This window comes from Ferrimicrobium sp. (assembly GCF_027364955.1).
In the GTDB taxonomy this organism is placed as follows: domain Bacteria; phylum Actinomycetota; class Acidimicrobiia; order Acidimicrobiales; family Acidimicrobiaceae; genus Ferrimicrobium.
Genome location: NZ_DAHXOI010000015.1, coordinates 1 through 52,444, shown reverse-complemented (window position 1 = coordinate 52,444; position 52,444 = coordinate 1). Strand labels below are relative to the sequence as shown.

Here is a 52,444-nt window from a genome sequence, read left to right as displayed (position 1 = left end):
CACCTCCAGACAGCTGAACGGCTTCCCGATTCCTGGTCGATTTTGGTCCCAGATTACCGCTTATTTCCGAAGATCCGTGATACCCTGGGCCGACCAGTGCTCAGTGAGCTGGAAGTTCCCTGAAGCAACGTCGCTTGACCAAGCGGACACGGACTGTCCAACAAAGGTCGCATCGATGTGGGCCTTCTGCAGATCAGCTGCCACGATTTCGTCATCGGCGGCATAGTCGCTATACGAAGATGGATCCGTCACCTGGATCGTCACCGTCTTGCCGTTGAGTTGGTAGTAACCATTGGAGCCTATCGTATAGCCAGCCTTTTTTAAGACCGCGTCCGCCGCCTGAACACTGCCATTGTCATTGACCGTGAACTTGGCCAGTGCAGAGGTACTATAGGACTTGAACGTAGGCAACACAAGACCCGAAAGATTGGTCACCGGAGGCTCAAGCCCCGACTCGCCATCGGTGGAGATCGCATTTCGGTCGATCGCATCACTGATAGCTTGACGTACTGGCAGCTGATCCGTCGGCCACGTGTGAAGGTTCGGAATCAACGACACCGTATTCTCAGGATTGAACCATGCCTTGTGATGCGCTGGATCTGGATTGATATAGAGCTTGTTAAGGCCCGTGATGAAGTTGCCGGCCCACTGTGCCTGGTTGGTGTCCAGTGCCTCAAGCGCCGTCGTATTCGACGAATAGACCGGAAAGTCCAGTGTCGTTACATGAACAGGCTGCCAATAGAGGGGGTTCTTGGTGAGCGTAATGCCCTCAGGAGTGAAGGTCGCCAACTTGTAAGGACCGCTCCCTACCGGGTTTGGATCCTGATACTTACCCGGATCGCCTACCTTACTCCAGATCGCCTCGGGAACGATAGGAACGTTGGCGATACCCTGAAGGTTGGTGTATTGGGGGGTGGGAAACGTGATCGTCACCGTATCCCCTGAGACCGAGACGCTTGAGATCGTCAATCCATTGGTATTGATGTCAGGGTACTGTTTGACCAGGTTATAGGTAAAGGCAACATCTGCTGGCGTAAGCGCGCTCCCATTACTCCACTTGACACCTTTTCGAATAGTGAAGGAAATCGCCGTTCCATTCGAGTTCCACTGGTACGAAGTGGCAAGCCACGGGTACGAGACCGTCGGCTTCGCGAGATCGAATTGATAGAGCGGCTCATAGATCATCGAGGTCGCCCCAAGGAGTTGCGCCGCCGAAGTCGCCAAGAACGGGTTAAAGTTCCTGCTGATCGGGTTCGTTGGGCTTGACTCCATCGTCAGGACCTGTGCAGAGGCACTCTGGGATGAGGTCGTCTTCGACGAACTGCTGCTATTACTACTCGTGCTACTGCTTCCACAGGCACTTAAGGCGATACCTGTCGCCACTACCATCGCCATACCAAGGCGAAACCGCCCACCGTTGAAGATTTTCATCTTGCTGCTAGCCTTTCCATTCAAGGTGATTACAACTATCACTAGGCGACGCGCACTTGGCCCCACCAAGAGCGCGTCGCAACCCATCCACCGCTCAGACCCTCTCTGCCTCCCTTCGCAACTCTCCTACGCTCTTTGAGGAGAACTCAAAGGCCAACACCTCAGTCATGGCGGGCCTCCTCTATATGCCAGCAACTCACCCAGTGTCCTAGGCCCACCGCAGTTGAGGGGGGATACTCCAATCGACACTGGTCATCGGCGAAGGGGCAGCGGACCACAAACGGACACCCCACAGTGCTTGGGTTCATGGCCCCTTGATGCATCGACGACTCTGGCCGTGCCAGAGGCGTCGTGATCATCGAATCCGGATCAGGCGACGAGCTGATCAGTAGCTGTGTATATGGATGCGAGGGACGCTGGGTGACCTCCTCTGCGGTACCTCGCTCCACAACCTGGCCGGCGTACATCACCACAATGTCATCCCCGAGATATCGTGCCGAGGCGATGTCATGAGTGATATAAAGTACCGCCAAACCCAGTCGCGTGCGCAGGTCGTCCAGGAGTGCCAAGATCTCCAAGCGGATCGAGACGTCGAGCATAGAGACGGGCTCATCAGCGAGGAGGACCGACGGCCGAGCCGCGAGTGCCCTGGCAATCGATACTCGTTGACGCTGACCCCCGGAGAGTTCATGCGGATACTTTGACAGGTAGCGGCTCGCTGGCGTCAAACGCACCTGGTCCATCAGGAATGCAAGCTGGTCCTTGAGTTCCTCCCCCGAGAGCCCTTGGTGGATCCTGACCGGACGCTCAAGATGATAACCGATGGTATGGACTGGGTTCAGCGACGCAAACGGATCCTGAAAGACGGAACCCGTCAGAGTACTTGCTGGGAGGGGACGTTGTAGACCCTAGTCGGTATCAGCTCACCGCCGACGCTTTGGGCTCGGAATTCACTGGAACCAATGAGGTCGAGACAACCGGGTCCCAGTTACGGGTGTTGCCCTGGATCCAGCGCTTTGGGTTCTTTGCTTTGGCTGCTTCGTAAACCCTGACTCGTTGGGCGAGAATCTCGATATCTTCGCCGTTGTGCTTCTGGTTTGGAGTGACAAAGTTCAGCCCCGAGTGATGGTGTTCTTGGTTGTAGAACGAGACGAATCCTTCGATCCAGCTTCTCGCAGCCTCGAGTGACCCAAAGCCGTCGTAGGGATAGCTCGCGCAGTACTTGACGGTACGAAACATCGACTCCATGTGGGCGTTGTCGTTGGAGGTCCTTGGACGTGAGTAGGACGAAGCGATGCCGAGCACGTAGCACAGTGCCACGAGCGTGGTTCCCTTCATGGGTGAACCATTGTCAGAATGTAGGATGTCAGGAGCTTGTGAGCCCTCGTTCAGGGTGGCCCTCTTCAAGACATCGGCCAGGTGTTCAGATGATTCGTTCTCGTAGATCTCATAGCCAACGATCTTTCGCGAGTACAGATCCATGATGAAGTACAGGTAGTAGAACAGACCCCTGATGGGACCCGGCAGGTAGGAAATGTCGGTGACCCAAACTTCAAGTGGTCCCTTGGCCATGTGATTGGGCTTGGAGCGCTTGCGCGGGAGTCCAACACGTCCTCGTCGCTTATTAAGCCCCGCGGCCCGTAGAACCCGGTAGAAGGTCGACTCCGAGGCCAGGTAGATACCTTGGTCTGCTAGAGCTGGGACAATCTGGGACGGTGGGAGTGAGGAGTACTCAAGAGTTGCACAGACCTTTACGATCTCGGCTCTCTCTGTGTCACTTAGGGCATTGGGTGGAACCGGGTACTCCCTGGTGAGTCGCTTGTCTTCGACGATTGCAGCTACTATCTGCTCAGGTGATGCTGTGGTGGCATCCACGCCACCTGCCTTCCTCCAGCGTTCATAGGTGCTCTCACAGATCCCTACCTCGCGTACTGCGACTGAGAGGGCTACACCGGCGTTATTGGCCTCCACGATGAGAGAGACGGCCTCTTGGCGCTCTGGGAGGGGGATCAGTCGTCCCCGTCCCCCCAGAACGCCAGAGCTTTTCCCCGCAACACCAGCAGAGCTGCCGTTTCTGCTAGGGCCTTCTCTTTGCGAGTGAGCTCGCGTTCGAGCTGAGCCACCTTGGTCCGTTCAGCCGCTAAGTTCGCACGGTACTCCTTGGCGGCGATACTTGAGCGGTCATTGGCCTCCTGGCAGGCAATCTTCCAGCGTTCGAGGTCTTCGGCCAAGATTCCCTGTTCTCGGAGGTAGGTGCCAAGCTCGAGCTCGGTCATCGCCTCGGTCCGAAGTACGATCTCGTACTTGGCCTTTGACGAGAGCGTAACCGATGGGTTTCCTGAGGCTGAGAACTTACCAACAGCCCCAGTTCGCTTCAGTGAGGCGTTCCAGGTGTAGAGCGTGTTGAGGGGGATTCCTTCAGCATTTGCAAGCTTCGTGATTGCACCGTCGGGAGCATCCCCACCACCCCCTAGTTCCAGGAGCCTTCTCAGTACTCGTTCCTTCTGTTCTCTCGGGTATAGCTTCATCTGACTCCTCGTTCCCCGCCCTTGATATGACTGTAGTGGATCTCCCTTCAAGGGCTCTGATGGCTAGGGAAGATCATCTGAACTACTCGCTTATATTGACGAAAATCATGCTGGTTACGGACCTTGATCGCCGATCCTTCCAGTTCGATGAGGCCCGAGGTTGGGCTCTCTCGCCCAGCGAGTAGCTTGGCGAGAGTCGATTTGCCGGATCCGGACTCCCCCACCACAGCGAGCACCTTACCCCGATACAGATCAATCGATACGTCTTTGACTGCGTCGAGCACTCCATCACGCCGGCGACCAAGCCGATAACGTCTGCTCACGCTACGTGCACTGAGTGCTGGACGTTCCTTCTCCTGCCCTGGCCAGGCCATGACCTCGACTGACTCAGGCATCTTGGAGACCTCCACGATCCGTCGCTGCCAGCGCCGAGCCGTCCATCGTTGCGACGCTGCGCATGCGGTCCGTAAATGGGCAGGCACTCACATGCGTCCTGCTGGAGCCATCCTTAACTGGGAGAAGGCAAACGTCGATATGCTCACACGACTCATCCCGATAACCACAGCGTGGAGCAAATGGACAACCGACCACTGGGTCACGAAGGTCCGGCGGTGAACCAGGAATCCCCAACAAGGACTTACGGGGACCATGGAGAGGGGGGAAGGAGTGGAGAAGCCCTTGGGTGTAGGGGTGGGCGGTATGCTCCGCCAGATCAGCCGTATCGCCGACCTCCATAAGGCTTCCGGCGTACATAATGGCGAGGCGGTCCGCGAGCTCCACCAACAGCGAGAGATCATGAGTGATAAAAATGACGGAGAAGTTCAACCGCTCCTTCAACTCTTTGATCTGTACCAAAATGTCACGCTGGACCACCACATCGAGCGCGGTAGTAGGTTCATCCATGATGATCAACTGTGGATCGACAGTAAGTGCCATTGCGATCATGATGCGCTGGCGCATCCCACCTGAGAGCTCGTGTGGGTAGCTTTTTAGTCGATTTCGTGGGATATCGACCAGCTCCATGACCTCGTACACTCGATCACGAGCCTCATCGTTCGACAGAGCGAGATGTCGCTGAATAGGATCAAGAAGCTGTTCCTCAATCCGCAGTACTGGGTTGAGCGCGTTCATGGCACTCTGAAAGACGATCGAGATTTCGCGCCACCGTAGCTGTTCGAGTTGGTGAGCATCCATACGCAACAGATCGCGCTCGCCACCGTGATAGCGCTCCCCCGAGTAGATAACCGACCCGGAGGTAATCACCGCTGGAGGTCGCAGTAGGCGACAAGCTCCATAGGCCAACGTCGATTTCCCCGACCCCGACTCTCCAGCCAGACCGACGATCTCGCCGTGCTCGACAGTGAGGTTGATGTTGTTCACCGCACGCAGTTCGCGACCACCCGAGCGATAGACGATACTCAGATCGCGAATCTCAAGCAGTGGTGCTGGGTGACTGGCAGAGGAGCCGTTTGCGCTGCTGGGAGTCGCCACGGTGATATGCGAAGACGAGACCTGCATCGAATGATGGCCACCACCCAGGCCTGACCCACGGCTACGCAAGGATAGGCGATGATGGCGCACGCCATCACCTTCTATCTCGACCAGGGTTGGATCCGACGGGGTCCACAACTTCCCACGCACTCGACCGACTCGCGAACCATCCCTCAGCCGCGGATTGCCCAGTTCATCAAGGCCAAAGTTGATCAGCACCAACCCCATTCCGATGAGCGCAATCAACACTCCTGGAACCGCGAACCACCACCAAGCACCGAGCTCGAGCGCATTACCGTTTTCAGCCCAGTAGAGGATGGTACCGAGACTCCAGGTTGAGGTTCCGCCAATGCCGAGAAAGTTCAGACCAACCGAGGTTCCAATCGCATAGAGGACTGCACCGACGAAGGTCGCGGCGATGAGGCTGATCTGGTTCGGGACGATGTCGTGAAGGATGATGTGCCAGCTACTCTCGCCTGTCTCCTGTGCCGCGGCCACGAAGTCCTTATTCCTAATGGAGAGGGTCTGCGCGCGGATGACCCTCGCCCCCCACGGCCAGCCGAGCACCGAGAGCATGATCACGATTGGCACATCTCCTGTGCTCGGGAATGCTCCCAATACCACAATCAGAAAGGGAAGCGCTGGGAAGACCAGAAAGACATTGGAGAGCAACGAGAGTAACTCATCCCACTTGTCGCCAAGATAGCCCGCGCCCACGCCGATCAACACCGCAAGGACGGTCGCCACAATTCCGGTGATGATGCCGATGAGCATCGTGGTTCGCGTGCCCACCAACACCTGGGAGAGCACATCGCGCCCCAACTGATCGGTCCCAAGGAGGTGCGCCAAGCTCGGCGCGGCAACCGACGATCCAGGAGCAGTGCTCTCGGCCGATGGGGAGTACGGGGCTAACCAAGGACCCAGCAGAGAGACAAGAACAAAGAAGCCGATAATGACGGCCCCTGCGAACGCCTTCTTGTTGCGCAGGAACATCGGTAGTTGCCGGCGCCCCCTCGCAGCTAGCGTGGTCGGCGCCTCAGGATCTATGACGGGACTCAGCACCGCTACTCTACCCCCCTTCGACGAACTCGCGGATCGAGGATCACATAGATCACATCTGCACCAATATTGGCAAGGAGCACTGCGACCGAGATGATCAGAAAGATCGCCTGCGTGAGCGGGTAGTCATCTGAGGTAACCGCGTTATAGAGCTGGGTTCCGATACCGGGATAGTTAAAGACAATCTCCATGAGCAAGGTACCGGAGACGACAAACCCGAGGGCAAGGGCAAAACCCGAGATGGAAGGCAAGATGGCGTTACGCGCCCCGTAGGTAAAGATCACTCGTCGCTTGCTGAGACCTTTTGCTTGGGCTGCAAGCACATAATCCTCGCCCATGGTGGCGACCATCACATTGCGCATCTGCAACATCCAGCCAGCAGCCGAGGTGAGGACGATCGTCAAGGCAGGCAAGATCGAATGCACCACCGCACTGGAGATGAAGGCCCAGTTGAACCCGATCGTTAACCCATTGCTAAAGCCTTGTTGGGCAGGGAAGAGATGAAAGTGCAGCGCCAACAACCAGACAAGCACCAGCGCCAAAAAGAAGTACGGGGTTGCTTGTAGAAAACTCAAGGCAGGAAGGAGTTGATCGAGGCGCCCACCACGTCGCCAGGCGGCCAGGATCCCAAGCCCGGTTCCCAAGAGCCAGCTGATCACCGTGGCCGTCCCAACCAAGACGATGGTCCAGGGGAGTGCTGCACGGATAATGTCAATAACCGGGGTGGGAAACTGCAACGGGTCGATACCAAAGTTTCCATGAGCTAGCTGACCGAGATAGAGAACGTACTGATGCAGCAACGACCCTTGATGCCCCACCCCGAGCAGTACGTCGAGGGCGCGTTGCGCTGAGGGTTTCAGATTCGGATATTTCGACATCAAATTCTCGACCACATTGCCCGGCATCAGCCGCGGGATAAAGAAGTTCACGGTGATGGCGACGAACAGCGCAATGAGGTAAAACCCCAACCGACGGAGCAAAAATCTCATGGCGCCATCTCCTCGCCCCCCTCAGACGCTCCAAGTTGCGGCGGGAGGTCGCCGCGGCAGCCACAGCTCTGCCGCAGCACAAGCCGGGTTGGGAGGACAACGTTTTTCATCGTCGGCCGGCGTTGGTCGGTGAGCTGGTCGATCAGAATCGCAGCGGCCATGGAACCGAGCTCCTCGATCGGCTGATGCACGGTAGTCAGCGCAGGGGTCAGGTGCCTCGCAACCGAGATGTCATCAAAACCGGTCACGGCCACCTCGTCAGGAACGCGAATACCCGCTTGCGTGAGGGCGTTGATCGCGCCGATAGCCGCCTGGTCGTTCGCACAGGCGATCGCCTGGGGCATCGGCTCCTCACGTTGCAGTCGTTCTTGAATCACTCGCACCGCATCCGTTGAGGTGTAGTCAGAGGCCCAATCGGAACCAACCTCCACCGATGCCCCGAGTGCTAGAGCCGTGCCAAGGAACGCCTCCTGCCGCGTCGAGGAGTCTGGGGAGTTCGCGAAGCCCGAAAGGAAGGCGAGCCGCTGGTAGCCGTGATCCACGACGAGATGGGTGGCGAGCTGGACCATCGCATCGCTATTGTCGACCATGACAGTGGCAGCCGCCTTCGCTCGTCCACTTCCCGCCAATAACACCGTGGGAATCCGCCTGGCGACACTCGGAATCATCCGCTCCTTGAGCGTACGGTCGAGGAGAATCAGTCCGTCACAGTTCGCCATGAGAGAGTCCAGTCGTTGGTCGATGCGATCGTCATCGACACCGCTCAACAGGAGAGAGAAACCACGATCACCGCAAGTGCGCTCCACGCCGCGAATGATCGCGTCGGTAAAAAGCAGGCTTTCCTGTACAAGCTCGAAGCTCTCCTCCGACCTCGATCGCATGAACACCAATCGGACGACGTTGTACAAACCACCCGACAGCCCTCGCGCGGAGTTGTTCGGGACAAAGCTCAGTTGATCAATCGCCTGCAACACCTGTTCACGAGTGCTCGGGCGGATGCGATCATAGCCGTTGATGACCCGCGAAACGGTGGCAATCGATACCCCGGCACGCTCGGCAACCTCGTAAATGGTTGCCCGGCTCACAACCTCTCGTTCCACCTGATTCACCCCCCCTAGCTCAGATAGTAACCCAGCACCTCGGCTACCGAATATCCCAAACCGAACCCTCGCCAGACTCGCTGTATAGGGTGCCGTTTGCAAACATCCTGTAAGCCCTTTCACGAAATATAGCACTATGTCTTGTCAAATGTTACAATCTAGGAAAAATAGAGGCTAAATTGCTGTAAGCGCTTTCAGTTAGTTGTAGGGTTAGATCGATGAGGCTAGCCCTACGGGCGACACGGATCGGGGAGGAACAAATTGGCTACCAACGCAACGACCGTATTTCCGCGCAACTTCGTCTGGGGGGCAGCGACGGCATCCTACCAGATTGAAGGAGCCGTCGATGAGGGGGGGCGAGGTTTGTCCATCTGGGACACCTTCGCACGCACCCCCGGGAAGGTACTCAACGGAGATACCGGCGATATCGCGTGTGACCATTATCACCGCTTCGGCGAGGACGTCGGACTCATGCGTGAACTCGGGATCGACTCCTATCGTTTCTCGATCGCTTGGCCCCGGATGCAGCCTGAGGGGAAAGGCGAACTCAACCCGGATGGTCTGCGCTTCTACTCCGCACTCCTCGATCGCCTTGAATCGCAACAGATTACCCCTTTCCCAACGCTCTATCACTGGGATCTGCCTCAGTCTCTCGGAGACCAGGGGGGTTGGACGAGCAGGGAGACATCCTATCGCTTTGCCGACTACGTCGACAAGCTTGTCGACGCCCTTGGCCCCAGGGTTGGCCAGTGGATCACCCTCAACGAACCCTGGTGCTCGGCCTGGCTCGGTTATGCGGTCGGCCAGCATGCACCCGGCCTCACTGATCTGCCGGCGGCACTGGCCGCCAACCACCATCTCCTCCTCGCGCACGGACTTGCCGTCCAAGCTATCCGGGCGAGCAGTACCGCCGAGGTTGGTATCACCTTGAACTTAGCTCATGTAACCCCCGCAAGTGAAGACCCACTCGACCGACAGGCGGCCATTTTCACTGAAGGCAATGCCAACCGTATGTTTCTCGATCCTCTCTTCCGAGGTGCGTATCCCGCGGACATGATGGAACTCTACGGAGAAGCCACCGCGGAGATGGAAGAGGGTGATCTCGGTGTCATCTCCACCACCATCGACTTCCTGGGGGTCAACTACTACGCCCCGGCCATCGTCGGATCTCGCGAGCGGCTCACTGAACTACAGGCACTCGGCTACTGCGTCGATACGGGGCGCGCACCCAACCTGCTCGACACCACCGCTCGCGCCATCCACCTGAAACGACCAGGATTTACGAGTACACAGATGGGCTGGGAGGTCGAGCCTGCAACCTTGACCGAGCTATTGCACAACGTGCGGGACCAGTATCGATCAATCCCCATCTACATCACCGAGAACGGCATGTCCAATGCTGACTATGTCCGACACAACGGCAGTGTCCTCGATCCAGCGAGAATCGCTTACCTCGAGGGACACCTCCACGCCGTCGCCGAAGCCATCGCGTCAGGCGTCGACGTGCGAGGATACTACGTATGGAGTCTTCTCGATAACTTTGAGTGGGCTCTCGGGTATTCGCAACGCTTTGGCCTCATCTGGGTTGACTACCCGACCGGAGAGCGCACCCCCAAGGCCAGCTATTACTGGTACCGAGACTTCATCGCTGCGCAGGCCCCACTACCTCGTGACCGTGGAGTGACCTCTGCCACAATGACACTCCCCGCCTAAGTTACCCATCACCATATTGGCGCTTCGTTCATGAGCACGTTCGGCCCACGGCGGCCTGGGTTCGGTCTAGTGGGTTCAATCGCTTTTGGTGCCACACACGAGCTCGGACACAACGGGCTGCCATCCCCTCCACCACGACACAGGGTGCTGCCCCTCAGCCTCGCCGCCCCCCCAAGCCGACCCACCAGAGCCTCTGGTCGCGCACAACGACGACAGGCCAGATCGTCGTCGCGGCACCCCAGCCCCACGCGCATGTCCAGGCTGCACCGACCAGGACAATCGACACATCGCTGTCCTACCACCTCGCCCCTCCAGCACCAACCCCGCCACCTGAGGCCGGTATCCATTCCTGATTGGCCACCGCGGCCTCGCCAACCGGGACACACATCCGTCCCACCCCACAACCCAACTCCGATTGAGCCCAGCTAGATTGGACGAAGCAATGCAGTTTTGGACTCACCTCCTTAGAACGGACATACCTGCATGAAAACTCCAGTCGAGAATAACGTGGGCCCTCGAAGGACGCTCTCTCATAATGATGCTCGTCTTGTGGGGATGACCTGGGCACACATGGTCAATGACGGCGCCGCCAACTACCTCCCAGGAGTACTTCCCGCCATCTTGATCGACGCACACGAACCCTTGAGTCTTGCAGGATCCTTGGTTGCAGCCCTCGCGATCGGTCAAGCGCTCCAACCCTTGATTGGCTGGTTCTCTGACCGGGTTGGCGGACGGACCATACTGATCACCGGCTTCGCCATGACCTCATTAGGAGGAGCACTTCTCGGCGAGACCCATAGCATGCCGGTGCTCATCACGCTCCTGCTTCTGATCGGTCTCGGTACCTCACTTTTTCATCCACAGGCTCTCGCTGGTATTCGGAGTATCACCAATGGTAGGCGGGGGCTACGAACCTCCTTCTTCTTGGTGGGAGGTGAGCTAGGGAGAGGTCTGTGGCCGACACTCACTAGTCTTGTCGTCGCGCATCTCGGGCTCGGCTACCTCTGGATCGTTGGAATACCCGGCCTCGTGACGGTTGGCCTACTCTTTCGTTGGGCTCCATCGTTGACACCCAAAGCAAAGTCGACGGTCAAACCAACCCAGCATACGTCCTGGACACGACACCTTGCTCCCTTGTCAGCCCTCATCGCCTACACCGGTCTCCGCGCTTTCGCGATCTTTGGGCTCGTCACCTTCATCCCCGTGCTCTGGCACCTGCGAGGTGAAAGCCTGGTCGACGGTGCCTCGGTGATCACCACCATCCTTGCCGTTGGAATCGTTGGCAATCTTGGTGGCGGCCACCTGACCGACCGCTTTGGCAAGCGTTTCGTCCTCGTCAGCTCGGCCCTCGCTGTCGCCGTACTCATTGTTCCCATGGTCTACGTCCACGGACTGGCTACGTGGTTCATAGCGGCCATACTCGGTTGTGCTCTGTTCATGACCCTGTCCACGACTATTTTGATCGGGCAAGAGATTCTGCCAGAAAATCCTTCACTCGGCTCAGGAATAGCGTTGGGACTCTCCAATGCGATCGGGGCGGTACTCGTACTCATCGTCGGCCTGGTGATAGGAACCTCTGCGATACATGATGCCTTCTATGCGATGTCTGCGGCAAGCCTCATCACGGTCGCCGTGGCATTTGCCTTCCCGAAGGCGCTCATGGCCCGGGATCACCACAGCGTCACCCACTGAACGTCCCAGAGCCCACATCCCCCGATGGAGCTCATTGCCATCTTGATCCGCCAGGCGGGCTCAACCCCGTCTACGCGCCCTTTGCTCCTCGTATCGGGTGAACGGTACCCGACCTATGCAATCCCCTGCACAACACGCCAGTTAATAACTCCACAACACTGCCAAAACCGTAAGACCCGCGCTCCTGCAAAGAAATTTTGCGTTGCGATTGAACGAAAGCGTCCTGCGATGCGTACTTGTTCGTAGTTGTTCCCTCGAAAGGAGATCAGTTATGAAAACCAAAGCATCAAGATCGATACTGCGGCTTGCCGCAATAGGTAGTGCCGTGGGTACCCTAGGGTTACTCGCACTGCCAAGTGTCGCCTACGCCCAGCCGATGGCACCAAATCCTCCTACCGCCCCCCTCTTCCCGCAGAAGGTGATCACGCCGATCGCTTCAACAAATAATGCAACCAACGGCGACACCAATCCTTACGGGATCGCCGTCATTCCAAAGACGCTAGGCAACCTTACCGCTGGTGATGTGCTGGTCACCGACTTTAACAGTTCATCGGCTATGGGTGGGGGAACCTCGTTGGTCGAGGTCAATCCATCTACTGGTGCATCGAAGGTGTTCTACCAGAACGCCGACATCACGGGACCTGTCGGGATCGCTATCAACCCATCGGCTGATATCGTCTGGGTCACCTACTACGGAACAGCTGCCAATGGGTCAGGTTCAGGCTACGCAGTGATCTCGAATGAGGGTACACTGCTCGACAACTACACCAACACCACGAGCTCCTATAAAGGTCAGAAGAACCTCTTCGAGGGTGCTTGGGGAGCAGCCTTTGCTCCGGGGGCCTTCTTCTGGTCCAACGCAGGGGCAGCGACTCCTAATGCACAAGGAACGACGGGGCAGGTCTGGCGACTCAATCCCCACCCAGGGGCCACCGCGAACGGTCAGCCGATCAGTGCGACGTACGCTCCTTTGGCGACGAACCTACCGACCTCTGATATGGCAGATACCTCGCTGAGTCCAAGTACCGTGGCCGGTCCCCAGGGTATGGTCTATGACGCTACCAACGGTACGCTCTATGTGACCGACGACTACAACAACGCGATCTACGCGCTGCCCAATGCGTTGACCGCTACGGGGCCGGTGACTCCAGTGATGATTGCCCAAGGTGGGGCCCTCAACTCTCCACAGGGGATCGCTATCGATCCAATGAATCAAAACTTGCTTGTCGTGAATGGTGCCGGAAATAACAACCTTGTCGAGGTGACTCCGATGGGGCAACAGATTGCTACCAGGAGCCTGGATGCAGGTAGTGGAGGTGCGCTCTTTGGAATTGCTACCTATAGCCAGCCCATGCACCATCTCGGTCTCTACTTCGATGACTCCAACACCAGCACTCTCGACTCACTTGCTAACCCGGAACCGACTCCCCCGATGCCTGGGGTAGGACCGATGCCTGGAATGCCCCCGATGCCTGGGGTAGGACCGATGCCTGGAATGCCCCCAATGCCTGGGGTAGGACCGATGGCGCCGTAGCAGACCGGTCAGCACGGTCACCGAAACGTTCCAACACCTACCTCTCGGTCGGGTCTCAAGATTTACTCTGGAGACCCGGTCGAGAGGCCCCTTATTTGCCAAATGACCCTGCATCTTCTGCCCAATGAATCAAATCAAGGCACCCGATATCGACCCATGTCACCCCATCGACCTGCCACGCTCGCCACGATCCTGGCATGGATCTGCAGCGACCTCCTATAGAGGTGCCAAAGTCCGTCTCGCTGGGGAATGCGGCTTCCTTGGGAACTGCAACGGGCCAACGAGTACCTTGTAATCCCGCGAATTGCCAGCCACAAGTCGCCGACCAACTCGGCTTTTCATATGGCCAGGATCGTCCCGACATGATTAGCCGCTGGGCCGTTTTATACCCACTTGGCAACACCGGTTCGCCACGGCCACCGGACCTTCCAGTACGATCAAAGCCAAGCGGTCATCAATCGCTGCCGATACAAAGCGCGTCTTACCGCTCCCACACCTCATCATCAAGGTCATCCTGCAATATACGCTCGCGTACCAACTGGGCGAGCAGATGCTTTTGCACCTTTCCGGTCCCAGTCATCGGCCACTCCGACGACTGGACAAAGAAATAGTACCGAGGCACCTTGAACTTTGCTAGATGCGCAGAACACCACTCGACCAACTCACGCCGACTCACCGTCTTGCCCCGCCGAAGCTCGATGAGTGCTGCGCCCGTCTCCGTTGTGATCGGAGAAGGCACGCCTACCACGTAAGCCTGGTTCACTGCTGGGTGGCGAGAGAGCACCTCTTCAATCTCTTTTGGTGCGACATTCTCACCCGAGACCTTATAGAGCTCGTTCGCGCGTCCATGAAACTCCAGGTAACCGCGTCCATCGATTCGCCCTAAGTCACCAGTACGAAACCATCCATCCTTGTCAATATGGCGAGCAGTTTCTTCTGGCTTGTGATAGTAACCGCGAGTAACAAAATTACCTCGCACGACCAACTCTCCAAGTTCGCCATCGTCGAGGTCCTCGCCAGTTTCCGGATCGACCACCTTATATTGACTATTCGCCCCACCAAACTCCTCGAGTCCACTCGGTCCACCAGGTTTGATGTGGCCAACCTTGGTGGTGATGATCTCAAGACTGTCTCCAATCTCAGTATGCACCGTCGCCGCGGAGGCCTCGGTTCCCCCGTAACCTGTCACCACCTCAGTCAGACCAAAGGCGGCGATCGCGCGCTCCCAGAGTGGCACCGGAGCGGGCGCTGCTGCACACATAAGCGCGTAGAGGTCCTGGAACTCATAGTCTTGACGTTCGGCCTCCGTCACCAGAGCAAGTAGGGTCGTCGGGACACAAAGGATGTCGTGCACTCGAAGATCCTGCACCATCTTGAGGGCCTGCGCCGGTCGAAAATTCGCCATCGTCACGATGGTCCCGCCAACAAATGACACTGCTATGAGACCTTCAACGAAGGCAAAGACATGGTAAAGGGGTAACGGAGTAAAGGCACGTCGACCCTGTTCAAACGCACGAGAGAGCCGATGAGTAGCCGCAGCGCAACAACATATCACTGGTGAGCATGACACCCTTAGGTTGTCCCGTGGTACCCGAAGTATAGATGATATTAATAACCTCGTCGGGATAACGGCTGATCGCATGACGAGCGCCGAGGGCAGCCTCAGGGATCGTCTTCCCCTGTGCCCGAAAGTACTCCCAATCTTGGAACTCCTCCTGTACGGGTGAATCGGTGGTCGCCAGAACGACTACCTGTTCAATGGCGAGAGGGTCCCCAACACCGTCGTGGGCGCGCAGGATGGCAGCAATCGCCTTCTCGTGGTCGACACCAGCGATGCTTTGATGGACAAACACCCACTTCGCATCAGACTGAGCAAGGAGATAGTCCAATTCGTCCTCACGGAGCATGGTGTTAAGCGGGACGGCAACTGCGCCGATCATGGACGCCGCCACGGTTAAGAACAGGAATTCAGGTTCGTTGCCAAGCAACAATGCTATATGATCCCTGCGGCGCACCCCCATCCCTAGCATCGAGCGCGCAATCGAGCGCGCCTCCTCGATGAGCTCTGCATAGGTGACAGTGCGCTCTGGGGTGATGAGCAACGGATGCTCACCAAATTGCAAGGCCAGCTGGCTGAAATGGTCGCTCAACGTCCTTCGTGGCCATGGTGCATACTCTTGTCCAAGCCAAGCTCGCCGTTCCGAAGTGTTCCCCATGTTGTCCACCTCCTCAAGGACTGCGCTACCTTTGTTGACTCCCCCACCGAGGGATGTCTGGAAAGCACCCACCACTCATACTGGCACAACTACTTGGTAAATGCAACTTGTTTTGGCGACAGTCACTTCATCGCCAACCCAGGTCGGGTGGATGCAAGTAGCCTGATCGAATGGGCCGCGAAGCCGTAATGATTCAATGAACGTCACTTACTGCTCCGAAGATCTCGTAACGCTCGTCCACCCAAGCAGTCGATGCCTCGCCTGACCCGCCGCTACCTGGACCTACCCCACATCATGGGTCAGAACAGTTGTGTTCGTCCGAGTGGGTCCCCATTGGTTGCGAGCGCGTTCCGATGTTCGACCATCGTGTGGGATCATCCTGGCCTGACGCTATTGGTCGACCGGGTTGCTGAACGCATCCCCCGCCCGCCGTCAACGGCAAGCAGTATAAGCTAGTCGCCACCTCTTCGCTGGCTTCCGAACGAGACAATACACTCTGGACCATCGCTGTTAGCCCGATGCGAGAAAACTAGAACACGACCTCTTCAGCGACTGCGATCGAGTTCACGCGATCCGGGTACTCGAGCCACATCATGGTATTGTTGAGATCTTCGACAATATCCGCTGCCTCAATCCTGCGCTCACCGTCGACCTCTGTAACGGTCGTATGAGCATCTTCAACAAGTGTCAAGTCATAACCCCGATCAAGTGCGCCATACGCCGTCGCCCGAATGCACCAGTTCGTCGCCGCACCAGCGAGGATCAAGCGACTAGCTCCGACCCTCAACAACTCAGCCTCAAGCCGAGTCTCCTCAAATGCAGAGTTATACCTCTTATCGATCCGCACCTCGGAACACGCAGGGACCAAACCGGGGACAAGCTGCCACTCGGGGCTACCGAGGACGAGATCGTCACTGTTGTGTTGAATCCAAAAAATCGGCGACTGTGCAACTCGTGCCCGTTCGACCACGCGGCACACCTTCGCAACCACTCGTTGGGACTCCCACGTACCAGCCATTACCCCTACTTGGACATCGACCACCAGTACTGCCGCCTTGCTCCCTCGCCGAACCGTTGCCATCTCGCATCCCTCCTCGCTCATTCTCCCGTCGTGGATATCTTCAACTCCTCCGCGGAGTGGGCCCTCGTGTTGCAAGCTTTGCCATGCCCCAACCTTACAAAACAGCGCGTCGGCACTGTCACAACCTTTACTCTACGACAACGACATGCAGTTCTGCTCAAGAGAGCGATCCCAAACTTGGAATTCCCGCACGCACCCTTCTGGAGACCGGGTGGGGTGGCTCGTCTCAACGCAGATCGAGACGCTGCGGATCGCTACCGCACCGGGCCTGTCTGGCAGCCCACAAGCACCACATGCTTGTCCTGTGATCTATCGTTGTCCCAACAACCTTTGCCTACTCGATCCGCGAGCCTGCCGCGCCAGAACTCACAACGCCTCAGGGGCGAATACCCCTGAGGCGTTGACAAAGTAAGCACCCTGCGATCACATCGAAAAGCAGACCTAGCCCAGATTGTCCTTACTGTCTACCGATCGCATGGTCCCATCTGGAGTGTTTTGCACCTGTTCAGTGGTTACCGTATGACGGCGCCCACTTGACAGACTCACTACAATTCCCAAAATCAAGGTCACGACTCCCACGATAAGCAAAATCAGACCAACCTCAGTGATTGAAAATCCCGTCGTACTAGCGGTGACGGCGTACTTCATAATCGCTCCAGCTGCTGCTAGTACGATTCCTAAAACTATTATTCCTGTACCAAATGGACGGTTCATATTTTTTCGCCTCCGTTATCAATTGTAACCTTATTTTCATTCCATTGTGACCAAAACCATTTATTCTGCAGCAGAAGCGCAAATAATCTTCCACTACACCTCATAGGTGCACAACGACACCTCCACTAAAGCTACCATAATCGTTTATATTACAACGTCTACCTGCACTAATACAGAAAATGCATCATTACCATGGCGTCAACCATGAGTATTCATAGCACTCACCTCTGGGTAAACGTAAGGTGATCAACCAACGTTACACCGGTCGACCGACGATCTCGCATTACCCGAACTACCACTCACCTTTCCTTGCTACTACCAACCATAAGCTTCGAGCAAGTTCGCCACGAATTCCAGAGGCTCAATGAGCAGAATGCCCCATTACTCGTCGACATCGCTTGTACGTTCCATTTGCACGTAGAACACGGGGCACAACCGGTAACCTACGATCAGTTATCTCAACCGATACTGTGACAATACAGACCGCACGCGCTGACACCTTTCCCTAGCCATCAGCGCCCTCGAGTGGACCGTGGGTGCCCCAGTAGTACAGCCGGGGAGGGTTTGCAGTGACCGACCATTCTCCTAGATCCGCATCCTTTCCCCACTAGCGCAGCGGCAACAACTACATCCTTGTGATGAGTGCCATCCATCGCATCTCCTTCCTCCAAACCTTGGCCCGTGGCTTTGAACAACACCTCAAGCCTCTCGCGCCCTACAGCCTCCCCGCAATTGGCTCGCTATACACCCAACCGCCTACCGACTCCGGCGTGGGTGAACACTTCCAGACCCAACGCCGCATCACACTCTGCGAACGCGCTGCCATGTGCTTGGCAGCGGTGGATCAATTCAACGAAACGAGCAAGCCAACGCACGTGCACACTCTGGAGCACCAGGACATTACAGGAGCGCAACACCGTGTTGACCGGCACCGATATCACATTCACCATGACTGCCGAATGTCCACTGCCATCCCACAGAACCATTCGGTGTCCATTGCGCACGCCCGTGAGGCACCAAGCTGCCAAGGATCCGGATCTGGCCAAACTGCAATCATCGCTCAGAATGAGCGGAAGCGCTCCTAGTGTTCGAGTGACCTCCACATCGCTTGCGTGTCGATGGACTCATCAGTAACGAGCAGCTCTCATCACTTCGCGCTCGCGCGTGCTGCATACGCGAACAGTCGACGTACGCAGAACCTGAAACGAGGCGCGCCTCCTCAACCCATCAATCAGATGCCCGCTGCCGCATCAGTCACGGTCAAGACCCAATAGCTAGGGCGGCCAGCAACCATCCCCGAGAGTACTCGCCGCTTAACCCCCGGCCATCACCGTGCGAGCGCCATCCCGATCAGTCCCCTGAGCGACTGCCGCTGAAATCCCTGTGTATCAAAGTTTGACGGAGCGAGCCATTCTTCATAGACCGGTCGCAAGATCCGCCAATCCCCGTCCGTCAGTGAATACCAGGCGGTGTCTCGGTTACGCCCCTTAACCACCGTCGCCTGACGAAAAGTTCCCTCATACATGAAACCGAGGCGTTCGGCAGCACTTCGGGAGGGAGTATTGAACACATCACATTTCCACTCATAGCGACGAAACCCGAGCTCATCAAAGGCGGTGCGCATCATCAACACCATCGCCTCAGTAGCCGCCGTGGTGCCTTGCAATCGCGAGCTAAAACACAGGTGTCCAACCTCGATGGTGCCCGCCAAGGGATCGATACGCTGGTACGCGGCAACACCGCCAGCCCGTCCGGTCCCGTCGACGATAGCAAAAAACATCGGATCCTCACGACCTGCGACCTGCGCAACCCAGTCACGGTACGCCGCAGCGCTAGCGAAGGGACCATAGGGAAGATAGGTCCATCGACGGTCATCAGCATCTTCGCCGTTCGCCGCATAGAGCTCGCAGCTATGCAGTGCGGCGTCGAGCGGCACCAGAGAGCACCCTCGTCCCCTCATGACCTGCGCTGACGGAAACCGGGCAGGGACCCAGTGATCGACGCGATCACCTACCGGTTGGCCAAACTGATTGAGCTCACTCACGGTACTCAGTGTATCAAGGCCCTGCCGACGAGCTCATCTTGGAGGGTTTGGATGCAAGCTGCAATCAACGGCAAGCCAACACATCTGAGAACCCATCTACTCCGCGGTACAACGCACGAACCTATCCGGATGTGCTGCAGCTCATCGTCACACCCAAGGGCGACCTGAACAAAACGGATACACTCGCCCGTTTCCGGCACTCTGGGCGAGTTCAGACGCTAGCCCTCATGTTCTGGCGCCCACACACCACCGACATGTTCGCCCATCAACTGGAGCAACTGGGTGGGCTCTACCACGACGTCCGCCTCACGTAGCTCCTCAACAGACCACCACTGAAACCCGAGCAAGGTCGCTTGCTCTTCATCGGTGAGTGCAGCTGGTTGCACAGCTGCATCTCCTACGTGCGCCACAAAAAACGGTTCCTCCGCGACCAGCCGCGTCCCCGCCCAAAGGCTGTTACGCTGCACTCGAACGACAGGACCAACGATAGTATCTGTTGGCAGGCCGGTCTCCTCCGCCATCTCCCGGCGGGCTGCATCGATCTCCGACTCTCCCTCCTCAACACCGCCACCCGGAGGCTCCCAGAACGTTCTTCCATCGATAGGGTCACGCCAATGCAATAGGAGAACTCGTTCGAGACCATCAAGACAGATCACACGCACCGCAGGCCTGACGACTGCTGGCACACCCTCTAAATCATCGGCCATCATGGTGCAGTCTCCCTTCGACCACCAAAGACTCCTGGTCCTCTTCTCATCCTGACCCTCCACAAGTCTCGTCCCCCGCACACGCTTGAAGACTAACGCGAACCGCTCTTCATCCGTCCAAGCGGCGAGTAACGGCGTCGACGCCGCCGCGCCCCTGTAGTCAACCGACCCTCGCTGATTATCGATGGATACCGACATCTGTTGCCCTTGGTCCGGCGAAGGTGACGATCGGACGACGACCTTCATCGCTAGCTCTCGGAGCAGAGCCAGCCAACACTGCGGCGAATAGGCATCCAGTCGGGCACCGTGTTTCCATCTTCTCCACCAGCGACTGAGCTAAGCGATCATGAGGCACTAACGTTAGGGTGATGGATCTCCAGTTACGCCCAGCCGAAGCTGGCACACTCAATGAACATGTCATCGAATCATTGGCCCTGCGTGGCAATCCACTGGGGGACCCTAGCGCGCGCCCATTGGTGGTCTATACGCCTCCGGGTTACGACGAAAATCCCGATCGACGATATCCAAGCATCTATGTCATCCAGGGTTACACCGGCCAGGTGAGTATGTGGTGGAATCATAGCCCATTTGTACCCACCTACCCGAAGATGGTTGACGATCTCTTCGCCTCTGGTGACGTGCCCCATTGCCTCGTCGTCTATGTCGACGCTTGGACCATGTACGGAGGTTCGCAGTACGTTGACTCTATTGGAACCGGTCGCTACCACACCTATCTTTGTGACGATGTGGTTTCCTTCGTCGATACCCACTACCGCACGATCGACGACCCCGCCCATCGCGCCATTCAAGGTAAATCAAGTGGCGGTTTTGGGGCGATGATCACACCAATGTTGCGACCTGATCGTTTTGGTGCTCTTGCATCCCATGCAGGCGATACTCTCTATGAACTCTGCTACGGAGCCGGCTTTGGCGATGCAGCACGACTGCTTCGGAATTGGGGAGGATCGCCGGAACGCTGGTGGGAGGACTTCTGTGCTAGACCCGCCTTTACGCATCCTGCCGACATGACCCTGCTTGGCCTCTACGGCGTGGCAGCTTGCTTCTCTCCCGATGCCAACGGGAAACCAGTCCTCCCATTCGACACCCAAAGCGGACGTATCATCGACGAGGTATGGGCAAAATGGCTAGCATGGGATCCGGTTCGAATGGTCCGGAGCCACGCCGACGCTCTAAAGAGTCTTCGCGGGATCTGGATCGACGCCGGCAAGAGTGACGAGTACTATCTTGATCTGGGAGCACAAGCCTTTGTCGATGAGCTTGCGGGCATCGGTGTGAGCGACATCCATTTTGAGCTCTTTGATGGCAAGCACGGAAACATCAGTTACCGGTATCCCCTATCTCTCGCCTTTCTTGCGCAACGGATCGCACCGTAGCTCGTTGGCGGCCTGGCGATAACCAACCTCACCCGATCCTCGTATCTCTTCCGTACGCTTTGCACACCAAGCGATGCTCGCAATGAACGATCTAGGCGCCCCACTCTCCTGTCGTTTTCGAAGTGCGCGGCTCCCGCGTGCATGCTTCCCTTCCCTCGACGGAGGACCTAACCAGCACTGATTCGCGCTCGCTCATCTCCATTGCTACCCGCCCCCACGCGAGGATATCGCCAGCGCCAGGAGGGCAACACCGTCTCACAGCCATCTGGCTCCCTAGCTCCAGCACCACGACGATCCTCAGAGAACGCAGGATCAAGGGCTGAATCACCGAGGTGTTGGCACGCCCAAGCGAATCGGTCATCATGGGTAGTCGCTGGTCGACGAGTAACCGAGTAACCCATCGCTAGCCGAGCGAACGCCAGCCCCAATCGAGGATTAGTCCCACGAGAGGGGAGACTCAGTGGTGCAACGATCAGTGCAGGAGCACCACTGGGCCCTGCGACCTAGACCCGGTGGAGAACGAGAACCTCATCCCCTACGTTCAGCGGGTGCCAGCAACCAGCCCATGAAGGCGAGCACAAGAGTCCCGACGGCCTCTATCACCAGTGACTCCACTGCATAGGGAGCACTCAGCGCGTCACGAAAACCGAACAGGCCCACCTCAACACTAGCGAAGAGAGCCGCAATGGTGCCCCCCAAGAAGAGGCTCGCACTGAGGTACACCCACCGGCGAGGTCGCACGAGTACCATGATCGCCAACACCAATGCGAGCACACCCTGAACCACGAAGAGTGGGCCGATCGTGGGTACATGGCGGTACCCGGTCAACCAAAGATGCACGTGCACCAGCCCTGAGAGCACGAGCGCGCTCGCACTGACGATCGCCCCTAACCAATACGAGCGTCGAGATAGTGAACGGCGGCGGACTTCTCCGGATTGCCCTTCACTCGGCTGGGTCTTCATGGTATCCTCCAAGGGCATTGTTCAATGAGTTCTACGTCACCACAGGCCAAAGCAGATGGGCTCAACGACCAAATGGACGCGAGTGCGTCCAACAGCCAGCTCGTGTCACTCCTCAGCAACAAGCTGCCACCAAAGACCCACGACATCAGACTCAGGTCGGGGAAGCGTTGCTATGGTCGGCTTTGTTCGTGCCGGAGGCACATCCAGTCTCCGGACATCGAGCGCTCGACCCAACCATCGGTCGCCGAGCGGCCAACCATTCTCACCCAACCACCATCGACAAGATCTTCTAGCTGTTGATGCTGTCCAAGCACACGGTCAAGCACCGTTGTGTCAGCATCAATGACTACGAGCAGCCGAAGTGGTGCATGGCGCTGACCATCACCGTCGGCGACAGACTGCTCCGGTAAACCGACCCGCAGGTCCCATCCATTCCCCTCAAAGACTCCAAATCGTCCGACGACGTTATGCAGCACTTTGTCACCAGCACCAAGGACATCAGGTTCAAGGCTCGAGAAGAGATAGGACATGTTGATCCAGTGGGCCACGACCATCGGACCAAGCAGGACATCGGCCAGCAGGCTACCATCGACATCGGCATCAGCGTGATAGGAGTGGAGAAAGACTCTGCCAGCAAGATCGGCGTGACGCGTCAAGGAACGATCACCGATAACCAACGCAGCATTGTGGATGAGACCCATCTCCGGCCGCACCTCCGACCAATCCCTCGAACGGCGGCGGCGAGATCGTGAGCCAGCCTCACGACTCAGCCGCTCCAACGTCTCGACTAGCGCCGCCAACTGGGGATGTTCGGCATCGGCCTCACCAGAGGTGCCTACCAACCCAATACTGTCGGTCGTGGTGATGTGTTCTCCAGCGAGAAAGCGGGTCGAGGATGGCAGGTGGATCCCCTGCTCACTAAGGCGGGTGCGAATCGAGGTGGCATTCAACAGGATGGCCGCCACGATGGCATTGAGCGTTCCTCGGCTCCCCCCACAGGCGCCGCATTGGAGACTAGCAGCAAAGGCGTTGTTCGTCGATACCGCCCGATGCCCCACCAAGACGACCAGCGGCGCGAGGTGCTGGCTGAGTCCAAGCGTCGTCAGCATCCCGCCGAGAGAGATGGCAAGAGCGTCGAGCTCCGTAGAAGAACATTCCCCAAGTGAAGCATGCACGTGGCACTCCATACGCACAAGTGCATCTTGGGCCTCATCCTGATGAAAGGACCGGTGCCCTCCTAGGGTTCGCCGTAGGGCATCGAATCCAGCGAGCAGACCCCCTACTTCGGCACCAAGGTATGGTGCCACCCCGACCTCCTTGACCGCCTTGACCGGATCGCCAAGTGACCAGGCGTCATCGTCAATACCTACCGCCGCCAGATCGGCCTGCAGCTCGAAGAGTGGCTGGGCAAGCGGTGGAGCTAAATCCCGAATCGGTAAGCCATCAGGGGTAACGATGCGCAACGGCACGCCGAAGAATCCCGCAACCCCGTAAGTCTCATAACCATCAACCTGTTCAAGCCTGCGTCGCATCCGGTCTGATCGTGTATCCATACACAGAAGAAACTGCACCTGCGCTGTGGAGATCTCTCTCGGTGTATCACAGGGACGCAACTGGTCCAGGAGCCTATCCCGATAGGCGAGTTCTGCTCCAACTAAGACAGAGGACAGAGAGGATCCCTGATCCTCACGGTCCGTTGTGATCTCGCCCACTCGCATGGTCTCCTTGGTCTCGACCAAGGTCGGCTGCTGATCAGGCAGGAGGTCGAGGCGACCAGTCACCACGCGATACAGGAGCTGGAGAGTGACAAGATCAGAGAGTCGTAGTGGCGGGTACCCTGGCGCGATCGCTCGGTTCAGCTCCTGGAACTTTGCATGACCAGCCCAACCGGGAAGGCGTACCAACAGCGAACGAAAGAGCGTCACTCGATCGGTCGCATCGAAGTCGACTTGCCCGATAAGCGCAAGCAACAGGGCCTCATGGTCGGTGGGTAAGCTCGTGATCACGGCTGACGCCTCTGCACCCAAAAGACGGCGGGTCACTCGATCGACGCGATAGAGACGCCTCCAGACATCGAGCAAGCCCTCCTCACCTTGGAGGACAATGCCACCAGTGGTCAACCCGAGACACCAGCGAGCGATATCGCGATCAAACGCCTCCGCAAGCCCATGACTACCCATCGGCCGTACTTGCCGTCGATGATCCCGCGAGGCTGTAGGTGTGCTCTCCATGGAGGCAAGCGTCTGCAGCGGCAGCCATCGAGCCAGCTCGCCCACTGCAGCATCGAATGGAGTATCGGCCAACCCCACAAGTGGGTTCATCGCCACACCCATGGCCAATGGCCAGAGGGGGGCGATCAGTCTCCCAGCCTCATCGATCTCTGCTCGCAACTGCGCCAAGGTCGTCATCATCACACTAACCAGCGAGCTTGAGTTCATCAGGCTCGATGCTGATCGGCGCCAAGGTCGTGACATCACGGTTTCGGTACCCTCGGATCTGACCTACTCCGTCTGCCAGAGAAGCAAGAACTCGGCCCACCTTTGGCCTCTTCGCCAAGGAACCGACCAGCACCACTGAAAGACCCACTACCAAAAGCCACCACGGCGAAAGGGATGAGAAACCCGCGGTCGACAGGGAAGTGCTCGTATCGTTGGTCACCAGGTGGACAAGCAGACCCAAGAGACCGAAGGCGAACACCACCCCAACGTCCGCCTGGATCAGGCGGTACCACCCAGATCGATCAGCATGTAGCCGCCAAAGGTACGTCAACGCCGTCACAAAGGCGAAGCTACCGAGCACGACGGCGAGCGTGCTCACAGGATTGCCCTCCAGCACCACCATCGCCAGCGCTCCAAGGAAGGCAACGGTGAGCACCCACCAGACCGAAAGCGCCCGCGGCCGCGAAGGGGTTGACAATCTTGGCCGCGAGGGAGGTAGCGTGGTGGCGATCTGAGAGGAGCTGGAGAGAAAGAGCCAGGCCTTGTAGGCGGCATGGAGACAGAGGTGAACCAAGGCCAGCGCGAAGGCTCCGACCGCAATTTCGACCAAGACAAACCCCATCTGTGCACTCGTCGAAAGCACGAGTCGGCCTTTATAGTCACCGCGGTAGCGCGCACTCACGACGGCGAACACCGCGGTCAGGCCACCGACCCCAGCCAAGAGCCAGAGCGCTGGAGCAGTGCCAAGCACGACCGGCGCCAACCGAATGATCACGATCATCCCCCCGTTGATCACCCCCGCATGCAAGAGCGCCGAGACTGGAGTGGGCGCATCCACCGTTACCCGCAGCCAACCCAGGAATGGTCCCTGTGCCGACCGGACCAACATGCCCACTGCCAGCAACATCGCAATCGGCAATGACCAACCTCCGAGTTGAGGATGTTGGTCAAGTTGTGCGATCGGTTGATTCCCAACTCTGATCAAGAGGAGTACGAAACCAGCGGTCACCAGCACATCGCCGAGTGCAAACGCCCGCACTAAGGTTCGCACGCTCGACGATCGACCACGATAGCGAAAGGCCACGATGTACGCAAGGCCGACCATCCACCAGGCCACCATCAAGGTGACGATATTGACGGCAGCAACGACCATCACAATCGAGAGCACGACGCCAGATCCCGCCGCCCGTATCACCGGCAACGCCGGGTTTCCCTTGAGATATCGCTCAGCGAAGGTCATCACGATAGCACCGACGAGCAAGACCGTGGAGGACCAGAGCAAGGCAAAGGAGCTAAAGCGAAGACCAACATCACCACCGGCAACGCCGATCTCGCCACCAACGGCTCCCATAGAGGTGGTGACGACAAAGCAAGCCACAGCAAACCAAAGTGCCACGGAACTCACCACACCGGCCCAACGGGGCGTGATCAGCAGACCCAGGAGCGCCAGAACGAAAATCCCTACGAGAGCAGGGAACAACAGATCTCCAACAATCGCCGTCATGACGTGATGCACTTTCTCATAGCCACCACTATATACGCAATTGATTTCGTGTATTCCACTTCGGTCATTATTTTTGCGACCGTGCCTCACGGGCTGAAACCTGGTACGATCCTTTTATGGACGCCTCAATGCCCGATCAGCGGCAGTGGACTTTTTTATCCAATCATGGTCATGTCCTTATTCTCATTGCGCAGGATCCAGAGATCCGAGGACGTGACATCGCCAACAAGGTCGGCATCACCGAGCGCGCCACCCAAGCCATCATCGCCGACTTAGTCAACGCTGGCTATGTCGAGCGGGAACGGCGAGGGCGCCGCAACTACTACCAGGTCAACCTGGAATTGCCCTTGCGCCACAACGTCGAAGCCTCGCACACAATCGGCGAACTACTCAAAGTCATCGGCTCGCTCTGAGAGCCCCCGACACACACCGTGAGTGACCGGGTGGGCGGCTCAAAACTCAACCGCCAAAACCGCCAAAAATGGTGTTTACGGGTTCACGAGGTGCACGACAGAGGGGTCCCCATCGAAGAAGGGGCTGAGCAGTTTTCTCCACTCGGCGTAGGCTTCAGAGGCACGAAAACCCTCGAGATGATCCTCGAGGGTCCTCCACTGGGCACACAGCACGAACGTAGATGGGGCCTCATGGACCCGATAGATTGTGGCGCTCTCGCAACCAGGAAATTGGGCTAAATGTGGGCGAGCTGCAAGATAGCTATGATAAAATGCATCCTCTTGACCTGCCCGAACACGAAACGTTGCTAACTCAGTAACCATGTCCACAGGCTAGCCGAAACCTACCACCGTGAACCAACGCCGAATTAGAACCGCTCTCGAGCACCGCCGATCATGCAATCGTTTGCACGGAAAGGAAACCGCCTGGACGCTCGCGCTGTCCAAGCACACCAGCTTGTCGACTACCGCTTTGGCGATCGAGGTTACTGGACCAGTAGCCCACTATCCCCTACGGTGACTATCGCCCGAAGAAGCGTCGAGTCTTCGTAGTCGTCGCCGCGCCTTCGCTTGCACACTGGCAACGATCAGATTTTGGAATGTGGCCAAGAACCTGCTCGACATGGGCGCCACAACCGGCCCAGGTTGGCTTCTTACACTGCTTGCACGTAACTGCTCTACACATACCCCATACGGTATATTCCGCCCGTATCACACCCGTTCGGTTATTCCAAAATTTCTAGGCCTATAAGCAGAGTCGCTGCTGTTCTGCTGAACTTGGGGCTGCGACGCACCTCCAATGCGCGCCTAGATTGGGATGGTGGCTCATAGTGCGCAAACTGCCCAGCAGCGTGTCCCGGCACTGCGTCGCACGTCCGGGATCGTATCGTCGATTCTTCGTGGTCTACTGGGAGTCGCGATAGCGGTGGGCATCACCAGCACCTTCGTCCAACTTTTCCTACTCCTCTCGCCCACCTTTCTCGTCAACTGGTACGCATGGCTCACTATCGATGTGCTCTTGGTGCTTGGAGCAATCGCCCTTCGCCGGCGCGCGCGCGCCGTAGCAATCGGGGTCAACCTTGGCACTATCGGCCTGACGATCGGCATCTTGATGCTCGCTATAGGTCAGACCACTTGGCACTACCGCCTTACCCCCGCACAACCCGTCGTTGACCATCAACCGCGCATCGATACGATCTTCCTTGGTCCCTATTGGGGCACTGCACTCGGTCGCGCACAGGCCGCCACCGAACTGCGGGCATTCTCCGTCTATGACACCAGTGGCTGGTGGCATCTACTGGCCACCTATGGAGTAGGACCGCTGACACTGACGAGCTGCAGTGTCGTCGCCAAGAATCTTCGGGGGCGCTCACTGACCCAACTCGTCGATGCAGCCGCACAAACGCGCGGTGATGCGTGCCCGGGCACACTCCCGTTGGTGGACCAAGCTGCATTCGCCAGCCATCACCCACCAGAGCTGATCATTTTTGCTGGTCCAAACCAATTTCTTGGTCAGCACCTCTCCGAGAGCGGCTGGAACTTTCGCACCCAGATTGCTCATCACCGTATTCGCGCCGCCATCATCCTCGACGGGTCGCTCAAGATCGCACCGGGAACCAAAGGAAGGTTGGTAGCGATAACGCCAGTGGAGGATACCACCCTCACACTCTCCCATGAACTTGCCGAAGGCACCACTAGCCTCGGGAAAGGCTCCATCAGCGTTGCCGCTAGCACACTCTCACGCTTCACGATCACTGCTGGAGCGGCGATCCTCTACGCCATGAGCGCACAATGGGGAGACATTGCTCCCTTCATCGACTCACAGCCCACCGACATTCTGCAGGTTGCTGACGCGTGTACTCCCGGCCAGCCAGCCTTTGTCCCATCCCCGCCTACCTCGTATCGATTTATTGACGGTATTGGCATGGTCTCCCTCCTCAGCCGCGATGGGAGCCACTGCGAGAATATCCACCATGGGTCCGTCATACGGTTCCCATCCCCGTGACGCTTTCTGTATAGATCAACCACCCTGTTACACTAGGAACTGTCCACCGAGCGGTGGGGTGTGCCGGGTAAAGAGGGGAACATATGGAGAGCATTCTGCGCCACCATGACAACGCAACCAGACTAGGGACAAAGCCGCTCACAGACTTCGTCGATCTCAGCCTGTACTGTGAGTCGACCATGAGTGAAGCCGAATACGCCGATCTAGTGGCGTTTCTCGAGAACAGCGGCGTTGCATTGACCGCCGAGCATCCTCTCCGACACCATCTTGGCATCCGGATCACCGCGGAGGCCGTCACGACAATCCTAGGCGTGACGTTGGTCGAGTTTATCGATGACGAATTGGGTCACTTCTTCGCTCCTGACCAAGAACCGACGATGCCACCCGAGTTCTCCAAAGTTGTAGCGATCCTAGGCCTTGACTCCGCGCCACAGGCACAGCCGCGCTTCCGCCCCGCGACACAACCATCGGTCAGCTATCTCCCAATCCAGGTTGCCAAGGCCTACCGTTTCCCTGCTGCATCAGCGGTCGGTCGCTCCGTCGCTCTCATCGAGTTGGGAGGAGGCTTTCGGCAGGCCGATGTGACTACGTACTTCCAATCCCAAGGGCTACCCGTTCCGACCGTCACCGCGGTCAGCGTCGACGGTGGAGTCAATGCCCCGACCACTGCAAGTTCTGCCGACGCCGAGGTCATGTTAGACATCGAGGTGCTTGGATCGGTGGCGCCCGGTGCTGGCATCGATGTCTATTTTGCCCCCAACACCGATCGCGGCTTCATCGATGCCCTCTCCGAGGCGAGCGCACCCACCGGTCCGATGCCTGATGCGATCTCCATCAGTTGGGGTGGACCTGAATCGACCTGGGCACCAAATTCCATGCTTCTCATGCAATCCGTCATCGCCGAGGCTACCACCCGCGGCATCACCGTGACTGTCGCCGCTGGTGATAATGGTTCGTCTGACGGACTCAACGATGGCCTGAGCCATGTCGACTTTCCTGCCTCCGCACCGAACGCACTCGCCTGTGGTGGCACACATCTCGAACTGACACCCCAGGGGACGATTGCCGCACAACGCGTGTGGAATGATACCGCCATTGGGGATGGCGCAACAGGTGGTGGGGTCAGCACGTTCTTCCCGCTACCGAGTTACCAGGCGCACGCCGATGTTCCTCCATCGGTGAATCCCGGAGGAACCGTCGGACGAGGGGTGCCCGATGTCGCGGGTAATGCTGATCCGCAGACTGGCTATCAGATCCTGGTCGACGGTTCTTCGATCGTTGTCGGTGGAACGAGCGCGGTCGCACCGCTCATGGCAGGCCTCATCGTGCAACTGGCGATGGCGACAACGACACGCCCAGGATTCGTGCAACCTACGTGGTATCCACTCGAACAGGCAACCCGTGGTAGCGCTGCTCCTGCGTTCTTCAATATCATCGAAGGTAATAATGGGGCCTACCAGGCACACGTCGGCTGGAATGCCTGCACCGGCCTGGGGTCACCCTATGGGGACAGGCTGGACACCAATCCCTCATGATGCGCCCGGAGGACATGCTCGGAGAGTCGCTCTTCGAAAGCCTCATCCCCCAGGCTGAACAACGAGAGCTCGATACCGAACGCAAACATGCCGATCAGCGCATCATCAATCTCTCGCGCGGTAGTGCGCTCTTTGGGGTAGCGCTGGCGATCCTCTTCTTGATCGAGATTCTCACCGTGCCGATTATGTCCCACGCCATCGCCTGGCACATCGCCGTTGGACTGGTGGCCGTTCCTCTGCTTGTCGGTAAGCTCACCTATAGCTCGCTCCGCTTTATCGGTTACTACCGAGGGGACGAGCGCTATCTGCAGGCGGGGGTTCCCTGGTTTCCGCTACGTGTTCTTGCCCCATTTCTCGTCATCACCACGGTCCTCGTCATCGGTAGCGGAGTCGAACTCGACGTCGCCGGTCCAACCTCGTTCTCTGCCACCTTTTTGGCGCCAGCGCACTTTCTCTTGTCAGCGGTGTGGTTCCTCTTGATGGGCTTTCACGTCGTTGCCTACTTCAACCGTGCGGCTCGTTCGACGATCAAGGACATGTCGTACCGCCTAACCCAACCTCGACCGAAGAGCTCACGATCCAGAGTTGCGATATTCCTCGTCACCTGTGCGATAGGCATCGTTCTGGCGACTCAGTTCCAAGGGCCCATCCAACGATGGGAGACTGCTTTTAACTCCAGCAGCGGGATCAACCCCTCAGAATTGACGCACCCACCTACGCAGTACTACAACCCTACTTCGCTCAAACGGGGACGAGAACGCGAGCGCATCCACGAAGAGAATGCGCTGAAGCTACGCAAGAAGAACAGCTAACGCCGATCCCAACAGAGCTCATTACCAGAGACTGGTGTTGCCAAGGACGCTACGGCCGACCTTGGAAGATCATGGCGCTAAATGATATAGTCGCCCGTTGGATTTCCGTCATAGCCAGATGCGAGACGGAGACGCTTTGGTGTCTCTAGGCTAGTGATCTCTGCATCTGCACCAAGATCGTTGATTGACTCACAGAGTCGGGGGTCACGCTTGACCACCTTGGCTGGGACGCCTACAATGACCGAGTGTGACGGCATCGACTCGAGCACGACCGCATTAGCTCCCACACTTGAGTCCTCTCCGATCACCACCGGGCCGAGAATCTTGGCACCGGCACCAACGACGACTCGATCGCCAAGGGTTGGATGGCGCTTGCCACGTTCAAGACTCCGGCCCCCAAGGGTCACCCCGTGATAGAGGGTGACGTCCGATCCGATTTCAGCGGTCTCTCCGATGACGACCCCGGTCGCGTGATCGATGAACAGTCCCGAACCAATCTGTGCGCCCGGATGAATCTCTACACCGGTGAGCGTGCGCGTGATCATCGAGACCGACCGCGCGAGCAGACGATGTCCTCGCAACCAGAGGGGATGGCTGATTCTCCATCCCCAAAGCGCATGCACCCCAGGATACGTGAGTGCAACTTCAAGGACACCATTAGCCGCTGGATCACGATCCAGTGCCGCCTGGATGTCTCCTCGCAGGGTACGTAACATCTAATCTCCTAGATCCGCAAAGAGCGGTGTCGATAGATACCGTTCTCCAAAGGATGGAATAATGACCACGATCAACTTACCCGCATTCTCCGGTCGCTTGGCTACCTCCAACGCGGCAAACGTCGCCGCGCCAGAGGAGATGCCCACCAGGAGCCCCTCCTCCCTGGCCATCCGTCGTGCATACTCGAAGGCAGCTTCATTCGCAACCTGCACAACCTCATCGACTACGGTCGCATCATAGGTCTGAGGGATAAACCCGGCACCAATGCCTTGGATCGGATGTGGACCCTTCTGCCCCCCAGAGAGCACTGGCGAAGCCTCAGGCTCCACAGCGACCATCAAGAGACCAGGCTTACGGGGTTTCAATGCCTCACCGATACCGCTTATCGTTCCGCCAGTGCCAACACCCGCCACGACAATGTCGACGGCTCCATCGGTGTCGGCCCAGATCTCCTCCGCCGTGGTCTGGCGGTGAATCGCAGGGTTCGCAGGGTTTTCAAACTGTTGCAACATCACGTAGTTGGGATCCGACGCAACCAGCTCGCTCGCCTTTGCGATCGCCCCACCCATTCCCTCAGGCCCTGGCGTCAGCACCAAGTCGGCGCCAAAGGCCCGCAGCAACATGCGGCGCTCACGGCTCATCGTCTCCGGCATCGTCAGAATGCAACGGTACCCTCTCGCTGCACACACCATGGCCAATGCAATACCGGTATTGCCACTCGTGGGTTCCACGATCACGGAGTCCTTCGTCACCCGACCCTCGGCGATCGCCGCCTCAAGCATTGCGACACCAATCCGATCCTTGACGCTATTGCCAGGGTTGAAAAACTCAAGCTTCGCCGCAATCGTGGCGTCAAGGCCCGCCGTCAACCGGTTCAACCGAACAAGCGGGGTACCTCCCACCAACTGTGTTACATCATCAGCAATCTTCACAAAACCTCCCCATTCTTCCCCTACGACAACGAAACTAACGGCACATTAATTCCGACCATTCCACTAGCATTTGAATCGTACCTTAGCAGCATCGCCAGCCAATCAGGCCGTTAACTGGTTCACGAGGGCAATCGAGCAACCTCGCTACCTCCAATGCGCACCAGCTCCGCAGAACGACAGGGTTAGGAATAGGACCTCATGCGGTTCGCAAGGCGCGATAACTCCGATGCAGTCCACCCGACGCGTGAGTGGATCGCCCAACATAGCTCCGCAGGATCGCATAGGGGGCAGGATCGCATAGGGGGCAACAAGGACGCGCCACAATAGGCGAGTGCGGAACGTCCAGGGGCGCATCGCGTCAACGTACAACGAACCCGTGTACATGGATAGCTACGCCGCAAGAGACCCACCGTTTTGCGTCCACCGACGCGTGCGTAACGTCCAATAGCCTCCGTTAGCGAGAACGAATCTTGCTCACAAAGATCGGCATGACAGTCCGCGGCTTGCCAGGGCACCCAGGACAAGAACAAGCAGTCCATAGATGCCAAGCAGTCCCGTCGAGGTGGCTCCAAAGGCAGCAGTGGCGATCCCTGCCGCAATCGCGAAGTCACGGATAGCGACTGGCAAGACGATACCGGTTCGTGTCGCACGCGAGGTGCCGATCGAAACAGCCATTCCAATCAGTGTCGAACCCGCTACAAAGACGATCAACAACCCAACACCTACCAAATACACGGGTTCCAGTTGCACTTGACTCGCCACCTCCCAAATCAGCAACAGAAGGGCTAGTGAGCCAAGGATACCGCCAAAGGTCCTCCCGAACCCCGTTGGGGTCAATCTCATCCCGACAAGCGCTCCCAGCGCCAAAGGGATAGCAACCACAACCACCAAGGTTCCACCAAGTCCGATGGTATCGAGATGCGATGCAGTGGAAAGGACGGAGAGGATTGGACCTGCCGCCAGGATGGTAACGACGGTGGACCCTAGCACCAACAGAGCTGCGATAGCCACATCCCCCGCTCCAAGACTCACGAGTGCAAGTGATGCCACCTCGCTTGGGGCGACACCAACCGCAAGCAAGGCGTCACGCAGCTGACCCCCCACAAGATGACTGAGGCCCCATGCAAGCAGAGGGAAAACAATGCTACTCGCGGCCAAGGCGGCGAGTAGTCGCCATCCAGCACGTCGAGCCGCTGCCAAGCGCGCAAAGTCGACTGTCAGCCCAGCGGTGAACACTAGCACCGCCAGTGTAACGTAGACCGTGTCCCCGTGGTCGAAGCTCCTACCCGGGGCTGGCAACCAGAGCGCAAGGACGCCGACAATCAGAACAAGATACACCATCCATCGCTCTAATAGATCCCGAACCCAACGCAACAGCATCGCTCACTCCTTCGATGACTGGGGTTCATGGCCCAAGTGGAGCGATGGCTCGTCTGAAGCAGCTGTCGCCGCAGGCTGGGAGCTCCTTGCGGCTCGGCGACGCCTACTATCGACGATGAGACCGATGATAGCTACCACAATTCCTACTCGAAGGGCAACATCGGCACTATTGAAGGTGCTCGGATAGAACGATAGATGGATCCAGTCCACGACCGGCGAGCGAAGCGGTCCGTCAGGTCCAATCCATCGAACAACCAGGTTGCCGATTCCTCCCCCGATGGCCAACGCAAACCCGATACGTCCGATCCAATTCGTGCTTCGCAACAAGAACCAGAGCACAACAATGACAACTACCTCGGCGACTTCCACAAGCCACTCGTGCTGTTCACCGATGCCAAATGCTGCCCCGGTGTTGTACACCAGACGGAGTTTGACGACACCACCAAAAAACGATGCTGTTCGAGCGCGGAGGTACGTCTTGGCCCAGACAGTTGTGGCGAGATCAACGACAACGGTGACGAGAACAACGATCGCCAACGACAGCCATCGAGCCGACCTTAGAGCACGCGAACATTTTGACAGATTGCACTCCTCAGCTCGTAACGCCCACACTCCAGCATAAATTAGCCTTCTCGTGAACCAACCGTTGCTTATCGAATCGAAACCGTGTGTTCACATTGATCAGGCGAGTTCATCCCCTCGCTAGCCGAAGACAGGGCTGTTGGTGGCAACACGAGTAACCGCTGCCATCAGCTCTCGACGAGGCCGGCCGTCAGGAGGTTCTTCTGCGTCATCGCGCGCTCAGCATGCCGTCGCCGCCGGTGACATACCCTCCAGGATGGTCCTTCACGACAAGATAGCGGTTGAACCGTATCAACAGTCATCGACCGCCACCTGAACTCGCTCACGTCACACCAAGAGAGCGAAGCGCCACGCAGACGGTCCCACGTCGCACGCTTCTGACGCGGGACTCCGGCATCACGCATGGAGCTCGATATCAGGCTTGACGCTCATGCGGTCGCTTGCTTTCGCCATAATCAACTGCTTTCGACATGGTCCACCGTGGCGATCAGCATCCTAAAGAGTACCAACTCCAGACGGGCATCGCTGGATGGACAGTTCTGTACCTCGGAGGCACCGTCTCGGAGCATCGAGGTAATCAATCCTCACCTCCCATCATCCTCCATCGCAATGATCTTCCTGCTCCTCATGGCACAATCGCTTGGTGAACAGGAGACACACTCGGTGAACAGAAGACACACTCGGTGAACAGAAGACACACTCGACAGCCCTGGTCCGCACCCGCACATGGTCCTAACCATGGTGAGGGATCGGCTCGGATCGCTCAAGGCGCCTTCGGTTCAAGGACCCCAGTCTCCAGCGCGAAAGACGCTAGCTTATGAAGCCTGCGCCTGCACATACAGCGCGCCAGCGGCCTGTGCTAACTGCTCTCCAAATCCCAAGCGAAAGCCATTTGACTCAAGATCGACGATAACCGCATCAAGCTGTCCTTTGGCTAAGCGACGTGCCTCATCAAGGGCGGCAGTGAAAGGATCATCGGTGCCGACCTCGTTGGGACGTGCGTCCGTGAGGACGACTACCAGAGGCTCAGTTCCTCGCCGCCTCAGATCAAGAGCAAGATCTCGACCAGCGGCGAGACCGCGCGCTAACGGGGTTCTGCCTGCGCGTTCCAAACCCAGCAACCTTGCACGCGCAACTTCGAGCGAGCGCGTCGGTCGCAGGCTGACCTGTGCGGTCTCACCTCCAAAGGAGACGACTGCCACCTGCGCTCGCTCTCGATAGGCGGTTCCGAGCAACTGTTCTATCGCCTCCGTCACAAGTGCGATCGCCTCTCGTCCCGCGACAGAGGCAGAGACGTCGACCACGAAGATGACACAGCGCTTGAGGGCCCGTTCGACCTCAAGATAGCGAAGGTCCTCGTGCACTAATCCACCAGTTCCGCCACGTCCAAGTCGCGCCACGATGGTGCGGGTCAACGAAAACGCACCGGGTTGTGTGACTTCATGATGACGAGCAACCTCGGCGCCCTGCCCTTCGGTGCTCCCCGTCTTCCTCGTTAACGAAGCCAACCGTTCTCCGAAGCTTGCTTGCGATTGCTCGCCTGAACCATCACCGGCACTTTCTCTGGATCCACCATCTCCACCGCCAGGTGTCGCGCCAGTAGTGCCATCCTTCGCCTCAGCCTCTTCTGTCCTGGACTCCTGTTCACGCTTTCGTGGCTCATCAGGTGCTGATCGAGGTGTCGTCTGACGAGACGAGGGTTCCTGTCGCTGGCGATGTTGAACGATCAACTCCATCACAGCCTCGATGTCCGTCTCCTCCACGCAGCTCCTGCCAGCCAGCGCCGCGTTGGCCCTCGCGGCCTTCGCAATGGCGACGTCAGCACGGAGCGAGCCGATACCAAGTTCAGCACAGCGACGAGCGATGCCCTCGAGTTGTGCGTCGAGCGCCACCTCCATCAGGCGAGCGCGCGCTTGCTCGATCAATAATCCGGCAGCCACGTCGGTATCGAGGTCAATCTCCGCGCCACGTTCAGTTTGTAGTCGTCGGCGCACTGCGAGTTGGCGGTCAATTGGATCCATCAACGGGTCCACCTGTACGGTCATGGCAAAACGATCAAGAAGTTGCGGGCGAAGTTCGCCTTCTTCGGGGTTCATCGTTCCAATCAGTGAAAAACGTGCCGGTTGAACGACGGAGACGGCATCGCGCTCAACACGGTTCACCCCCGTTGCTGCCGCATCAAGGATGAGGTCAACAATATGGTCAGCGAGCAGATTGATCTCATCGATGTAGAGTACGCCCCCGTGGGCCATCGCTAGCAACCCATCCTGCACCCGAACCTCACCGGAGCCGAGGGCCGAGCCGACGTCGATACTACCTTTTACTCGATCCTCCGTGGCGCCAAGGGGGATCTCCACAAAAGGCGCGGCGGGCCCAAGCAACTTTGCCAATGCTCGAGCGAGTGTTGTCTTGGCTGAACCCGGTGGACCCACCAACAACACGCCACCGATCGTCGGGTCAACGGCTAACAACCGCAACGCCAGCTTCGCCTTGGGCTGACCGACGACCGCATCAAAGGAGAGGAGATTACTCATCGTCCATCCGCCTCAAGATCGCCCTCGATACCGACAATAGTTCTGCGCAGATCGGATACTCGCTCAGGCGACGCCACCCACATGCCGCGTTCATGCGCCTCAAGCAGTCGCTCGCAGATCGAGACCAACGCCGTTGGGTTCACCTTGGTAAGAAAGGCCCGTCGGTTCGCATCCTTGACATAGCTATCGTGCACGGAGTCATACATCCAATCCTTGGCGACATGCGCGGTTGCGTCATAACCAAAGAGGTAATCAACCGTGGCCGCCATCTCGAAGGCGCCTTTGTAGCCATGGGTCATCATCGCATCGAGCCACTTCGGGTTCAACACCCGTGAGCGCACGACTCTTGCTGCCTCCTCCTCGATTCCCCGGACCTTTGGTCGCTGCGGGTCAGCAGAGTCACCAAAATATCCCTCCACATCACGTGCCCCTAGCGCCCTGGCCGCCGCGACCATACCACCGTGATCCTGAAGGTAGTCATCGGAGTCAAAAATGTCGTGTTCTCGATTGTCCTGTGCCTTATACGCAACCTCAAGCGTCTCAAGTCGCCGTTCAAGTAGGTGGCGGTTTGGCACTCCATGGCCACTACGGGAGTAGCTAAATCCACTCCACGTCAAGTAGACCTCGGAAAGGTCGGCATCATCATGCCAGGATCGACTCTCAAGCAGCGGCAGGATGCCAGACCCATACGAACGTGGTGAAGGTCCAAAAATCCTCTCGGTAACCCCAGCCTGAGCGACGGGGTTGAGTGCTCCTTCAGAGGTCTCCTTTGCCACAAGCTCGAACGCCTCATCGAGTAGGTCAATCGCCCCTGGAAAGGCGTCTCGAAAGAAGCCAGAGATACGACAGGTAACGTCCACCCGCGGTCGACCGAGCTCCTCGATCGGCACCGCATGCAGTCCACGGACACGGTGCGAAATCGGATCCCACTCCGGTCGGACGCCCAACAACGCCAGGACAGTCGAGATATCGTCTCCTCCTGTGCGCATGGCTGCTGTACCCCAGAGCACGACACCGATACTCCTCGGATACCGGCCCCCGTGTTCGTCCGAGAACCGCAGGACCATCGCTTCAGCTAAGCGTTGGCCAGTGAGAAAGGAGATCTGGGTCGGCAATGACCGTGGATCAACCGAATAGAAGTTTCGACCCGTTGGCAACGCGTGCGCCATCCCCCGCGTCGGTGCACCCGAGGGACCAGCAGCGATCGCCTGGCCGTTGAGCACCGCGAGGACAGCATCAAGTTCTCCGGTGGTTGCCGCCAGGTTTGGCACCAACACCGAGCCGACCCAGTGCAGCACCTTTTTGAGTTCTTCTCCAAGGGGGTAGCCAAGTCCAAGTGAACGACAAAACTCGGCATCATCGAAGATCGCGATATCGAAGTCGTGATCAGCATAGGCCCAGAGCAGCTCGGTCACCCGTTCATCATCCTCATCCACCTCGAGCCGCGTTGGATCCTCTGACCCACCAGCGACTAAGGGCCGCAGGGCTCCGGCGTCGAGCTGTGGCATTCGCGTGATAGCCACCAACATATCGATCAGTGCCTGGCCAACTGGCGGTTGACCGAGAATATGGAGGCCACCGCGGATGAGGGAGTCTTTGAGTTCGCAGAGATAGCCGTCAACATGTAAGAGGAAGTCATCAAAGAGATCCTGTTCCACACTCGGCGTATCGGTCACGCCCATATCCTCATGGAGGCGGGCGGCTTCGATAAGCTCCCAGATCTGTGAACGGATGGCTGGCAGCTTCTCTGGGTCGAGCGCGCTGATCCGCTGGTGTTCATCCATCAACATCTCCAGCCGTGCAAGGTCACCGTAGCTCTCTGCTCGCGTCATCGGAGGCACAAGATGGCCAACGAGGACGGCGTGGGTACGCCGTTTTGCCTGCGTTCCCTCCCCAGGGTCGTTGATCACGAAGGGATAGACCACCGGCAACGCCCCAAGGATGGTGTCGGGATAACAGGTCGGGCCCATCCCAACGGATTTACCAGGAAGCCATTCAGCAGTCCCGTGTTTGCCCAAATGACAGAGCGCATCGACATCGGCGATGGACTCCAACCAGTAATAGAAGGCGAGATAGTGATGGGTCGGGGGTAGCTCGGGTGAGTGATAGATCGCGATCGGGTTCTCGCCATAGCCTCGCGGAGGCTGGATCGCAACCGTCACGTTACCAAACTGCAACGCAGGGAAAACCAGGTGATCATCCTGCAGATAGATGGAGCCAGGAGGTGGCCCCCAACTCGCGGTCACGGCCGTCTGGAGCTCGTGCGGCAGGGTGTGGAACCAGTTGGTGTAGACATCGACCGGAAGCGTAATCCCACCACCCGCTCGCACAGCAGGGTGCTCGTAGTCGATCAGGTCGCCGAGATGGGCCATCAGCGCATCCGCATCCTCGGGTAATCCAACAATCTGATACCCCTCTTGAAGCATCCGGCGGGCAAGAACCATCAGGCTCGCCGGAGTGTCGAGACCGACAGCATTGCCAAGTCGCGAACGCTTGGTTGGATACGCCGAAAGCACGATAGCGATCCGCTTGTCCGCATTCTCTTTGTGTCGAAGACGGACGAGACGAAGCGTTAAATCCATCAATCGTTGGGTGCGCTCGTGATCGAGTCGATAGGCACTGATGCTCGCGCCAAACCCCTCATCCTCATCGATCAACTCCTTGAAGGCGATTGGGATGGTGATGATCCGGCCGTCAAACTCCGGCATAGCGACGTTCATTGCTACGTCAATGGGACGGAGCCCCGCTTGGCTCTCCTCCCATAGCGATCGTGGCGTCGTCGCGATGAGTGCCTGCAGCACCGGTACACCAAGATCAGCAAGTCCTCCAGCCTCCCAGGCCAGTGCATCAGCGTGACCGGCGGCAAGGACCGTTGCCAAGATGACATCAGGCGGTGTCGCACTGATCAGCTCCACAACCGAGGGTTCACCCTCGCCAACACGCAGCGAGTAGGCGTAGTAAACGTCGATCGCCAAGCGGTTCTGAATCGCAACGTCGACAAGGTCCTGGACAAAGGATAGGTTCCCGGAGATCACATGGGCTCGATAGATCATGACCGCGACACGGCCAACGGGTTCATCGGCGGACGCACGCACGAGGCAACCAAAGGATGGCACCTCTTCGAGCGCAGCAAAGCCGTAACCGGTCCTGGTAACGGTGTCGGAGAGAAAGCGAACGAAGTTCTCAAGATTAGCCACTCCGCCCTCGACCAGGTAACGGAAACCCTCTTCCCAGATACCTGCGGACACCGTGGAGGCCTCCATCATCTCCCGATCAGGTGCGTTATCTCCTGGATAGCTCACCAAAGGGACGCCACGCTCACGGCAGCGAGCGCTAATCTGGAGAAACCATCGACTCGCCTGGGCGCCACCAAGGAGACGGACAACAACGATGCGCGCATGATCGATGAGATCGTTCACCTCGGTTAACGCTTCGATCTGGCGCACGACCAGTCCAAAGTCCTCCCCCACGTCCTCCCAGACACTGCGCAAGGCCAAGACCTCGGTATCCGCATTGGTCAGATAGACAAACTTCTCCACACATTCCTCCCGCTGGGCCCTCGCATCGCCTCGTGAGTATCGGCCCGACCCGGCCACAGCACAGGTTAGCCGCCGAGCCTCTCGAGTCCTAGAAGCTGAGCGACATCAAGGTGTGCGCCAACAACCTCGCCAAGTTGGTCAAGACTTCGCTCTACGAACTCATCAAAATGCAGCTGGCTCGCAAAGGAACGCCCACGGGCACGAGCGAGCGCTGTGAGAAATGGCGATCGCAGATGATCCGCGTCGAAGAGTCCATGGAGCGTGGTGCCATAGATCTGGCCATCTCGACAGCTACCCTCTCGTACCGTCACTTCCCCCTCTTGGGTATCAGGACTGGCTAACATGAAAAACGGGTCCTCCTCGGCGACGACACGTCCGTGGTGAATCTGATAGCCGACCACCCGCGCTTGCCCAAAACAAGGTGCCGTTCCAACCACATTGGCTAACACCTTCTCTGCCTCGAAGACCACCTGCGCTCGCAGGAGGCCGAGGCCGTTGACGCGACCAACCCCCGACTCGATCGGGTCCTCGATCTGGTCGGCCAACAGCTGATAACCACCACAAATACCGAGTAGCCAGCAGCCCTGACCGAGGGCGTGTTCGAGCTGGGGTACAAATCCAGAGGAGCGCAACCACGACAGAGCGGTGACCGTTGCCTTCGTTCCGGGCAGCACTACCAGATCTGCGTCGGCAAGATCCTCGGGGCGACGAACAAAACGAAGATCGACATCCGGCTCCAGCACGAGTGGATCAAAGTCGGTGTAGTTGGCCAGATAGGGCAACTCCACCACGCGCACCCGAATCGGAGCCTCACTCCTCTGTCGGCTCCCAAGCCCATCCCTTCCCGACGGACTCCATTGGGTGACCCCAAGATTGATGGCATCTTCACCCGGCAGGTAGCCGTCAATGAGCGGCAGATTGCCGAACCACCGGGTACCAAGCCGTCGAGTCAATACATCGATACCGGGCTGAAGAATGCCTCCATCACCTCTCACACGGTTGATCACAAAACCCCGCAACAGGCTTCGATACTCCTCTGATAGGAGCGTATAGTGACCATAGATCGATGCAAAGACACCCCCTGGCTCGAGGTCACCGACCAAGACCGCCTCAAGTCCCACCGCTTGGGCAAACCGAAGATTTGCCAAATCACCCTCGAGAAGGTTGATCTCAGCGGCGGAGCCCGCTCCCTCCGCGATGATCAGTTCGTGGCTCGCGCTCAGCTCTTCGAAGGCCTCGACAACGGTTGCGAGCAGCTCTCGCTTGGTCGCTATCCATCGACCACTGGCAATCTCGCCAACTGGATGACCACGCACGATCAACTGCGATCGTTGTGCAGCCGTTGGCTTGATCAACACGGGGTTCATCGTCACGCTGAGATCGACCCCGGCCGCGCGCGCCTGGACTGCTTGGGCTCGGGCAACCTCCCCACGCTCGATCGTAACGGCGGAGTTCAACGCCATATTTTGGCCTTTAAATGGCGCAGCAGCGATCCCTCGCTGGCGACACCAACGCAAGAGACCCGTCACCACCAGTGACTTGCCTACATTGGAGCCGGTGCCGGCGATCAACACACCTCGAGCATGGGAACTCGTCACAGCAACCTCATCACCAAAACCCGACCCTCAGTCGGGATGGGTCACTCATCTGGAGAGGGCAGGTGTCACGGATACCATCATCGCCCAGTGTAAACGCAGGGCGGTCGGGTTCGTTGGTCGCTTCCGCAACAACCGCCTTCGCCCCACGCGAGAAGGAGTGGATCAGTGCACAAAAATCGCGATCATCGCGATCAGGAACAGAATGAGTAAGTAGCTCAGATACACGTTGAGCTGACCTCCCTGAAGCGGACTCAGCACGCGAGCGAGCCGGTTGACGCCCCTTCGCAACGATTGGATCAAACCAGCTCCAAGAATCGGAGCTTCTCCGGCGTGGTAGGTGGCCCGTTCGAGTACGTAACCGTGATCACGGTAGGAGCGCTCGGATGACGTCTTCGGCCGATAGAGGAACGAATAGACGGTCCGCAGCGGATTAGAGAAACCAAAAGCGGTGGTCGCACTCGCTACCAAGTCCACCGTCTCCCCACCACTCCAGGGCGGCACACGACGCGGTCTTGACCGCCGCAGTGCCAAGCCGACCGGCACACACGCAAAGAGTACCCCGACGATCACAAATTTGACCGGCGAGATAAAGGCAAAGCCAGCTGACAGAGGGACGATCAACAACCCATTCACCAGCGCCTTCGCACTCGCGGGATCTGGCCAGGAAGCGCGCCACATCAATGGTTCCCAAAACACGAGACTGATAGCCCCAGCAAGATTTGCCAACCCAAGAACGAGTACCGCGAGTCGGCGACCGGCGATAACCGATCTGCCTGGCCGCCTCGCACCCAGGAGCCCTACGCCGTAGAGTTTCACGAGCGTCGCCAGACTCAGTGCCGCTGAGAGCGCAAGTCCCGCCCCCACCAGAATCAGCGTCGTCCTCCCTGCCAAGGAGACAAGCGTGAAGTCATGGAAAAGTGCCTCAAAGAGCAGCCACTCGGTGACAAAACCCATCGCTGGTGGCATGGCCGACAGGCTCATCGATGCGATCAAGCCTCCGACACCAACCGTCCACGGGTACTCATGTCCAAGACCGATCTGGACGATCCGATAGTTCCCATCGCGCTCCTTTTTGACTGATGCCGCAAGAAAGAGGCTTGCCTTCGCAAGGCTATGGCCCATCAGATGCAGGATCCCAATCAACCAGCAGAGTCCGGCAAGTTCTTGTTGCCCTCCCGCCTGGAAAATCAGCGCCGCTCCAAGTGCCGCAATGGCGATACCCCCATTTTCAACACCTGACAAGGAGAGCAGTCGGAGCCAATCTCGCTGCTGAAAAGCGTAAAGAATAGCGATGATCGCCGAGAGCATGCCAAGAGCTGCGACCGTCACCCCGAGGAATAGTGTCGAGCTCGCATGAACCGGAAGCCATCGCAGCAGCGCACGACCCAAAGCGAAGTAGGCGGTGTTCAGAATGAGCGATGAGAGGATAGCACCGGTTGGCCCATCAGCGCACCCGTACGCCTCTGCCACCCACGCATACAACGGCGCGATCCCTAGTTTGGCTCCAAAGCCCACCAGGAATAGCAGCCCGATAATGGAGGAGACCACAACGCCGCGCGCGGCCCAGTCGCCCCGGAAATCGGCGAATCCAAGGTTTGGCCCCAAAAGGGCTACCGCCATGATCAGAGCGACACTGCCGACCTCAAGGAGTGCCAGCATCGTCAGTGTCGCCTTCGAGCCGTTCGTATCGGATCGGTTGGAAAGGATCATCACCGCGCTACCCAGACTCATGAGCTCCCAACCCACGATCATTGAGGCACCATTGTTCAACCCAGCAAGACAGAGTACACCAAGCAATGCAATCGCGACACCAAGTGACCACCAACCGCCCCGATCGCGGCGTACCGCGACCGCCAAGGCAACCGCCAACCAAGCAGGGGCCAAGATCAGCAACGCTGCGGTGTCCAAGCGCCACACCAGCGGCTGATTCTCTAGGACGAACAGATGCAGCGAACTCGTTCCGCTTGGCAGGCCAACGATATCGGCGACCAACGCTACGAGCACGCCAACCAACACCACCTTATGCGCAAGCGCTGGGCTCCAGGAAGAGAGGCGCGCCAGATGAAGACCAACACTCAGAATCAACAGGGTTGCAGCAATCGCCATGCCAAGGGTGGCAACCTGGGGGACGCTCATCAAGCTCTTCCCACAAGCGCGAGTAGTGCATCAGCGATGACCGCCGGATGTGGTGGACATCCAGGGAGCCATAGATCGACCGGAACGACTCCACCGAGACCTCGGTGTGCGTTGTAGCCACCGCCGTTGGTCCCACCGGAGATCGCACAGACACCGGTGGCGATCACGTACTTCGGTTCCGGCATCGCCTCATACGTCGAGACGAGAGGGTCATACATGGGACTCGTCACTGGTCCTGTGACTAATAACACATCCGCAAATCGGGGCGATGGGGTGAAGAACACACCAAATCGATGCAGGTTGTAGTAAGGGTTATCGAGCGCAGCGATCTCTGATTCACACCCATTGCACGAGCCACAGTCGATATGGCGCACAAAGAGACTTTTGCGCAACCGTCGCTGGCCTTTCGTGGGTTGCAACGTGGGCGGAGCAGGTTCAACGTTGTAGCTGCGGCGCAACGCATCGCGATCACTGTTGGCCCGGGTCAGGCTGGTCGGACGCGTCAGGACTTCAAACGGGCACTCCTCAACGCATAAGTTGCAATCGATGCAAGCACCATGATCGAGTTCTACCGCACCTTCGTCGATAGTAATCGCCTCCGTCGGACAGCTCCGAGCGCAGCGATCGCAACCCTCTGGACAACGATCGACGTTGGGCACCGGCAGGCCCTTCATCCCAGGCACCTCGTCGAGTGGCCATCCGACGGTCTTTACTCCGCCTCGAAGCCCGCGATAGGTCCATATCGACACCGACCCTACCTCCTATCGATCATTCCCGGCCACCGAAAGGCCAAAGCTCGCCTCGTTGATCGCGTAATCCATCATGTTGGTTCCATCGACGGTGTAGGGAAAGACACGCCAGTTCGAAAAGGATGGCTCCTTGATCTTCACTCTCGACAAGGATCCCCCGTTGCCGTAGACCACATAGATCAGGGTCCCACGGGTAGCCTCTACCCAACCCATCCCGCAAAAGGCATCCGACGATCCCCTGCGATCATCGTCAACCAGGACCGGACCATCCTCAAGCTGGGCAAGCACCTGGCGCACGATGGCAAAGGAGGCAAAAATCTCATACTCCCGGACCAGCGCGCGAGCCCGTGCGTCGCCCGTTGTTGCATCGGGCACTGCAAAGTGATAGTGCTCGTAGCCGCTGTAGGGATGGTCGCGGCGAAGATCGCGATCCAGCCCACTTGCACGTTCAACCGGACCAGTAGCCCCCTGCGCGAGCGCCACTTGTGCGCTCAGTATACCAGTGGTCTCAAGTCGATCACGATAGCTACGTGTTCGCGCTAAGGCATCGAGGTAGCTACGCGCTTGGTCCTCCAATTCGGTCAAGGCATCCCCAACTCCATCGGTTACAAGATCGCGACGCAACCCACCTGGCACAATCAGACCACGAAGGAAGCGGCCTCCGCTCAGCCGAGCGTTCAGCTGCTTGACAAGCTCTGCCAGATAGTGCCCCTCCGCATCGGCCACCTTCAACGTCGTCAACTTCGACAACAGGCCGAAGTATTGGAGATGGTTATACAATCGTTCCAGTTCAGCGAGGAGCACACGCAGCTGCTGTGCTCGAGTCGAGACATTAAGTTGGAGTGCATCTTCACAGGCGAGTGCAAACGCGAGCGCGTGAGCTACGCTATCAATGCCCGAAACGCGTTCAGCGAGTAGCGATCCGGCCTGAATTGATCTCCCCTCAAAGCGGGTCTCCATACCCCGATGTTTGTAAAACAGCCTGGTCTCTAAGTGAACGATACCCTCGCCCGCGTAGGAGAAGGTAAAGCTCCCAGACTCCACCACATCTGCGCGAACAGGACCGAAACGTAGCTGTTGTAGGTCCTCACCCCCAACCGCTGGCATCTCCATTGGGGTTGGCACAAACGCACATGGGTCCGAGTAGTTCCCATCCAGTCCGAGAAAGCCATCTGGCGCACGAGAACCCTCATGTAAGACGAACCGCCGCTGATCAGGGGAACCCATGAACCGGATCCCATACAGATCGGTGATTTCGCGTTCATAAGAACCCGCCAACGGAATCAGCGCAGCCAGCGACGGCACACTCAAACCAGGTGCCACAACGAGTCTCCACAGCTTGAAGGGTTCACGCTGTTCACTGCTGGCGAGATAGCTCAGCTCGATTCCCTCTGGGCTTCGACGTGCCCAGATTGCCTGCAGGCGCCGGTAGGTGCGTGGCGCTTGCTCCGGATCAACGGCGAGTTCGGAGAGGAGGGCGACCAGTTCGCCCGGTTCGCTAATGGAGATCTCATTCCGCGACGTCATCAGTGACCTCCAAACGTTGCAGCGATGTGCGTGAAGTAGACCCAAAGGGGTTGAGGCCACCAAACGCCGAGCACAAGGACAAGTGCCATCGCTACGACCATGGGAGCCACTGACGTTAGAGGAAGCGAAACCTGACGTGCACTAGCCGCAGAGCCTTGCGGCCGAGGGCCCGAGAAGAACATCTTGCGAAAGTGGGTCATGAAACCAACAAAGATGACGATCAACGCCACACCCATAACACCAACTGCCCAAGGGTTAGCGCTCGCGATTCCACCTCGAGCGATGGTCAACTCGCTTAGAAAGAGGCCAAACGGAGGAGCCCCTACGGCGGCTACCGCCGCGGCGAGCCAGGCGGCACCCATGACCGGAAAACGATCCCCGATACGACGGATACCAGCAATCTGTCGAGTGCCATAGGACTCAATCGCATTGCCGGCACCAAAGAACACTGCGGACTTGGTGAGCGAATGATTGACCATCTGATACAGTGCGCCAACGGTTCCGAGCACCCCACCAAAGCCAAAACCGAGAGCAATGATTCCGATATGTTCAACACTCGAGTAGGCCGCGAGTCGCTTGATACCTCGCTGGCGCGTGATGAACAATGCAGCCACCACCAGGCTTGTCACTCCCAGCAGCACAAGGGCCCGGCTCGCATCCCCACCCATGCTTGTTCGACGCAAGATTCCGAGGTAACGTACGATCCCCAACATCGCGCAGTTCAAGAGCCCACCAGAGAGCATCGCCGAGACCGGAGTTGGACCTTCGCTGTGGGCATCGGGTAACCAGGTATGCATCGGAGCGAGGCCAGCCTTGGTGCCATAACCGATGAGAACGAGCAAGAAGGCCACCAGCAGCAGCGTTGGATCCGCCTTAGGGGCAATCCGTTCAAAACTCTCCCATGTCATCGGATAACTGGCGCCTCGCACGAAGGTGCCTGCAAAATAGAAAAGAACGGTGCCGATCAGGGCAAGTGATAACCCTACCGCAACGATGACCAGATACTTCCAAGCCGCCTCAATGGCACGTCGGTGCGGCTCTAATCCGACAAGAATGGCACTGATCAACGTGGTGAGGTCAATGCCTACCCAGTACAATCCAGGATTGTTCTGAATCGGCGACAGGATCATCACCAGGGCAAAGCAAGCGAACAAGCTATAGAAGATGCGCAGCGAACGCGGCGAACGCCCCTGACCACGGAGATAGCCACGGGCGTACACGGTTGCAGAGAGATAGACCAACCCTAGACACACCAGCACCCACACCCCGAATGGATCGATCAACAAAAGGGAATCAACACCGACGACACCACGACTAGGCACAATCACTAACAGCCAAAGGATGAGCGCAAGGTCCACCACGGCGGCCGTGAGGTTCACCGACTCCGCTACGACAGGTCTCGGAGCGATGAGCGACAGTAGTGCTGCCGCGCCGGTGACCGCCAAGATGATAAAGACAAGTATCCAAATCATCCGGTAAGCTCCTTCATGACACGAACATCAGTCACACCCAGGTGACTGCGCATGGATCGGACCAACACGGCATAGGTGGCGATGATAATGAGCAGGTCGAACAGAAAGACGATCTCAAGAAAAAACGGCAACCCGGGCACGAGTATCACCGATCCGGCAAGAACCCCATTCTCGATCATCAAGAGACCCAGCAAGCTCGACAGCGCTTCGGTTCGCAGGGTAAGCATCAAAAAGGCGATGAACTCGACACCCAAGAGCACCGTTAAGGCAAGGACATCGATCGCTGGCATGCCGAGCAGTTGGTGATGGATCTCCTCCGCGATGACCAACGCCAAGATCACCAGAACTCCGCCAATGACCAATGTCGAACTCGATCGCAGTATCGGTGCTTGTTCCCGCCCCACTCCGGTGCGATCCAACAATCGAATGACCAGGAAAGGGATCAACAAGCCTCGGATGACGATCGTGAGCACTGCGATACCATAGAGCAACGGATAATGTCCCCAGAGCGCCACCACCACCGAAATCGCTGCGATGACCCAGGACTGCACGGTGAAGGCATAGACGTGGTTGCGCACCCAGTGCGAGCCAAGAATCGCAAAGCTCAGAATAAGTACGACAAAGAGTGCGAGGCTCAAAACTGCGATGACGATTGGGTGGTGTGCTATGAGATTCATACCACCTGCCTTGCGACCACGGCCAGAACCGCCAAGACGAGGGCGAGAGCAAGTGGTTCCTGGTAGCGGAAGAACCGCAATCTCGACTGAACCGTCTCCACCACTACCATGACAACGGCGACCAAGAGCCACTTGCCCAATAGAACCACCACGCTCAGCGCGACCGTTGGGACCGATCCATTCGAGGAGAGCCCCCAGGGGATGGCGAGGACGTTCACAAAGATCGTGTAGAGAATGGCCTGTTTCATCCACGACGACCACCGAATGAGGCCAAGCATCGGACCCGAGTATTCGAGAATGCGTGCCTCTCCGATCATGTAGACCTCGTAATGAATCGAGGAATGGATTGGCAGTCGCTCAGTCTCCACCGTCAGCAAGATCAAAAACGCCGCCACGAAAAAGAGATGGGCGGGACTGAGATAGATGGCAAGGCTCGCCACAAGAAGGTGATTGACCACGAAAGGAAGCATCGACTCCGCCAACAATGTGATGCCGATGAAGACCATAATGAGGCTCGGTTCAGCAAGGATCGCAAGGATCGACTCTCGCGAACTGCCCATACCTCCAAAGGGATGTCCGGTATCAAGTCCCGAAAGACTCAGAAAGAACGCCGCCAGCGTCAGAATGAGGCCACCACCGAGTATGTCACCGATGTTGGAGAGCGGCAATGGGAAGTTTGTCAAAACAGGGATCAACATCGGCACAATCATCATCGCAACAAAGGCAACGATCGGTGTCAGCCAGAAGATGAACGATGCGGTCGTTGGTACCAACTGCTCCTTGTGGAAGTACTTCCATAGATCTCGATAGGGCTGTACTATCGAGGGTCCTTGGTTTCCCTGCACACGCTCTTCGGCAGCAACGATGAAACCATGGACCAATGGCGAAAGCAACAGAATAGTCAGCACTTGGGAGACCTGTAGCAACACCTCGCTCACCGGCTAGCAACACCTCCGCTTCGACACACCCTCTGCCCCAACAAGCCCACATCAACCGCGGGCCCGCGACTACAACTCAGCAGAGGAGTCATCAGCCGATGTGGCGTTGCAAGGTGGACTCCATCACCCTTTGGAACCAGCGTAGCCGCTAAGGATCGCCCCTGTCAATCCCTACGTTCCTTCGAGGAAGGTGCTAGTACGATGCCTTCATTCTGTGGGCCGTACTGGCCTACCTGTGGGCTGCCTCGCTCAGCGCAGACTCGCCAGCGCCTAGGTGCTAATCGAGACCAAGAATGAGCGAGCACTCTGGCCAAGCCGACCATCCACCTTGCCGTTGCTCGACCTCGGCAGCCTGGTTCTGTGTGGCGGGACTCGCAGCCGACGGTAACCCAGCAAACCTGAGTCCCGTCCACGTCGAGGGCGAGAATTGGTAGGCGCCGAAGTAGCCATTGCCGGTATTGTCCTGATAATTGCCCCCGGATTCACAGTTACGCAACGCAGCAAAGGCCTGCGCCGATGGTGGCGCGGGCGTTCCTCCCCACTGGCTGCCAGCACCTCCACTCGAGACCGCAACACTGACCCCTGCAGCGCTCGGTGCACCCTGGGCCTGGGGTTGTGGCGTGACCGCCTGTTGTTGGGCGGCGGCCTGTTGTTGGGCGGCGGCCTGTTGTTGGGCGGCGGCCTGTTGTTGGGCGGCAGCCTGTTGTTGGGCGGCGGCCTGTTGTTGTTGGAGCAGAGCGGCTTGTTGGGCAGCTTGTTGGGCAAGCTGCTGTTGCACCAGCGCTGCAATCTGACCGTGCACCGAAGCCAACGCAGCCTGTTCGTTGGCGACTCCTGATTGGAGCGATGCCAGGTCCTGACTGAGCGACTGCTGTGCCTGAGTCGCGGCCGACACCTGATGCGCATCATAGGCCACAAGGGCGGTGACGGCCTGCTGATCCCGCTGGTAGTTGGTGATAACGTTCACGACGTAGCCACTCGCCACACTCTCATAGGTTGACTGAGCTGCCACACTATTCTGATCGGTGTTGAGGGCATTGATAACCCCACTCGAGCCCGAGGCATCCGTAAACTTCGCGATGGCCAACTGCACTAAAAGACTTTTCTCGCCAGCCATCTGAACTCGCTCATGTACTAGTTGAGCAGTTCCCCGTGCCAGATTTGCGCGATCAACGGCAAGCTGATGACGCGCAGCACTCGCCTGAACGGCCACTAGACGAATCTCGGCAGATTGAGCTGAGATCTGGGCACTGAGCTGGGTTGCTTGCGCTTGGAGCGTCGCCTGAGAAGCACTCGTCAACTGCGTGGACGGGGCAGGTATAACCACCACCCCAATCAACCCTGCAGTGAAAGCAAGTCCCTTAGCAACTGTTCTCACTGGCATCGCCCCGTTAGAACTCCATCCTTCGTATTCCTTCATCTTAGCCTGGATCCACCGCCTCACCCCGGTTTCGGGGTGAGGCGGTGGCCTGAGGCCGTGATTGTGTGCCGTTGCGGTAACCCGTGGCCGTGGATCGGTTCTGACTCAGATTCTGCATTGATGACTGGGACAGTAGCTGATTCGCCGTATTCGACAACATAGAACGGCTGGGGGGGTCGTCATTCCAGTCTTCTCTGCTGTTCAGCGGTGACCGGGGGCTTCCATAATCCAAGCTCCACCCCAAGGTCTCAGTATCGGCCCCCAGCAACCGTTCACTATCCCGCCCTCACCAGTGACCCTCTCGCGCTTGGAAAGTGACATCCGAGCCACTCTCAATGCCAATGCCCAATTGGATCGCCAGATGCCATCCAGGCCAGACTCGAAGCGGTCCTTGACACTACTAACCAGACCCTCCCCGCAATCGGAGCCCGCCTGGCCAGACTTTAGGCCTGACACCCGAATCCCACACTCTGATCCTCCGGTGTATCTGGAATGATCCATCTCCCGCGTCCATCGAACGGATGACATACCAACAGTCTTTGTTCAACACTTGTTACAATCACTGAGATCAACCTGGTCTTCTCGTATCATCGATTCGCTGCTCACGTGAACAGCAATGGCTGTTCGACAGAGCCGCGCCCACGCACGAACGCAGATGATTGCACGCACTGTCATCGACCTCCCTACACGACGAAAAACGCCACCATCGAAGTCATCGCACCTCACCGGCACGCGATAGGCGACGGTCTGTACGAGTGCGGTGCCAGAACAGGCATTTGAACTAGTAGTATAATTATGTGGCGATTTGTGGAACTTTTGTGGCGAACTGTACTATGCTGAT

General features: G+C 57.9%; 40 protein-coding genes and 1 riboswitch. Of the genes, 8 read left to right on the top strand and 32 right to left on the bottom strand.

Going from position 1 to position 52,444, the window contains the following annotated elements; all coding sequences use genetic code 11:
* Window positions 1–60: 60 nt before the first annotated feature.
* From M7Q83_RS10170 to M7Q83_RS10135, 8 genes are all read right to left on the bottom strand, one after another.
* A complete protein-coding gene (locus M7Q83_RS10170; RefSeq protein WP_298338191.1) occupies window positions 61–1,431 on the bottom strand; it encodes an ABC transporter substrate-binding protein in 1,371 nt (456 codons plus the stop codon).
* Window positions 1,432–1,592: 161 nt separating this feature from the next.
* Window positions 1,593–2,309, bottom strand: a complete 717-nt coding sequence (locus M7Q83_RS10165; protein WP_298338194.1) for an ABC transporter ATP-binding protein — start codon at window positions 2,307–2,309, stop codon at window positions 1,593–1,595.
* 40 nt (window positions 2,310–2,349) lie between these two features.
* Window positions 2,350–3,441 carry an IS3 family transposase gene (locus M7Q83_RS10160; RefSeq protein ID WP_298338193.1) on the bottom strand — a complete coding sequence of 364 codons (1,092 nt, stop codon included), beginning with the start codon at window positions 3,439–3,441 and terminating at the stop codon, window positions 2,350–2,352.
* Complete coding sequence (locus M7Q83_RS10155) at window positions 3,441–3,959, bottom strand: hypothetical protein (RefSeq protein WP_298338189.1); 519 nt, start codon at window positions 3,957–3,959, stop codon at window positions 3,441–3,443. The genes M7Q83_RS10160 and M7Q83_RS10155 overlap by 1 nt, the downstream gene beginning before the upstream one ends.
* A 47-nt stretch (window positions 3,960–4,006) precedes the next feature.
* Window positions 4,007–4,354 (bottom strand): ATP-binding cassette domain-containing protein, encoded by a 348-nt coding sequence (locus M7Q83_RS10150; RefSeq protein WP_298338187.1) that lies wholly within the window; start codon window positions 4,352–4,354, stop codon window positions 4,007–4,009.
* Window positions 4,347–6,512 carry a dipeptide/oligopeptide/nickel ABC transporter permease/ATP-binding protein gene (locus M7Q83_RS10145; protein ID WP_298338185.1) on the bottom strand — a complete coding sequence of 722 codons (2,166 nt, stop codon included), beginning with the start codon at window positions 6,510–6,512 and terminating at the stop codon, window positions 4,347–4,349. The genes M7Q83_RS10150 and M7Q83_RS10145 overlap by 8 nt, the downstream gene beginning before the upstream one ends.
* Window positions 6,513–6,514: 2 nt before the next feature.
* A complete protein-coding gene (locus M7Q83_RS10140; RefSeq protein WP_298338182.1) occupies window positions 6,515–7,498 on the bottom strand; it encodes an ABC transporter permease in 984 nt (327 codons plus the stop codon).
* Complete coding sequence (locus M7Q83_RS10135) at window positions 7,495–8,583, bottom strand: LacI family DNA-binding transcriptional regulator (protein ID WP_298338180.1); 1,089 nt, start codon at window positions 8,581–8,583, stop codon at window positions 7,495–7,497. The genes M7Q83_RS10140 and M7Q83_RS10135 overlap by 4 nt, the downstream gene beginning before the upstream one ends.
* Before the next feature lie 276 nt (window positions 8,584–8,859).
* On the opposite strand from M7Q83_RS10135, the gene M7Q83_RS10130 reads away from it, so the two are divergent.
* From M7Q83_RS10130 to M7Q83_RS10120, 3 genes are all read left to right on the top strand, one after another.
* Window positions 8,860–10,311, top strand: coding sequence for a family 1 glycosylhydrolase (locus tag M7Q83_RS10130; RefSeq protein WP_298338178.1), 1,452 nt, complete (start codon window positions 8,860–8,862; stop codon window positions 10,309–10,311).
* A gap of 483 nt (window positions 10,312–10,794) precedes the next feature.
* Window positions 10,795–12,003, top strand: coding sequence for an MFS transporter (locus M7Q83_RS10125; RefSeq protein ID WP_298338176.1), 1,209 nt, complete (start codon window positions 10,795–10,797; stop codon window positions 12,001–12,003).
* 271 nt (window positions 12,004–12,274) lie between these two features.
* A complete protein-coding gene (locus tag M7Q83_RS10120) occupies window positions 12,275–13,537 on the top strand; it encodes a hypothetical protein (protein ID WP_298338174.1) in 1,263 nt (420 codons plus the stop codon).
* Window positions 13,538–14,018: 481 nt separating this feature from the next.
* Here M7Q83_RS10120 and M7Q83_RS10115 read toward each other — a convergent pair whose 3' ends face one another.
* The 6 genes from M7Q83_RS10115 to M7Q83_RS10095 form a co-directional block, all read right to left on the bottom strand.
* Window positions 14,019–15,092 carry a fatty acid--CoA ligase family protein gene (locus M7Q83_RS10115; RefSeq protein WP_298338172.1) on the bottom strand — a complete coding sequence of 358 codons (1,074 nt, stop codon included), beginning with the start codon at window positions 15,090–15,092 and terminating at the stop codon, window positions 14,019–14,021.
* Entirely contained in the window at window positions 15,043–15,753 is a 711-nt protein-coding gene (locus tag M7Q83_RS10110; RefSeq protein ID WP_298338170.1) for an AMP-binding protein, read from the bottom strand. Before M7Q83_RS10110 ends, M7Q83_RS10115 begins: the two co-directional genes overlap by 50 nt.
* 529 nt (window positions 15,754–16,282) lie before the next feature.
* Window positions 16,283–16,834 (bottom strand): isochorismatase family protein, encoded by a 552-nt coding sequence (locus tag M7Q83_RS10105; protein ID WP_298338168.1) that lies wholly within the window; start codon window positions 16,832–16,834, stop codon window positions 16,283–16,285.
* Between the two features lie 441 nt (window positions 16,835–17,275).
* On the bottom strand, window positions 17,276–17,548 hold the full coding sequence (locus tag M7Q83_RS14295) for a DUF6458 family protein (protein WP_366526399.1): 273 nt from the start codon (window positions 17,546–17,548) through the stop codon (window positions 17,276–17,278).
* A gap of 1,327 nt (window positions 17,549–18,875) precedes the next feature.
* Entirely contained in the window at window positions 18,876–19,484 is a 609-nt protein-coding gene (locus tag M7Q83_RS10100; protein WP_298338166.1) for a GNAT family protein, read from the bottom strand.
* Window positions 19,485–19,810: 326 nt separating this feature from the next.
* Window positions 19,811–20,497, bottom strand: coding sequence for an NUDIX domain-containing protein (locus M7Q83_RS10095; RefSeq protein WP_298338164.1), 687 nt, complete (start codon window positions 20,495–20,497; stop codon window positions 19,811–19,813).
* A 170-nt stretch (window positions 20,498–20,667) separates the two neighbouring features.
* Here M7Q83_RS10095 and M7Q83_RS10090 point away from each other — a divergent pair, with 170 nt between their 5' ends.
* A complete protein-coding gene (locus tag M7Q83_RS10090) occupies window positions 20,668–21,693 on the top strand; it encodes an alpha/beta hydrolase-fold protein (RefSeq protein WP_298338163.1) in 1,026 nt (341 codons plus the stop codon).
* A gap of 528 nt (window positions 21,694–22,221) precedes the next feature.
* On the opposite strand, the gene M7Q83_RS10085 is transcribed toward M7Q83_RS10090, so the two are convergent.
* The 3 genes from M7Q83_RS10085 to M7Q83_RS10075 form a co-directional block, all read right to left on the bottom strand.
* Window positions 22,222–22,656: a hypothetical protein gene (locus M7Q83_RS10085; RefSeq protein ID WP_298338161.1), complete on the bottom strand. Its 435-nt coding sequence runs from the start codon at window positions 22,654–22,656 to the stop codon at window positions 22,222–22,224.
* 170 nt (window positions 22,657–22,826) lie between these two features.
* A complete protein-coding gene (locus M7Q83_RS10080; RefSeq protein ID WP_298338159.1) occupies window positions 22,827–25,094 on the bottom strand; it encodes a putative inorganic carbon transporter subunit DabA in 2,268 nt (755 codons plus the stop codon).
* Entirely contained in the window at window positions 25,072–26,598 is a 1,527-nt protein-coding gene (locus M7Q83_RS10075; RefSeq protein ID WP_298338156.1) for a proton-conducting transporter membrane subunit, read from the bottom strand. Before M7Q83_RS10075 ends, M7Q83_RS10080 begins: the two co-directional genes overlap by 23 nt.
* A 116-nt stretch (window positions 26,599–26,714) precedes the next feature.
* Between M7Q83_RS10075 and M7Q83_RS10070 the strand changes: the two genes are divergently transcribed.
* On the top strand, window positions 26,715–27,011 hold the full coding sequence (locus M7Q83_RS10070) for a winged helix-turn-helix domain-containing protein (RefSeq protein WP_298338155.1): 297 nt from the start codon (window positions 26,715–26,717) through the stop codon (window positions 27,009–27,011).
* 75 nt (window positions 27,012–27,086) lie between these two features.
* Here the strand turns inward: M7Q83_RS10070 and M7Q83_RS10065 are convergent, their stop codons facing one another.
* The gene (locus M7Q83_RS10065; RefSeq protein WP_298338153.1) at window positions 27,087–27,374 is read right to left on the bottom strand and encodes an antibiotic biosynthesis monooxygenase family protein; all 288 of its coding nucleotides are present in this window, start codon (window positions 27,372–27,374) and stop codon (window positions 27,087–27,089) included.
* A gap of 496 nt (window positions 27,375–27,870) precedes the next feature.
* On the opposite strand from M7Q83_RS10065, the gene M7Q83_RS10060 reads away from it, so the two are divergent.
* From M7Q83_RS10060 to M7Q83_RS10050, 3 genes are all read left to right on the top strand, one after another.
* Entirely contained in the window at window positions 27,871–29,055 is a 1,185-nt protein-coding gene (locus M7Q83_RS10060; RefSeq protein WP_298338151.1) for a hypothetical protein, read from the top strand.
* 83 nt (window positions 29,056–29,138) lie between these two features.
* Window positions 29,139–30,590 carry a S53 family peptidase gene (locus M7Q83_RS10055; RefSeq protein WP_298338149.1) on the top strand — a complete coding sequence of 484 codons (1,452 nt, stop codon included), beginning with the start codon at window positions 29,139–29,141 and terminating at the stop codon, window positions 30,588–30,590.
* A complete protein-coding gene (locus M7Q83_RS10050; protein WP_298338147.1) occupies window positions 30,587–31,402 on the top strand; it encodes a hypothetical protein in 816 nt (271 codons plus the stop codon). Before M7Q83_RS10055 ends, M7Q83_RS10050 begins: the two co-directional genes overlap by 4 nt.
* Window positions 31,403–31,479: 77 nt before the next feature.
* Here M7Q83_RS10050 and cysE read toward each other — a convergent pair whose 3' ends face one another.
* The 14 genes from cysE to M7Q83_RS09980 form a co-directional block, all read right to left on the bottom strand.
* The gene (gene cysE, locus M7Q83_RS10045; protein WP_298338145.1) at window positions 31,480–32,118 is read right to left on the bottom strand and encodes a serine O-acetyltransferase; all 639 of its coding nucleotides are present in this window, start codon (window positions 32,116–32,118) and stop codon (window positions 31,480–31,482) included.
* Window positions 32,119–33,051 (bottom strand): cysteine synthase A, encoded by a 933-nt coding sequence (gene cysK / locus M7Q83_RS10040; RefSeq protein ID WP_298338144.1) that lies wholly within the window; start codon window positions 33,049–33,051, stop codon window positions 32,119–32,121. It abuts the gene before it with no gap.
* A gap of 474 nt (window positions 33,052–33,525) precedes the next feature.
* Window positions 33,526–34,431: a hypothetical protein gene (locus tag M7Q83_RS10035; RefSeq protein ID WP_298338142.1), complete on the bottom strand. Its 906-nt coding sequence runs from the start codon at window positions 34,429–34,431 to the stop codon at window positions 33,526–33,528.
* 3 nt (window positions 34,432–34,434) lie between these two features.
* The gene (gene lspA / locus M7Q83_RS10030; protein WP_298338140.1) at window positions 34,435–35,043 is read right to left on the bottom strand and encodes a signal peptidase II; all 609 of its coding nucleotides are present in this window, start codon (window positions 35,041–35,043) and stop codon (window positions 34,435–34,437) included.
* 785 nt (window positions 35,044–35,828) lie between these two features.
* A complete protein-coding gene (locus tag M7Q83_RS10025; protein WP_298338138.1) occupies window positions 35,829–37,547 on the bottom strand; it encodes an AAA family ATPase in 1,719 nt (572 codons plus the stop codon).
* Window positions 37,544–41,086, bottom strand: a complete 3,543-nt coding sequence (gene cobN / locus M7Q83_RS10020; RefSeq protein ID WP_298338136.1) for a cobaltochelatase subunit CobN — start codon at window positions 41,084–41,086, stop codon at window positions 37,544–37,546. The genes M7Q83_RS10025 and cobN overlap by 4 nt, the downstream gene beginning before the upstream one ends.
* 65 nt (window positions 41,087–41,151) lie before the next feature.
* Window positions 41,152–42,684 (bottom strand): cobyric acid synthase, encoded by a 1,533-nt coding sequence (locus tag M7Q83_RS10015; protein ID WP_298338134.1) that lies wholly within the window; start codon window positions 42,682–42,684, stop codon window positions 41,152–41,154.
* A 162-nt stretch (window positions 42,685–42,846) separates the two neighbouring features.
* The gene (locus M7Q83_RS10010) at window positions 42,847–44,820 is read right to left on the bottom strand and encodes a proton-conducting transporter membrane subunit (protein WP_298338132.1); all 1,974 of its coding nucleotides are present in this window, start codon (window positions 44,818–44,820) and stop codon (window positions 42,847–42,849) included.
* Window positions 44,820–45,569: an NADH-quinone oxidoreductase subunit NuoB gene (nuoB, locus tag M7Q83_RS10005; RefSeq protein ID WP_298338130.1), complete on the bottom strand. Its 750-nt coding sequence runs from the start codon at window positions 45,567–45,569 to the stop codon at window positions 44,820–44,822. Before nuoB ends, M7Q83_RS10010 begins: the two co-directional genes overlap by 1 nt.
* Window positions 45,570–45,581: 12 nt before the next feature.
* Window positions 45,582–47,096, bottom strand: a complete 1,515-nt coding sequence (locus M7Q83_RS10000; RefSeq protein ID WP_298338129.1) for an NADH-quinone oxidoreductase subunit C — start codon at window positions 47,094–47,096, stop codon at window positions 45,582–45,584.
* A complete protein-coding gene (locus M7Q83_RS09995; protein WP_298338126.1) occupies window positions 47,096–48,568 on the bottom strand; it encodes a proton-conducting transporter membrane subunit in 1,473 nt (490 codons plus the stop codon). Before M7Q83_RS09995 ends, M7Q83_RS10000 begins: the two co-directional genes overlap by 1 nt.
* Window positions 48,565–49,245, bottom strand: a complete 681-nt coding sequence (locus M7Q83_RS09990) for a hypothetical protein (RefSeq protein WP_298338125.1) — start codon at window positions 49,243–49,245, stop codon at window positions 48,565–48,567. Before M7Q83_RS09990 ends, M7Q83_RS09995 begins: the two co-directional genes overlap by 4 nt.
* Window positions 49,242–50,183 (bottom strand): NADH-quinone oxidoreductase subunit H, encoded by a 942-nt coding sequence (locus M7Q83_RS09985; protein ID WP_298338123.1) that lies wholly within the window; start codon window positions 50,181–50,183, stop codon window positions 49,242–49,244. Before M7Q83_RS09985 ends, M7Q83_RS09990 begins: the two co-directional genes overlap by 4 nt.
* 75 nt (window positions 50,184–50,258) lie before the next feature.
* A riboswitch (Fluoride riboswitch) is annotated at window positions 50,259–50,320 on the bottom strand.
* 140 nt (window positions 50,321–50,460) lie between these two features.
* Window positions 50,461–51,603 carry a transglycosylase family protein gene (locus M7Q83_RS09980; RefSeq protein ID WP_298338121.1) on the bottom strand — a complete coding sequence of 381 codons (1,143 nt, stop codon included), beginning with the start codon at window positions 51,601–51,603 and terminating at the stop codon, window positions 50,461–50,463.
* Between the last annotated feature and the right edge of the window lie 841 nt (window positions 51,604–52,444).

Coding starts and splice junctions, on each gene's coding strand:
- M7Q83_RS10170 (WP_298338191.1), bottom strand. CDS start 1,431: ATGAAAATCTTCAACGGTGGGCGGTTTCGCCTTGGTATGGCGATGGTA.
- M7Q83_RS10155 (WP_298338189.1), bottom strand. CDS start 3,959: ATGAAGCTATACCCGAGAGAACAGAAGGAACGAGTACTGAGAAGGCTC.
- M7Q83_RS10150 (WP_298338187.1), bottom strand. CDS start 4,354: ATGCCTGAGTCAGTCGAGGTCATGGCCTGGCCAGGGCAGGAGAAGGAA.
- M7Q83_RS10140 (WP_298338182.1), bottom strand. CDS start 7,498: ATGAGATTTTTGCTCCGTCGGTTGGGGTTTTACCTCATTGCGCTGTTC.
- M7Q83_RS10125 (WP_298338176.1), top strand. CDS start 10,795: ATGAAAACTCCAGTCGAGAATAACGTGGGCCCTCGAAGGACGCTCTCT.
- M7Q83_RS10120 (WP_298338174.1), top strand. CDS start 12,275: ATGAAAACCAAAGCATCAAGATCGATACTGCGGCTTGCCGCAATAGGT.
- M7Q83_RS10110 (WP_298338170.1), bottom strand. CDS start 15,753: ATGGGGAACACTTCGGAACGGCGAGCTTGGCTTGGACAAGAGTATGCA.
- M7Q83_RS10105 (WP_298338168.1), bottom strand. CDS start 16,834: ATGGCAACGGTTCGGCGAGGGAGCAAGGCGGCAGTACTGGTGGTCGAT.
- M7Q83_RS14295 (WP_366526399.1), bottom strand. CDS start 17,548: ATGAACCGTCCATTTGGTACAGGAATAATAGTTTTAGGAATCGTACTA.
- M7Q83_RS10095 (WP_298338164.1), bottom strand. CDS start 20,497: ATGTCGGTATCCATCGATAATCAGCGAGGGTCGGTTGACTACAGGGGC.
- M7Q83_RS10090 (WP_298338163.1), top strand. CDS start 20,668: ATGGATCTCCAGTTACGCCCAGCCGAAGCTGGCACACTCAATGAACAT.
- M7Q83_RS10085 (WP_298338161.1), bottom strand. CDS start 22,656: ATGAAGACCCAGCCGAGTGAAGGGCAATCCGGAGAAGTCCGCCGCCGT.
- M7Q83_RS10080 (WP_298338159.1), bottom strand. CDS start 25,094: ATGAACTCAAGCTCGCTGGTTAGTGTGATGATGACGACCTTGGCGCAG.
- M7Q83_RS10075 (WP_298338156.1), bottom strand. CDS start 26,598: ATGACGGCGATTGTTGGAGATCTGTTGTTCCCTGCTCTCGTAGGGATT.
- M7Q83_RS10070 (WP_298338155.1), top strand. CDS start 26,715: ATGGACGCCTCAATGCCCGATCAGCGGCAGTGGACTTTTTTATCCAAT.
- M7Q83_RS10065 (WP_298338153.1), bottom strand. CDS start 27,374: ATGGTTACTGAGTTAGCAACGTTTCGTGTTCGGGCAGGTCAAGAGGAT.
- M7Q83_RS10055 (WP_298338149.1), top strand. CDS start 29,139: ATGGAGAGCATTCTGCGCCACCATGACAACGCAACCAGACTAGGGACA.
- M7Q83_RS10050 (WP_298338147.1), top strand. CDS start 30,587: ATGATGCGCCCGGAGGACATGCTCGGAGAGTCGCTCTTCGAAAGCCTC.
- cysE (WP_298338145.1), bottom strand. CDS start 32,118: ATGTTACGTACCCTGCGAGGAGACATCCAGGCGGCACTGGATCGTGAT.
- M7Q83_RS10035 (WP_298338142.1), bottom strand. CDS start 34,431: ATGCTGTTGCGTTGGGTTCGGGATCTATTAGAGCGATGGATGGTGTAT.
- M7Q83_RS10025 (WP_298338138.1), bottom strand. CDS start 37,547: ATGAGTAATCTCCTCTCCTTTGATGCGGTCGTCGGTCAGCCCAAGGCG.
- M7Q83_RS10010 (WP_298338132.1), bottom strand. CDS start 44,820: ATGAGCGTCCCCCAGGTTGCCACCCTTGGCATGGCGATTGCTGCAACC.
- M7Q83_RS10000 (WP_298338129.1), bottom strand. CDS start 47,096: ATGACGTCGCGGAATGAGATCTCCATTAGCGAACCGGGCGAACTGGTC.
- M7Q83_RS09995 (WP_298338126.1), bottom strand. CDS start 48,568: ATGATTTGGATACTTGTCTTTATCATCTTGGCGGTCACCGGCGCGGCA.
- M7Q83_RS09990 (WP_298338125.1), bottom strand. CDS start 49,245: ATGAATCTCATAGCACACCACCCAATCGTCATCGCAGTTTTGAGCCTC.
- M7Q83_RS09980 (WP_298338121.1), bottom strand. CDS start 51,603: ATGAAGGAATACGAAGGATGGAGTTCTAACGGGGCGATGCCAGTGAGA.